General features: G+C 57.1%; 45 protein-coding genes and 1 tRNA gene (1 of these 46 only partly in view). 19 read left to right on the top strand and 27 right to left on the bottom strand.

From position 1 onward, the window contains the following. On the top strand, window positions 1-882 hold the 3' portion of the coding sequence (locus IM304_RS10130) for a nicotinamide mononucleotide deamidase-related protein YfaY (RefSeq protein ID WP_176609857.1). 318 nt of this gene lie to the left of the window's left edge; the window shows 882 of its 1,200 coding nt (coding positions 319-1,200); its start codon lies beyond the left edge, outside the window; its stop codon occupies window positions 880-882. A gap of 31 nt (window positions 883-913) precedes the next feature. On the opposite strand, the gene glpC is transcribed toward IM304_RS10130, so the two are convergent. The 3 genes from glpC to glpA are packed head-to-tail and all read right to left on the bottom strand — an operon-like array spanning window position 914 to window position 4,936. Continuing rightward, window positions 914-2,104 carry an anaerobic glycerol-3-phosphate dehydrogenase subunit GlpC gene (gene glpC / locus IM304_RS10125; RefSeq protein ID WP_193355634.1) on the bottom strand — a complete coding sequence of 397 codons (1,191 nt, stop codon included), beginning with the start codon at window positions 2,102-2,104 and terminating at the stop codon, window positions 914-916. Beyond that, window positions 2,101-3,318 carry a glycerol-3-phosphate dehydrogenase subunit GlpB gene (gene glpB, locus IM304_RS10120; RefSeq protein ID WP_193355633.1) on the bottom strand — a complete coding sequence of 406 codons (1,218 nt, stop codon included), beginning with the start codon at window positions 3,316-3,318 and terminating at the stop codon, window positions 2,101-2,103. The genes glpC and glpB overlap by 4 nt, the downstream gene beginning before the upstream one ends. Further along, on the bottom strand, window positions 3,308-4,936 hold the full coding sequence (glpA, locus tag IM304_RS10115; RefSeq protein WP_148419896.1) for an anaerobic glycerol-3-phosphate dehydrogenase subunit A: 1,629 nt from the start codon (window positions 4,934-4,936) through the stop codon (window positions 3,308-3,310). The genes glpB and glpA overlap by 11 nt, the downstream gene beginning before the upstream one ends. Before the next feature lie 250 nt (window positions 4,937-5,186). Here glpA and glpT point away from each other — a divergent pair, with 250 nt between their 5' ends. Next, entirely contained in the window at window positions 5,187-6,539 is a 1,353-nt protein-coding gene (gene glpT, locus IM304_RS10110) for a glycerol-3-phosphate transporter (protein WP_176609861.1), read from the top strand. Window positions 6,540-6,550: 11 nt separating this feature from the next. Continuing rightward, window positions 6,551-7,603 carry a glycerophosphodiester phosphodiesterase gene (gene glpQ, locus IM304_RS10105; protein WP_193355632.1) on the top strand — a complete coding sequence of 351 codons (1,053 nt, stop codon included), beginning with the start codon at window positions 6,551-6,553 and terminating at the stop codon, window positions 7,601-7,603. A gap of 23 nt (window positions 7,604-7,626) precedes the next feature. Here glpQ and yfaE read toward each other — a convergent pair whose 3' ends face one another. The 4 genes from yfaE to ubiG all read right to left on the bottom strand — a co-directional run bounded on the left by yfaE (window position 7,627) and on the right by ubiG (window position 12,503). After that, entirely contained in the window at window positions 7,627-7,881 is a 255-nt protein-coding gene (gene yfaE, locus IM304_RS10100) for a class I ribonucleotide reductase maintenance protein YfaE (protein WP_010433414.1), read from the bottom strand. Beyond that, on the bottom strand, window positions 7,881-9,011 hold the full coding sequence (gene nrdB, locus IM304_RS10095) for a class Ia ribonucleoside-diphosphate reductase subunit beta (RefSeq protein WP_047346599.1): 1,131 nt from the start codon (window positions 9,009-9,011) through the stop codon (window positions 7,881-7,883). Before nrdB ends, yfaE begins: the two co-directional genes overlap by 1 nt. Before the next feature lie 128 nt (window positions 9,012-9,139). Further along, complete coding sequence (gene nrdA, locus IM304_RS10090) at window positions 9,140-11,425, bottom strand: class 1a ribonucleoside-diphosphate reductase subunit alpha (protein WP_176609863.1); 2,286 nt, start codon at window positions 11,423-11,425, stop codon at window positions 9,140-9,142. A 349-nt stretch (window positions 11,426-11,774) separates the two neighbouring features. Then, the gene (gene ubiG, locus IM304_RS10085) at window positions 11,775-12,503 is read right to left on the bottom strand and encodes a bifunctional 2-polyprenyl-6-hydroxyphenol methylase/3-demethylubiquinol 3-O-methyltransferase UbiG (protein WP_148419892.1); all 729 of its coding nucleotides are present in this window, start codon (window positions 12,501-12,503) and stop codon (window positions 11,775-11,777) included. 146 nt (window positions 12,504-12,649) lie between these two features. Between ubiG and gyrA the strand changes: the two genes are divergently transcribed. Continuing rightward, window positions 12,650-15,286 carry a DNA topoisomerase (ATP-hydrolyzing) subunit A gene (gene gyrA / locus IM304_RS10080; RefSeq protein WP_148419891.1) on the top strand — a complete coding sequence of 879 codons (2,637 nt, stop codon included), beginning with the start codon at window positions 12,650-12,652 and terminating at the stop codon, window positions 15,284-15,286. 134 nt (window positions 15,287-15,420) lie between these two features. Beyond that, on the top strand, window positions 15,421-18,267 hold the full coding sequence (gene rcsC / locus IM304_RS10075) for a two-component system sensor histidine kinase RcsC (protein WP_193355631.1): 2,847 nt from the start codon (window positions 15,421-15,423) through the stop codon (window positions 18,265-18,267). Between the two features lie 87 nt (window positions 18,268-18,354). On the opposite strand, the gene rcsB is transcribed toward rcsC, so the two are convergent. Then, entirely contained in the window at window positions 18,355-19,005 is a 651-nt protein-coding gene (gene rcsB, locus IM304_RS10070) for a response regulator transcription factor RcsB (RefSeq protein WP_003859405.1), read from the bottom strand. Window positions 19,006-19,021: 16 nt separating this feature from the next. Beyond that, window positions 19,022-21,694 (bottom strand): phosphotransferase RcsD, encoded by a 2,673-nt coding sequence (rcsD, locus tag IM304_RS10065; RefSeq protein WP_193355630.1) that lies wholly within the window; start codon window positions 21,692-21,694, stop codon window positions 19,022-19,024. A 744-nt stretch (window positions 21,695-22,438) separates the two neighbouring features. Between rcsD and IM304_RS10060 the strand changes: the two genes are divergently transcribed. From IM304_RS10060 to mgtE, 6 genes are all read left to right on the top strand, one after another. Further along, window positions 22,439-23,527 carry a porin OmpC gene (locus IM304_RS10060; RefSeq protein ID WP_193355629.1) on the top strand — a complete coding sequence of 363 codons (1,089 nt, stop codon included), beginning with the start codon at window positions 22,439-22,441 and terminating at the stop codon, window positions 23,525-23,527. A 114-nt stretch (window positions 23,528-23,641) separates the two neighbouring features. Then, the gene (gene apbE, locus IM304_RS10055) at window positions 23,642-24,697 is read left to right on the top strand and encodes an FAD:protein FMN transferase ApbE (protein ID WP_193355628.1); all 1,056 of its coding nucleotides are present in this window, start codon (window positions 23,642-23,644) and stop codon (window positions 24,695-24,697) included. Window positions 24,698-24,769: 72 nt separating this feature from the next. Next, on the top strand, window positions 24,770-25,828 hold the full coding sequence (gene ada, locus IM304_RS10050; protein WP_193355627.1) for a bifunctional DNA-binding transcriptional regulator/O6-methylguanine-DNA methyltransferase Ada: 1,059 nt from the start codon (window positions 24,770-24,772) through the stop codon (window positions 25,826-25,828). Further along, window positions 25,828-26,478: a DNA oxidative demethylase AlkB gene (alkB, locus tag IM304_RS10045; RefSeq protein WP_193355626.1), complete on the top strand. Its 651-nt coding sequence runs from the start codon at window positions 25,828-25,830 to the stop codon at window positions 26,476-26,478. Before ada ends, alkB begins: the two co-directional genes overlap by 1 nt. A 76-nt stretch (window positions 26,479-26,554) precedes the next feature. Further along, a complete protein-coding gene (locus tag IM304_RS10040; protein ID WP_193355625.1) occupies window positions 26,555-28,198 on the top strand; it encodes a multidrug ABC transporter permease/ATP-binding protein in 1,644 nt (547 codons plus the stop codon). A 148-nt stretch (window positions 28,199-28,346) separates the two neighbouring features. Continuing rightward, a complete protein-coding gene (gene mgtE, locus IM304_RS10035; RefSeq protein WP_148419883.1) occupies window positions 28,347-29,783 on the top strand; it encodes a magnesium transporter in 1,437 nt (478 codons plus the stop codon). Here mgtE and IM304_RS10030 read toward each other — a convergent pair. Beyond that, window positions 29,746-31,041: a SulP family inorganic anion transporter gene (locus IM304_RS10030; RefSeq protein ID WP_193355624.1), complete on the bottom strand. Its 1,296-nt coding sequence runs from the start codon at window positions 31,039-31,041 to the stop codon at window positions 29,746-29,748. The two genes, mgtE and IM304_RS10030, sit on opposite strands and share 38 nt — an antisense overlap. A gap of 187 nt (window positions 31,042-31,228) precedes the next feature. Between IM304_RS10030 and mqo the strand changes: the two genes are divergently transcribed. Then, window positions 31,229-32,878, top strand: a complete 1,650-nt coding sequence (gene mqo, locus IM304_RS10025; protein ID WP_193355623.1) for a malate dehydrogenase (quinone) — start codon at window positions 31,229-31,231, stop codon at window positions 32,876-32,878. Between the two features lie 135 nt (window positions 32,879-33,013). Here the strand turns inward: mqo and eco are convergent, their stop codons facing one another. Beyond that, on the bottom strand, window positions 33,014-33,523 hold the full coding sequence (gene eco / locus IM304_RS10020; protein WP_148419881.1) for a serine protease inhibitor ecotin: 510 nt from the start codon (window positions 33,521-33,523) through the stop codon (window positions 33,014-33,016). A 205-nt stretch (window positions 33,524-33,728) separates the two neighbouring features. Between eco and IM304_RS10015 the strand changes: the two genes are divergently transcribed. Continuing rightward, window positions 33,729-33,989 carry a DUF2534 family protein gene (locus tag IM304_RS10015; protein ID WP_148419880.1) on the top strand — a complete coding sequence of 87 codons (261 nt, stop codon included), beginning with the start codon at window positions 33,729-33,731 and terminating at the stop codon, window positions 33,987-33,989. Between the two features lie 66 nt (window positions 33,990-34,055). Here the strand turns inward: IM304_RS10015 and IM304_RS10010 are convergent. The 3 genes from IM304_RS10010 to IM304_RS10000 form a co-directional block, all read right to left on the bottom strand. Further along, window positions 34,056-34,132: transfer RNA gene (locus tag IM304_RS10010), tRNA-Pro, on the bottom strand. A gap of 73 nt (window positions 34,133-34,205) precedes the next feature. Beyond that, a complete protein-coding gene (yejM, locus tag IM304_RS10005; protein WP_193355622.1) occupies window positions 34,206-35,966 on the bottom strand; it encodes an LPS biosynthesis-modulating metalloenzyme YejM in 1,761 nt (586 codons plus the stop codon). Between the two features lie 19 nt (window positions 35,967-35,985). Beyond that, window positions 35,986-36,213, bottom strand: a complete 228-nt coding sequence (locus IM304_RS10000) for a YejL family protein (protein ID WP_001135586.1) — start codon at window positions 36,211-36,213, stop codon at window positions 35,986-35,988. 134 nt (window positions 36,214-36,347) lie between these two features. On the opposite strand from IM304_RS10000, the gene yejK reads away from it, so the two are divergent. Further along, entirely contained in the window at window positions 36,348-37,355 is a 1,008-nt protein-coding gene (yejK, locus tag IM304_RS09995) for a nucleoid-associated protein YejK (RefSeq protein WP_148419878.1), read from the top strand. 51 nt (window positions 37,356-37,406) lie between these two features. Here yejK and rplY read toward each other — a convergent pair whose 3' ends face one another. Beyond that, window positions 37,407-37,691 carry a 50S ribosomal protein L25 gene (gene rplY, locus IM304_RS09990; RefSeq protein WP_148419877.1) on the bottom strand — a complete coding sequence of 95 codons (285 nt, stop codon included), beginning with the start codon at window positions 37,689-37,691 and terminating at the stop codon, window positions 37,407-37,409. A gap of 125 nt (window positions 37,692-37,816) precedes the next feature. Next, window positions 37,817-39,577 (bottom strand): DEAD/DEAH box helicase, encoded by a 1,761-nt coding sequence (locus IM304_RS09985; protein WP_193355621.1) that lies wholly within the window; start codon window positions 39,575-39,577, stop codon window positions 37,817-37,819. Between the two features lie 151 nt (window positions 39,578-39,728). On the opposite strand from IM304_RS09985, the gene rsuA reads away from it, so the two are divergent. The 3 genes from rsuA to IM304_RS09970 all read left to right on the top strand — a co-directional run bounded on the left by rsuA (window position 39,729) and on the right by IM304_RS09970 (window position 42,272). Further along, window positions 39,729-40,436 carry a 16S rRNA pseudouridine(516) synthase RsuA gene (gene rsuA, locus IM304_RS09980; RefSeq protein WP_193355620.1) on the top strand — a complete coding sequence of 236 codons (708 nt, stop codon included), beginning with the start codon at window positions 39,729-39,731 and terminating at the stop codon, window positions 40,434-40,436. A gap of 15 nt (window positions 40,437-40,451) precedes the next feature. Beyond that, the gene (locus IM304_RS09975; protein ID WP_148419874.1) at window positions 40,452-41,651 is read left to right on the top strand and encodes a Bcr/CflA family multidrug efflux MFS transporter; all 1,200 of its coding nucleotides are present in this window, start codon (window positions 40,452-40,454) and stop codon (window positions 41,649-41,651) included. A 276-nt stretch (window positions 41,652-41,927) separates the two neighbouring features. After that, entirely contained in the window at window positions 41,928-42,272 is a 345-nt protein-coding gene (locus IM304_RS09970; protein ID WP_148419873.1) for a YejG family protein, read from the top strand. 3 nt (window positions 42,273-42,275) lie between these two features. Here the strand turns inward: IM304_RS09970 and yejF are convergent, their stop codons facing one another. The 9 genes from yejF to IM304_RS09925 form a co-directional block, all read right to left on the bottom strand. After that, a complete protein-coding gene (yejF, locus tag IM304_RS09965) occupies window positions 42,276-43,865 on the bottom strand; it encodes a microcin C ABC transporter ATP-binding protein YejF (protein ID WP_193355619.1) in 1,590 nt (529 codons plus the stop codon). A 1-nt stretch (window position 43,866) separates the two neighbouring features. Then, on the bottom strand, window positions 43,867-44,892 hold the full coding sequence (locus tag IM304_RS09960) for a microcin C ABC transporter permease (protein WP_193355618.1): 1,026 nt from the start codon (window positions 44,890-44,892) through the stop codon (window positions 43,867-43,869). Continuing rightward, window positions 44,892-45,986, bottom strand: a complete 1,095-nt coding sequence (locus IM304_RS09955) for a microcin C ABC transporter permease YejB (RefSeq protein WP_148419870.1) — start codon at window positions 45,984-45,986, stop codon at window positions 44,892-44,894. Before IM304_RS09955 ends, IM304_RS09960 begins: the two co-directional genes overlap by 1 nt. A 9-nt stretch (window positions 45,987-45,995) precedes the next feature. After that, window positions 45,996-47,801, bottom strand: a complete 1,806-nt coding sequence (locus IM304_RS09950; RefSeq protein ID WP_176609873.1) for an extracellular solute-binding protein — start codon at window positions 47,799-47,801, stop codon at window positions 45,996-45,998. Window positions 47,802-47,876: 75 nt separating this feature from the next. Next, the gene (locus IM304_RS09945; RefSeq protein WP_193355617.1) at window positions 47,877-49,430 is read right to left on the bottom strand and encodes a cyclic di-GMP phosphodiesterase; all 1,554 of its coding nucleotides are present in this window, start codon (window positions 49,428-49,430) and stop codon (window positions 47,877-47,879) included. 127 nt (window positions 49,431-49,557) lie between these two features. Then, window positions 49,558-50,127: a bifunctional murein DD-endopeptidase/murein LD-carboxypeptidase gene (gene mepS, locus IM304_RS09940; RefSeq protein ID WP_148419867.1), complete on the bottom strand. Its 570-nt coding sequence runs from the start codon at window positions 50,125-50,127 to the stop codon at window positions 49,558-49,560. 416 nt (window positions 50,128-50,543) lie between these two features. Further along, window positions 50,544-51,257: a phosphatase PAP2 family protein gene (locus IM304_RS09935; RefSeq protein ID WP_193355616.1), complete on the bottom strand. Its 714-nt coding sequence runs from the start codon at window positions 51,255-51,257 to the stop codon at window positions 50,544-50,546. A 32-nt stretch (window positions 51,258-51,289) separates the two neighbouring features. After that, window positions 51,290-52,276, bottom strand: coding sequence for a GTP-binding protein (locus tag IM304_RS09930; RefSeq protein WP_193355615.1), 987 nt, complete (start codon window positions 52,274-52,276; stop codon window positions 51,290-51,292). A gap of 123 nt (window positions 52,277-52,399) precedes the next feature. Further along, complete coding sequence (locus IM304_RS09925) at window positions 52,400-53,866, bottom strand: mannitol dehydrogenase family protein (protein WP_193355614.1); 1,467 nt, start codon at window positions 53,864-53,866, stop codon at window positions 52,400-52,402. Window positions 53,867-54,071: 205 nt separating this feature from the next. On the opposite strand from IM304_RS09925, the gene uxuA reads away from it, so the two are divergent. Beyond that, window positions 54,072-55,262, top strand: coding sequence for a mannonate dehydratase (uxuA, locus tag IM304_RS09920; protein WP_148419863.1), 1,191 nt, complete (start codon window positions 54,072-54,074; stop codon window positions 55,260-55,262). Between the two features lie 81 nt (window positions 55,263-55,343). Here the strand turns inward: uxuA and yeiP are convergent, their stop codons facing one another. Then, window positions 55,344-55,916, bottom strand: a complete 573-nt coding sequence (yeiP, locus tag IM304_RS09915) for an elongation factor P-like protein YeiP (protein WP_008500940.1) — start codon at window positions 55,914-55,916, stop codon at window positions 55,344-55,346. Between the two features lie 164 nt (window positions 55,917-56,080). On the opposite strand from yeiP, the gene IM304_RS09910 reads away from it, so the two are divergent. Beyond that, entirely contained in the window at window positions 56,081-56,335 is a 255-nt protein-coding gene (locus tag IM304_RS09910; RefSeq protein ID WP_193355646.1) for a YkgJ family cysteine cluster protein, read from the top strand. Here the strand turns inward: IM304_RS09910 and setB are convergent. Next, complete coding sequence (gene setB, locus IM304_RS09905) at window positions 56,332-57,513, bottom strand: sugar efflux transporter SetB (RefSeq protein ID WP_148419862.1); 1,182 nt, start codon at window positions 57,511-57,513, stop codon at window positions 56,332-56,334. The genes IM304_RS09910 and setB overlap by 4 nt on opposite strands. Between the last annotated feature and the right edge of the window lie 158 nt (window positions 57,514-57,671).

Here is a 57,671-nt window from a genome sequence, read left to right as displayed (position 1 = left end):
CGTGGCCGCGTAATGGCTCCCAGCAACCGCAAACAGGCTGAAATTCCCGCCAGTGCGGAACTGATTGATAACCCGGTCGGCACCGCCTGCGGGTTTGCCGTTCAGCTTAACCGCTGCCTGATGTTCTTTACCCCCGGCGTGCCGTCGGAATTTAAGGTGATGGTCGAGCAGCAGATCCTGCCGCGCCTGCGCGCGCGCTTCACCCTGCCTGAACCGCCGCTGTGCCTGCGCCTGACCACGTTTGGCCGCTCGGAGAGCGATCTGGCCCAGAGCCTCGACGGCCTGAAGCTGCCGCCCGGCGTGTCGATGGGCTATCGCTCCTCCATGCCGATTATCGAACTCAAGCTGACCGGGCCGGCGACGGAAAAAGCCGCCATGCTGGCGCTATGGCCTGAGGTGCAGCGCGTTGCCGGGGAAAGCCTGATCTTCGAAGGCACGGAAGGGCTGCCGGCGCAGATTGCACGGCATTTGCAGTCTCGCCAGCTGAGCGTGACGCTAAGCGAGCAGTTTACCGGTGGGCTTCTGGCGCTTCAGCTTACCCGCGCGGGTGCGCCGTTGCTGGCCAGCGAAGTGGTGCCGTTCCAGCAGGAGACGCTGGCGCAGACGGCACGCTGGGCATCCGAGCGCAGAGTGAAGCATTTCGCGGGGCTGGCGCTGTTCGTCGGCGGGCTGGATGACGAATACCTCAACCTTGCCCTGGCGACGCCGGAAGGCACGCACGCCCTGCGCGTGAAGATGAGCATTACCCGCCATAGCCTGGCCGTGCGCCAGGAGGTATGCGCGATGATGGCGCTGAACATGCTGCGCCGCTGGCTGAACGGGAAAGAGGTCGCCAGCGAGCACGGCTGGATCAACGTGGTGGAAACGCTGTTCGTCGAGTAAGCGGTCGCCGGGGCGGTGGCCCCGGCAACGGTTACGCCAGCGCTTTTGCCAGCAGGCTAATGGGATGTTCACAGCGCTTGCTGGTGGACATCTCAATCTGCCATTTACAGGTTTCGCAGTCTGTCACCACGATATCCGCGCCGCTCTCTTCAATCTGGCGGAACAGCGGAGCCCCAATCGCCTGTGACGTCTGGTAATTTTCCCGCTTAAAGCCGTAGGTGCCTGCGATGCCGCAGCAGCGGGAATCCAGCACCGTCAGATCCAGCCCCGGGATCAGCCGCAGCAGCTCCAGCGTATAGATTGACCAGCCCATCTTCTCCATATGACACGGGGTGTGATACACCACCTTCAGCGGCAGGTTGCCCAGCGGCAGCGTCTGCCCGCCGTCCAGCCTGCGCCAGAGAAAGCGGGTCGCCAGCTCAATGTGCTCGCGCAGGCCGCTGTTATCCACGTCCAGCAGGTGAGGATATTCATCGCGCAGCGTGAAGGTGCAGGTTGACGACGTCGCCAGCACCGGGATCCCTTTGTCGACGATCGCCTCGCGCAAAGCGGTGACGTTGCTTTTCGCCTGCTTGCGCGCTTTGTCGGTAAAACCGTTGGCAATCAGCGGAACGCCGCAGCACTTCTCCTTGCTCAGCAGCTGTACGCCTGTTCCCATGGCGTTCAGCACCTTCAGCAGGTCTTTTCCCAGCTGCGGATGGTTGTAGTTCACGTAGCAGCCGTGGAAGAAGGCGACCTGGTCGGCAAACTGCGCCTGATCTGCCGCCACGGATTTATACCAGCGGCGGAAGGTGCCGTGAGCGTATTTCGGCAGGCTACGGTGATGGTCGATTTTAAGCGTTGCGTCCAGCAGCCTGCGCACCGGTTTTAGCGCGGTGGCGGCATTGACCACCGGCGCGAAAGGCGTGGAGACGCTGCCCATCAGGTCGGTGTGGCTCAGTATCGCGTCGCGCAGCGTCGGCTTTTGCGTGCTGTAGCGCGCCCGGGCGCGCTGGATGATGTCGCCAATCTTCACGTCCGACGGGCAGGCAACTTCGCAGCGTTTGCAGTTGATGCAGTATTTCAGCGCCTCGTCGTACAGCGCCCCGTCCTTCAGGCGCAGACGCTCTCCGTCGGGACCGGCCTGTTTCGGGCCGGGATAGCGCGGATCCACGCCGCTCACCGGGCAAACCGTGGTGCAGACCGTGCATTTGATACAGCTTTCAAAACGGGTGTCGTTCATCGTGCAGCCTCCCTGCGCTGGATAATCTGCTCCGCAACGTGCAGCGCGGTAACCGCGCAAACGCCGCCGCCGCAGCCCTGCGCCACGGGATCGTATCCGCCCAGAACCGAGCCGATGGCGTAGAGATTTTCAACCGGTTTCCCGTGCAGCTGCGGACGCAGCCGGTCGTCGACTATGACGCCGAACTGCTGCCACGGCTGCGGGGCGAAGAAATCGCTCTGATACCAGTCCGCGCGGGAGCCGCTTTGCCGGACGTCCAGCCCGAGGATCGCCTCACGCACGCCATCCCGGCTGCTCAGCAGACCGTTGCTGAAAAAGCTGCCGCTGGCCAGCACCGTGTAGCGCGCACGAAGGGGGATATCGTCGTGGTTGCGGGTCCAGACTTCACCTGCCGCGCCCCCGTTCAGGGTGATTTTCTTCACCTCGTCGCCCGCCATCCACACGCCGCCCTGCGCGACAAACTGGCGCTGCAGCTGGGTATGCAGACGAATGCCGGGCACGGAAGGGGGCAGCGTTGGCAGTAAACCGAGCGTGCAGGGCAGGCGCTCCGAGAGCCAGCGCCAGAGCCGGTTGTCGCTTAAGCCAAAACAGGCGGGCATAAACAGGGCGTCGCAGGTCTCGCCGAGCGGCCGAAGCGCCTCGTACAGGCGCGGCCAGTAACGTTCATTATCCAGCAGGCGGGCAATATTCACCGCGCGAAACTCGCTGGGGTTCTCGCGCAGCACGTCGAGTTCGGGAAGGTCAATCTCTGCCGTCTCCACCTGCACCCCCTGCTGCTTAAGGGACGCGGCGGCCAGGTGCGGCTGGAAATCGAGGAAACCGCCGATTCCAACCACCAGCACGCGTGCCGCCGTAATGGGGGCGACGGGCACCTCTTCCGGACTAAGCCAGGCGGCGCGCAGGGTGCCGAGCGGCGTAACGCGCAGATGATTTTGTTCTGCGTCACCCTGCATGCGGGCGCCGCAGGTGGACAGCAGATGTTCTGCTTCACAGGCAAAGCGGGCCATATTCTCTGCGCCCGTCAGGCGGTAGGGGTGCTCGGGCGGGAGATCCGCAAGCGTCAGCGCGCCCAGTAAATCCAGCGAGCCGGAGGAGAAGTGAAGGGCGCTTTGTCCACGGGTCACGATGGCGCAGCGCAGACCCTGCTGCGTCAGCTTAATGCCGCAGAGCAGGCCCGCCAGCCCGCCGCCGACGATCACGGTATCAAATTTCATGATTTGGCTCCTTCTCCAGGCCGCAAAGCCCCTGATAGACCCAGCGGGTAAACTCGCTTTCGCGCAGGGCATCGCCCCAGGCGACGGGCTGAATGCCTTTCCAGCGCTCGTTTAAAAAATCGCTCAGCTGGGCGAGCGACTGGGTAGAGGTGGTCGCGTGAAAACGTTGCAGCAACCCGGCTGCGCGGCAGGCGCAGAGCTCCCCCTGGCAGGTGCCCATCCCCACGCGCGTGCGGCGGCGTAAGTCGAGCAGGTTGTTCACCGTCAGGTTTTCCACCGCATACTGCACCTCGCCTGCGGTTACGGCTTCGCATTCGCACACCAGGCTGCGGCTCAGCCGCCCTTCACCGAGCCAGGCCGGGGTGCGGTCGCCGTGGCGGTAAATCGCCGAACCGCGAAGCGGCGCGGGAAGGGAAATGATGCTGTGCAGCGTTTTTTCTGTCGACTGCTGCGAGCCAGGCAGGGCCCGTTCTGCCGTGACGCACGGCGTGGTGTTCCCGAGCTTGCGGCAGACCGCGTCGGTGGCCCACTGCGCCATCAGGCGGTAGGTCATCAGCTTACCGCCGGTGATGGTGATAAACCCGTCCATGCCGTCGCGCTCGGCGTGATCGAGCAGCACGATGCCGCGGCTGACGTTGCGCCCGCTCGGGTCGTTATCGCTGGCAACCAGCGGGCGCACCCCTGCATAGGCGCGCAGGATGCGGGTCTGCGCCATCGCCGGGGCCAGCTTTTCCCCTTCGCGCAGCAGAATGTCCACCTCTTCAGCAGTGACGCGGTTAACGTCAATGTCGCTATAGTCGACGTGCGTAGACGTCGTGCCGATGAGCGAAATGGTGTCGCCGGGCACCAGGATGTCGGCGTCGGACGGTTTGCGGCAGCGGTTGATCACATGGTTATTGATGCGGTGATCGAGGATCAGCAGCGAACCCTTTGCCGGGAACATGCGGATGGCTAAATCGGCATATTCTGCGATGCGCTGGCCCCAGATCCCCGCCGCGTTCACCACCACGGCGGCATACAGCTCGCTGTGTTCGTTGTACTGCGTATCCCAAACGCGCACCCCGCGCACGGTATTGCCTTCACGAATAAGCCCGGTGACGCTATGCCCGGTCAGAATACGTGCGCCGTGCTCGCGCGCGTCCAGCATATTGGCGGCGGTCAGGCGGAAGGGGTCAACGGTGCCGTCAGGCACTTTTACCGCGCCGAGTAAGGCCGGGTTGACCGACGGTTCAAGACGGCGCGCCAGCGCAGGATCGATTGCCTCCGCGCGGATGCCTGCCGCCGTGCAGGCGGTAATAAAGGTGTGCTGAAAGGCGAGGTCATCTTCGGGAAGGGTAATAAAGAGCCCGTCGGTGGGCTCAACGCAGTGGCGGGCGATGCGCCTGAGGATCTGATTCTCCGCGATGCATTCGCGCGCGGATTCCGCATCGGTAACCGCGTAGCGCGCGCCGCTGTGCAGCAGGCCGTGGTTTCGCCCGGTCGCGCCGGTGGCGATATCGTGGCGTTCCAGAAGCGTGACGCTCAGCCCCCGCAGGGCGCAGTCGCGTGCGATGCCGGCACCCGTCGCGCCACCGCCAATGATAATCACATCGCTGTAGCGTGGATCGTGAATTGTCATTGCCTTTCCTCTATGTTCGTTTTTTAGCATTTAGCCACAGTGATAGTGTGGTTTGTTTGATTTCGAACATAAACGCGCGAAATTCGAAAGTGAAACGTGATTTCATGCGCTTTTTTGCGCATTCTGTCATATTTCTGTAACAATCTGTGCGTTGATTCACAGTAACAATCACCGTGATTTCTTAACATCGCCGCCTCTGTAGCCGGGCGCGTTATGTCCGGTCATTTTTTGAAAGGCCACGGAGGCTGTTATGCTCAGTATCTTTAAACCTGCGCCACATCGGGCGCGACTGCCAGAGGCAGAGATAGACCCTCTCTACCGCCGTCTGCGTTGGCAAATCTTCATGGGGATTTTCTTTGGCTATGCGGCGTACTACCTGGTACGTAAAAACTTCGCGCTCGCCATGCCGTACCTGGTGGAGCAGGGCTTCTCGCGCGGCGATCTGGGTTTCGCGCTGTCGGGGATCTCTATCGCCTACGGTTTTTCGAAATTTATTATGGGGTCCGTGTCGGATCGCTCGAATCCGCGCGTGTTCCTGCCCGCCGGCCTGATCCTGGCGGCAGCGGTGATGCTGTTTATGGGCTTTGTGCCGTGGGCGACGTCCAGCATTGCCGTCATGTTCGTGCTGCTGTTCCTCTGCGGCTGGTTCCAGGGGATGGGGTGGCCACCGTGCGGACGCACCATGGTGCACTGGTGGTCGCAGAAGGAGCGCGGCGGCATTGTATCGGTCTGGAACTGCGCGCATAACGTCGGGGGAGGGCTTCCACCGCTGCTGTTCCTGCTGGGGATGGCCTGGTTCAACGACTGGCATGCCGCGCTTTATATGCCAGCCTTTGGGGCAATCCTGGTCGCGCTTATCGCCTTTGCGCTGATGCGCGATACGCCGCAGTCCTGCGGCCTGCCGCCGATTGAAGAGTACAAAAACGACTATCCGGATGATTACAGCGAGAAGCACGAAGAAGAGCTGACGGCAAAGCAGATCTTCATGAAGTACGTGCTGCCCAACAGGCTGCTGTGGTACATCGCGGTGGCGAACGTCTTTGTTTACCTGCTGCGTTACGGCATTCTCGACTGGTCGCCAACCTACCTGAAAGAGGTGAAGCACTTCGCGCTGGATAAATCGTCCTGGGCCTACTTCCTGTATGAATACGCGGGGATCCCGGGGACGCTGATTTGCGGCTGGATGTCGGACAAGGTGTTTAAAGGCAACCGCGGCGCAACGGGCGTGTTCTTTATGACCCTGGTGACCATCGCGACGGTCGTTTACTGGCTCAACCCGCCGGGCAACCCGGGCGTGGACATGGCCTGTATGATCGTCATCGGCTTCCTGATTTACGGCCCGGTAATGCTGATTGGCCTGCACGCGCTGGAGCTGGCGCCGAAGAAGGCGGCAGGAACGGCGGCAGGCTTTACCGGCCTGTTTGGCTACCTGGGCGGTTCCGTGGCGGCAAGTGCTATCGTCGGTTATACCGTTGACTTCTTCGGCTGGGACGGTGGCTTTATGGTGATGATTGGCGGCAGCGTGCTGGCGGTTCTGCTGCTCATCATTGTGATGATTGGTGAAAAACGTCACCACGCCGAAGTGCAGGCGCGTCGTCAATAAGGAGCATGGCCATGAAATTATCTTACTTAACAACCGGCCTGCTGCTGGCCGGTTTAATGACCGGCTCCGCGCTGGCGGCGGATAAAATCGTCATCGCCCACCGCGGCGCCAGCGGCTATCTGCCGGAGCATACGCTGCCGGCGAAAGCGATGGCCTATGCGCAGGGCGCGGATTATCTGGAGCAGGATCTGGTCATGACCAAAGACGACCAGCTGGTCGTCCTGCATGACCACTATCTTGACCGCGTTACTGACGTGGCGGAACGCTTCCCGGACCGCGCCCGCAAAGACGGCCGCTACTACGCCATCGACTTCACGCTGGCGGAGATCCGCTCGCTGAAGTTTACCGAAGGCTTCGAGATTGAGAACGGTAAGAAGGTGCAGGTCTATCCGGGACGCTTCCCGATGGGCAAGTCCGACTTCCGTATTCATACCTTCCAGGAAGAGATTGAGTTTGTTCAGGGGCTGAACCACTCAACCGGGAAAAATATCGGCATCTACCCGGAAATCAAGGCGCCGTGGTTCCACCATCAGGAAGGGAAGGACATTGCCGCGAAAACGCTGGAGGTGCTGAAGCAGTACGGCTACACCAGCAAGCAGGACAAAGCCTATCTCCAGTGTTTTGACGCCGCTGAGCTGAAGCGCATTAAAACCGAGCTGGAGCCGAAGATGGGGATGAACCTCAATCTGGTACAGCTGATTGCTTATACCGACTGGAACGAAACCCAGGAGAAGCAGCCGGACGGGAAGTGGGTGAACTACAGCTACGACTGGATGTTTAAGCCGGGCGCAATGAAGCAGATTGCGCAGTACGCCGACGGTATCGGGCCGGATTACCACATGCTGGTGGCGGAAGGCTCAACGCCGGGCCACGTGAAGCTCACGGCGATGGTGAAGGAAGCGCATGCCAGCAAGATGCAGGTGCATCCGTATACGGTGCGTGCCGACCAGCTGCCGCCGTATGCCACGGACGTGAGTCAGCTTTATGAGATATTGTACAACCAGGCGGGCGTGGACGGACTGTTTACGGATTTCCCGGATAAAGCGGTGGAGTTCTTAAAATAGAAAAAGGGCCGCAAGGCCCTTTTTTACATCTCGATCTCAATATCGCCTTTCGCGCGGCAGCAGCAGGGCAAAATTTCCCCTTCACTGATAAAGGCCAGCGGTTCGGTCAGCCAGTCTACCTGACCGGCGACCAGTCGGCAGCGGCAGGAGCCGCAGTAGCCTTCGCGACACTGGTACTCTACCTCCACCTGATGCGCTTCAAGCGCCACCAGCAGAGAAGGGTGTTCTTCCTGGCACAGCACTTCTGTACCCGAAAGGCTCAGCGTTACGCGCGTCATCAGAGCTGGAAGTCGCTCAGATCGTCGGTGTTGACTTCAGAATCAATCTGACCGACCAGATAGGAGCTCACCTCGACTTCCTGCGGCGCCACCTGCACGTTATCGGACACCAGCCAGGTGTTGATCCACGGAATCGGGTTAGAGCGCGTCTGGAACGGCAGGTCGAGACCAACGGCCTGCATGCGGATGTTGGTGATGTACTCAACGTACTGGCACAGGATGTCTTTATTCAGGCCGATCATGGAGCCGTCGCGGAACAGGTAGTCTGCCCACTCTTTCTCCTGCTGCGCGGCCAGAACGAACAGGTCGTAGCACTCCTGCTTGCACTCTTCAGCAATTTCCGCCATCTCCGGGTCGTCCGTACCGCTGCGCAGCAGGTTCAGCATATGCTGGGTGCCGGTCAGGTGCAGGGCTTCGTCACGGGCGATCAGGCGAATGATTTTGGCGTTGCCTTCCATCAGCTTGCGCTCGGCAAAGGCGAAGGAGCAGGCGAAGCTCACGTAGAAGCGAATTGCTTCCAGCGCGTTGACGCTCATCAGGCACAGGTACAGCTGCTTTTTCAGCGCGCGCAGGTTCACGGTGACGGTTTTACCGTTCACGTTGTGCGTCCCTTCGCCCAGCAGGTGCCAGTAGCTGGTCATCTCAATCAGCTCGTCGTAGTAGTGCGAAATGCCTTCCGCACGTTTCTGGATCTGCTCGTTGGTAACGATATCGTCAAACACCACCGCCGGATCGTTAACGATGTTGCGGATGATGTGGGTGTAAGAGCGGGAGTGGATCGTCTCGGAGAACGCCCAGGTTTCTACCCAGGTTTCCAGCTCAGGAATGGAGATCAGCGGCAGCAGCGCCACGTTCGGGCTACGGCCCTGAATGGAGTCCAGCAGCGTCTGGTACTTCAGGTTGCTGAGGAAGATGTGCTTTTCGTGATCCGGCAGCGCCTGGAAATCGATACGATCGCGGGAAACGTCAACTTCTTCCGGACGCCAGAAGAAGGAGAGTTGCTTTTCAATCAGCTTTTCGAAGATGTCATATTTTTGCTGATCGTAGCGTGCCACGTTGACCGGCTGGCCGAAGAACATCGGCTCTTTGAGCTGGTCGTTTTTCGTCTGTGAAAAGGTGGTATATGCCATTGCGGTGAGTCCTGTGGTGTTATTTCCCCCTCACCCTAACCCTCTCCCCTGAGGGGAGAGGGAAACGTTCGGAGCAATTTTTTCATCCTCGCCCCTGTGGGGAGAGGGCCGGGGTGAGGGGCGTATTATTAGATCTTACATGCGCCGCTTTCGCAGCCATCGTCCTGAATTGACGGCACAAGGTCGTCCTGAGCGTCTTCCGCACCGTCACGGGTGTTGTGATAGTACAGGGTTTTCACGCCAAACTTATAGGCGGTGAGCAGGTCTTTCAGCAGCTGCTGCATCGGAACCTTGCCGGACGGGAAGCGCGTCGGGTCATAGTTGGTATTGGCAGAGATCGACTGGTCGATGAACTTCTGCATGATACCCACCAGCTGCAGGTAGCCGTCGTTGTTTGGCATTTCCCACAGCAGCTCGTAGTTGTTGCCCAGCGTTTCGTAATCCGGCACAACCTGACGCAGCACGCCGTCTTTGGACGCTTTGATGCTGACGTGGCCGCGCGGCGGCTCAATCCCGTTGGTGGCGTTAGAGATCTGCGAGGAGGTCTCGGACGGCATCAGGGCAGAGAGCGTGGAGTTACGCAGGCCGTGAGTCTTGATGGACTCGCGCAGGCCTTCCCAGTCGAGATGCAGCGGCTCGCTGACGATCGCATCCAGGTCTTTTTTGTAGGTGTCGATCGGCAGAATGCCTTTCGCATAGGTGGTTTCGTTGAACCACGGGCACGCGCCTTGCTCTTTCGCCAGCTCGTTGGAGGCTTTCATCAGGTAATACTGAATCGCTTCGAACGTCTGGTGGGTCAGGTTGTTGGCGCTGCCGTCGGAGTAACGCTTGCCGTTTTTCGCCAGCCAGTAGGCGAAGTTAATCACGCCAATACCCAGGGTACGACGGCCCATTGCGCCGCGTTTTGCCGCCGGGATTGGGTAATCCTGGTAGTCCAGCAGGGCGTCGAGGGCACGAACCGCCAGCACGGCCAGCTCTTCCAGCTCGTTCAGGCTCTTAATCGCACCCAGGTTGAACGCAGAGAGCGTACACAGCGCGATTTCGCCGTTTTCGTCGTTCACGTCTTCCAGCGGTTTGGTCGGCAGGGCGATCTCAAGGCACAGGTTAGACTGGCGCACCGGCGCAACGACCGGGTCGAACGGGCTGTGGGTGTTGCAGTGGTCAACGTTCTGGATGTAGATACGGCCGGTAGAGGCACGTTCCTGCATCATCAGGGAGAACAGGTCTACCGCCTTCACGCGCTGCTTGCGGATGCTGTCGTCTTTTTCGTATTTGGTGTACAGACGCTCGAACTCGTCCTGATCGGCAAAGAACGCGTCGTACAGGCCCGGGACGTCAGACGGGCTGAACAGGGTGATGTCCTCGCCCTTCAGCAGGCGGGTGTACATCAGCTTGTTGATCTGTACGCCGTAGTCCATGTGGCGCACGCGGTTGCCTTCCACGCCGCGGTTGTTTTTCAGAACCAGCAGGCTTTCCACTTCCAGGTGCCACATCGGGTAGAACAGGGTTGCTGCACCGCCGCGCACGCCGCCCTGAGAGCAGGATTTCACTGCGGTCTGGAAGTGCTTGTAGAACGGGATACAGCCGGTGTGGAACGCTTCACCGCCGCGAATCGGGCTGCCCAGCGCGCGGATGCGACCGGCGTTGATGCCGATACCGGCGCGCTGGGAAACGTATTTCACAATGGCGCTGGAGGTGGCGTTAATGGAATCCAGGCTGTCACCGCACTCGATCAGCACGCAGGAGCTGAACTGACGGGTAGGGGTACGCACGCCAGACATGATTGGCGTTGGCAGCGAGATCTTGAACGTCGACACCGCATCGTAGAAACGCTTCACGTAGTCCAGACGGGTTTCGCGTGGATAATTAGAGAACAGGCAGGCGGCCACCAGAATATAGAGGAACTGGGCGCTCTCGTAGATTTCGCCCGTCACACGGTTCTGAACCAGGTATTTACCTTCGAGCTGCTTCACCGCCGCGTAGGAGAAGTTCATGTCGCGCCAGTGATCGATAAACCCGTTCATCTGCTCGAACTCTTCTTCCGTATAGTCTTCCAGCAGATGCGTATCGTATTTGCCCAGCTCAACCATTTTTACCACGTGGTCGTAAAGCTTCGGCGGCTCGAACTGGCCGTAGGCTTTTTTACGCAGGTGGAAGATGGCCAGACGCGCAGCGAGGTACTGATAATCCGGCGCGTCGCGGGAGATCAGATCTGCCGCCGCCTTGATGATGGTTTCGTGGATATCAGACGTTTTGATGCCGTCGTAGAACTGAATATGAGAACGCAGTTCAACCTGGGAGATAGATACGTTGTTCAGTCCTTCTGCTGCCCAGTCGAGAACTCGATGGATTTTGTCCAGATTGATGCGCTCGGTAGTACCGTCGCGCTTTGTCACCAGCAGACTCTGATTCATGTGGGTTTTTACCTGTCCGTGAAATAAAAAAATATCCCCCGCTTATCCACAGATCCGTCTTGTGACTAACTCTGTGGATAAATACTACATATAGGGGTTTTGCGATAAGAAGAACGCTATATGGTGAGTATTCTAGTATCGAATCTTTTCAGCACAAGGGTTGATTTTGAGGTTAAATTGAGGTTGTGAAAGGGTAAAAAAGCCTAAGTCCTCGTACCGTAAGGCCTGGAAGAGATGTCAATATTCCAGAAAAAAAATTCAAAATTTGATCGAGTGCTGATTTCTTCAACGGGAGGTCAGAATTGCGCAACATGAAGTCGCGCAATCTTTATAAGAATAACGAATGACGTTAGGCGTTTTTGGCGGTTGTGTGCAACATATAGTTAACATCAACGCCCGGCGCGAGCTTGAATTTATCCGTCAGCGGGTTGTAGTGCAGGCCCGTCATGTGCTGCTCCTTGAGCCACGTCTGGTCAACCCAGCTCAGCAGCTCGGCAGGCTTGATGAATTTCTTCACGTCGTGCGTTCCTTTCGGCACCATGCGCAGGACATACTCTGCACCAACCACGGCCATCAGCCAGGCTTTGCCGTTACGGTTGATGGTGGAGAAGAAGACCTGACCGCCCGGCTTGACCAGTTTCGCACAGGCGCTGACCACCGACTGCGGATCGGGAACGTGCTCCAGCATCTCCATGCAGGTCACGACATCATACTGGTGCGCGTGTTTTGCCGCGTGTTCTTCTACGGTCTCCTGCACGTACTCCACCTGCACGCCGGACTCCAGGGCATGAAGACGAGCCACCTGCAGAGGTTCGAAGCCCATGTCAAGACCGGTAACGGTGGCGCCTTCGCGGGCCATGCTTTCCGCCAGGATGCCGCCGCCGCAGCCCACGTCGAGCACTTTCTTACCGAACAGACCGCCGGAACGCTCCGCGATATAGCCCAGACGCAGCGGGTTAATACGATGCAGAGGTTTGAACTCACCTTCGAGATCCCACCAGCGGGACGCCACCGCTTCAAATTTGGCAATCTCTTCGTGGTCAACGTTGTGAGCCACCGGGGATTTTTCGGCATTCATGGGCGCTTTTACTCCTTATTTAGCAAGACAAATGAGTATATCAGGCAATCCCCGTGAATAAAGCGTATAGGTTTACCTGTATCACCGCGGCTGTGTTATAATTTGCGACCTTTGAATCCGGGATACAGTAGAGGGATAGCGGTTAGATGAGCGACCTTGCGAGAGAAATTACACCGGTTAACATCGAGGAAGAGCTGAAAAGCTCCTATCTGGACTATGCGATGTCGGTCATTGTTGGCCGTGCGCTGCCGGACGTCCGCGATGGCCTGAAGCCGGTACACCGTCGCGTACTATACGCCATGAACGTATTGGGCAATGACTGGAATAAAGCCTACAAAAAATCTGCCCGTGTCGTTGGTGACGTAATCGGTAAGTACCATCCCCATGGTGATTCCGCGGTGTACGACACCATTGTCCGTATGGCGCAGCCGTTCTCGCTGCGTTACATGCTGGTAGATGGTCAGGGTAACTTTGGTTCTATCGACGGCGACTCCGCCGCGGCAATGCGTTATACGGAAATCCGTCTGGCGAAGATTGCCCATGAGCTGATGGCCGACCTGGAAAAAGAGACGGTTGATTTCGTTGATAACTACGACGGCACGGAAAAAATTCCTGACGTTATGCCAACGAAGATCCCTAACCTGCTGGTGAACGGTTCGTCCGGTATCGCCGTTGGTATGGCAACCAACATTCCGCCGCACAACATCACGGAAGTGATCAACGGCTGCCTGGCCTATATCGACGATGAAGACATCAGCATTGAAGGGCTGATGGAACACATCCCGGGCCCGGACTTCCCGACGGCGGCAATCATCAACGGTCGTCGTGGTATTGAAGAAGCGTACCGCACCGGTCGCGGCAAGATTTACATCCGTGCCCGCGCCGAAGTGGAAGCGGACGCCAAAACCGGCCGTGAAACCATCATTGTTCACGAGATCCCGTATCAGGTGAACAAAGCGCGTCTGATTGAAAAAATCGCCGAGCTGGTTAAAGAAAAACGTGTTGAAGGTATCAGCGCGCTGCGCGACGAGTCTGATAAAGACGGTATGCGCATCGTGATTGAAATCAAGCGCGACGCGGTGGGTGAAGTTGTGCTGAACAACCTTTACTCCCAGACTCAGCTTCAGGTCTCCTTCGGTATCAACATGGTTGCGCTGCACCATGGTCAGCCGAAAATCATGAACCTGAAAGAGATCCTGAGCGCGTTCGTGCGCCACCGCCGTGAAGTGGTGACGCGCCGTACCATCTTCGAACTGCGCAAAGCGCGTGACCGTGCGCATATCCTTGAAGCACTGGCCGTTGCGCTGGCGAACATCGACCCAATCATCGAGCTGATCCGCCGTGCGCCAACGCCGGCAGAAGCGAAAGCGTCGCTGGTTGCGCGTCCATGGGACCTGGGTAACGTGGCGGCAATGCTGGAACGTGCGGGTGATGACGCCGCGCGTCCCGAGTGGCTGGAACCGGAATTTGGCGTGCGTGACGGGCAGTACTACCTGACCGAGCAGCAGGCCCAGGCGATTCTGGATCTGCGTTTGCAGAAGCTGACCGGCCTTGAGCATGAAAAACTGCTCGACGAGTACAAAGAGCTGCTGGAGCAAATCGCCGAGCTGCTGCATATCCTGGGTAGCGCAGAGCGCCTGATGGAAGTGATCCGCGAAGAGCTGGAGCTGGTGCGCGATCAGTTCGGCGACGAGCGCCGTACCGAAATCACGGCCAACAGCTCCGATATCAACATTGAAGATCTGATCAACCGCGAAGACGTGGTGGTTACCCTGTCTCACCAGGGCTATGTGAAGTATCAGCCGTTGACCGACTACGAAGCACAGCGTCGTGGCGGTAAAGGCAAATCAGCGGCGCGTATTAAAGAAGAAGACTTCATTGACCGACTGCTGGTGGCGAACACCCACGACACGATCCTCTGCTTCTCAAGCCGTGGTCGTCTGTACTGGATGAAAGTCTATCAGCTGCCGGAAGCGAGCCGTGGCGCGCGTGGTCGTCCAATCGTTAACCTGCTGCCGCTGGAAGCGAACGAACGTATCACCGCCATCCTGCCGGTACGCGAGTACGAAGAGGGCGTGAACGTCTTTATGGCGACCGCCAGCGGTACCGTGAAGAAAACCGCGCTCACCGAGTTCAGCCGTCCGCGCTCTGCCGGTATTATTGCGGTGAACCTGAACGAAGGCGACGAGCTGATCGGTGTCGATCTGACTTCTGGTTCCGATGAAGTGATGCTGTTCTCTGCGGCCGGTAAAGTGGTGCGCTTCAAGGAGAACGCCGTGCGCGCAATGGGTCGTACCGCGACCGGCGTGCGTGGTATCAAGCTGGCGGGTGAAGATGCCGTTGTGTCCCTGATCGTTCCACGTGGCGAAGGCGCAATCCTCACCGTCACCCAGAACGGCTACGGTAAACGCACGGCGGAAAGCGAATATCCGACCAAATCACGCGGCACGCAGGGCGTTATCTCCATCAAAGTGACCGAGCGCAACGGTTCCGTTGTGGGTGCGGTGCAGGTGGACGACGCGGACCAGATCATGATGATCACCGATGCCGGTACGCTGGTGCGTACCCGCGTCTCCGAGATCAGCGTGGTGGGTCGTAACACCCAGGGCGTGATCCTCATCCGTACTGCGGAAGATGAAAACGTTGTGGGTCTGCAACGCGTTGCCGAGCCGGTGGATGACGAAGAGCTCGACTCAATCGACGGAAGCGTCGCGGAAGGTGATGATGAAATCGCACCGGAAGCGGACACCGATGATGAACCAGCAGATGATGCTGACGAGTAACGTCTCCTGACGCGTAAAGGGCCGGTTTCCGGCCCTTTTGTTTTGCGCAAGCAGACAAGTGAACGTTGCGACAAGCCGCGTTTACCGCTACCTTAACCACATTCTTTTTTCCCCGATGGCGGAGCCTCGCCCCTTTGAAATACCTCGTCTCCTTTCGTACCACGCTTAAAGTCTCTCGCTATCTGTTTCGGGCGCTTGCGCTGCTGCTATGGTTGCTGGTGGCGCTACTCTCGGTGTTTTACATCGTCAACGCGTTAAACCAGAAAGAAGCGGAGATCCGCCAGGAGTTTAACTTAAGTTCAGACCAGGCCCAGCGCTATATCCAGCGCACGTCTGACGTGATGAAAGAGCTTAAGTATATTGCTGAGAATCGGCTGACGGCGGAGAACGGCATCCTGGCCATCCGTGGTCGGGATGAAAAAACGGAAGTCCCTGATTTCGAACCGCTCTTCCCGGACTCCGATTGCTCAGCCATGGGCAAAGCCTGGCGCGGATCGCTGGAATCCCTGTCGTGGTTCATGCGCTACTGGCGCGACAACTTTTCAGCCGCCTATGATCTGAACCGCGTCTACCTGATTGGTAACGAAAACCTGTGCATGGCGGATTTCGGCCTGCGGGATATGCCGATGGAGCGGGAAGACGCGCTGAAAAGCCTGCATGAACGCATTGTGAAATACCGCAACGCACCGCAGGAAGAGCGCGGGAACAACATCTTCTGGATAAGCCAGGGCCCGCGCATGGGCGTCGGCTATTTCTACGCCCTGACCCCGGTTTACCTCGGGAACCGCCTGCAGGCGCTGCTGGGCATTGAGCAAACCATCCGCATGGAAAACTTCTTCACGCCGGGCAGCCTGCCGATGGGCGTGACCATTCTGGATGAAAACGGCCACCCGCTTATCTCGCTTGCCGGGCCTGAAAACCGTCTGAAAGTCGAACCCGGCTGGATGCAGGAGCGCTCATGGTTTGGCTATACCTCCGGTTTCCGCGAGCTGGTGCTGAAGAAAAGCCTGCCGCCATCGTCGCTGAGCATTGTTTACTCGCTGCCGGTGGACAAGGTGCTGGAGCGCATTCGTATCCTGATCCTCAACGCCATCTTGCTGAACATCGCGGTAGGTGTGGCGCTGTTTATGCTGGCGCGCATGTACGAGCGGCGGATTTTCATTCCGGCGGAAGCGGACGCCCAGCGTCTGGAGGAGCACGAGCAGTTTAACCGTAAAATTGTCGCCTCGGCGCCGGTAGGGATCTGTATCCTGCGCACCCAGGACGGCACGAATATCCTCAGCAACGAGCTTGCCCATAACTACCTGAACATGCTGACGCATGAAGACCGCCAGCGGTTAACGCAGATCATCTGCGGGCAGCAGGTTAACTTTGTGGATGTCCTGACCAGCACCCACACCAACCTGCAAATCAGCTTCGTTCATTCGCGTTACCGCAATGAAAACGTAGCGATCTGCGTGCTGGTGGACGTCTCCGCGCGCGTGAAGATGGAAGAGTCACTGCAGGATATGGCGCAGGCGGCGGAGCAGGCGAGCCAGTCGAAATCCATGTTCCTTGCCACCGTCAGCCATGAGCTGCGCACGCCGCTGTACGGCATCATCGGTAACCTCGATCTGCTCCAGACCAAAGAGCTGCCGAAAGGGGTCGACAGGCTGGTTACGGCGATGAATAACTCATCCAGCCTGCTGCTGAAAATCATCAGCGACATTCTCGACTTCTCAAAAATTGAATCCGAGCAGCTGAAGATTGAACCGCGCGAGTTTTCCCCGCGCGAGGTGATGAACCATATCAGCGCCAACTATCTGCCGCTGGTCGTGCGTAAACAGCTGGGGCTGTACTGCTTTATCGAGCCGGATGTGCCCCTGACGCTACACGGCGACCCGATGCGTCTGCAGCAGGTCATCTCTAACCTGCTGAGTAACGCCATCAAATTCACCGATATCGGCTGTATTGTGCTGCACGTCAGTCGGGCAGGGGATTACCTGACCATACGCGTGCGCGACACGGGCGTCGGCATTCCGGCGAAAGAGGTTGTGCGCCTGTTCGATCCGTTCTTCCAGGTAGGAACGGGCGTCCAGCGTAACTTCCAGGGGACCGGGCTGGGTCTGGCGATATGCGAGAAGCTTATCAGCATGATGGACGGGGACATCTCCGTGGATACCGAGCCAGGCATGGGCAGCCAGTTCACCATCCGTATTCCGCTCTATTCCGCGCACTATCCGGCAAAAACCACGGTCGACGGGCTGAGCGATAAGCGTTGCTGGCTGGCGGTGCACAACGCCTCCTTACAGGATTTCCTGACCTCGATGCTGACCAGCAGCGGCGTGCGGGTATCGCGCTACGAAGGCCAGACGCCGGATGCGGACGACATGCTGATCACCGACGGCGAGCCGGAGCAGGCGTGGGCGGGGCGCGGCGTAGTAACGTTCTGCCGTCGGCATATCGGTATCCCGGTTGAGCGATCACCTGGAGTATGGGTGCACAGCGTGGCGACGCCGCACGAGCTGCTGGGCCTGCTGGCGCGTATTTACAGCGTACAGCTTGAGGTCAGCGACGGCGCCACCGCCCTGGCTTCCCCGGATGAACTGGCGTCGGTGAACGACGACATGATGATTCTGGTCGTCGACGATCACCCGATAAACCGTCGGCTGCTCGCCGACCAGCTGGGCTCCCTGGGCTATCAGTGTAAAACGGCCAACGACGGGGTGGATGCCCTGAATGTCCTGAGTAAGAACCATATTGATATCGTGCTCAGCGATGTGAACATGCCAAACATGGACGGCTACCGCCTGACGCAGCGTATCCGCCAGCTGGGCCTGACGTTGCCGGTGGTTGGGGTTACGGCCAACGCGCTGGCGGAAGAGAAGCAGCGCTGTCTGGAGTCGGGAATGGACAGCTGTCTGTCGAAGCCGGTTACGCTGGACGTGCTCAAACAAACGCTGTCTGTCTATGCGGAGCGCGTGAGGAAAACGCGGACGTAAAAAAAGGCCCACAAGGGCCTTTTTTACTGGTGCTCTCTGCCGGGGAAGAGGGCAGGGTGCGGGCAACAGGCCGCACACCCGTTGGGATCAATCCTTGTCCGTCGCGCTCAGCGTCACGGAGGAGAGGTAGTTCAGCAGGGCGATATCGTTATCCACACCCAGCTTCATCATCGCTGATTTCTTCTGGCTGCTGATGGTTTTGATGCTGCGGTTCAGCTTCTTGGCAATTTCCGTTACCAGGAAACCTTCAGCGAACAGGCGCAGAACTTCACTCTCTTTTGGTGAGAGACGCTTGTCGCCATAGCCGCCCGCGCTGATTTTTTCGAGCAGACGTGAGACGCTCTCAGGCGTGAATTTCTTCCCTTTCTGCAGCGCCGCAAGGGCTTTTGGCAGATCGGTAGGCGCGCCTTGTTTCAGCACAATCCCTTCGATATCGAGATCAAGAACGGCGCTCAGGATCGCCGGGTTATTGTTCATGGTCAGAACAATGATCGAAATGTCCGGGAAGTGACGTTTAATGTATTTGATAAGCGTGATCCCATCACCGTATTTATCTCCCGGCATAGAGAGATCGGTAATGAGCACGTGCGCATCAAGTTTAGGCAGGTTGTTGATGAGAGCTGTGGAGTCTTCAAATTCACCGACTACATTCACCCACTCGATCTGTTCAAGTGATTTGCGAATACCGAACAGTACAATCGGATGGTCATCGGCAATAATTACGTTCATATTGTTCATGTATAAGGCTACCTTGCTACAGCAAGCTCTTGACGTAAGCGTCAATGTCGCTGATGTATTTTTCAATGCCAGAGGCATCTTTCTCACGAATTAGATGTTCCAGCGTTTCACATAACTGCTTGCCGGGAACCAGATTTAGCATGGCAAACACCCCTTTAAGCCGGTGTGCTGTCTGTGCCAGCGCTGCAAAATCCTGCGCAGCGGACTCAGTATACAACCGCTTAACATCATCTGGTACTGTATCAACGAAGAGCGAATAATATCCGCTGGCATGGAGTTCGGCATTTTCATCGCCGCCTAACGGTGACTCCAGGATCTCTTCCTGCGCCATATGCTCTTCAATCAGTTGTAATACAGCTTCCTGCATCGCATTGCTCATATTAAAGTTGACGCGCAGCTGGCCAGGGCCGATTTTTCGCACGCCTGGCTCATCATCGCTTAAAAGCAAGCCGGAGGCAGTAAGATTAGACGGATTATCAGTTAAAAATAGATCAAATTCTTGACTCGCGAACCTTTCGTCCGGGGTGATGCAGGACGCGCCCCAGTTTTCCAGCTGACGAACCACGATATTACGTATCTCATTAGAGGTCACATCCACCATGACCACCACGTCATCCAGCAGACGCTCTTCATCTTCTTCCTGCGGATTTGCCGCCATTTTAACGTGTAAAGAGTAGCGGGTGCCGAGGGATTCGCGCGCCTTAATATTCAGGTGGCCGCCCAGCTTGCGCGCCAGCTGATCGCAGAGCCAGAAGGTGAGGGCGTTAGCCTTACCATAGTGGTCGCGCTGGGTATCGTTCAGGAACGGGAAGTGCAGATTATCAATTTCGCTTACGGTCACGCCCTCGCCCGTATCCAGAATACGGAAGGTCAGACGATCGTCGCTGGATTCATCGGTGCTGACTTCAAGCGTGATCTTGCCGATCTGCGTGGTGGTTACGGCATACTGGATCAGCATCACCAGGATCCGGCGCAGGGCATCGCGATCGCCGTGACGCTCGTCGTTCGCCGGTAAACGGTTGTTGATCAACAGCTGGAGACCCTTGCGCTTAATGACCGGCAGCACTTCAGGAACGACTTCATCAATCAGATCCTGGATAGAGAAGAGCGTCGGGGTGCCTTTCCAGATGTCATTCTCCAGCATATTCGCAAGCTGGATCTCATCTACCAGACGGACCAGCGAGTCGGCCTGGTTGCTGAGCTGGCGGCTTTCCGGCGTGCTTAGCTCAGCGATCTGCGTGGCGAGCGACTTCAGCGGCTGCTTAAAGGCATCGCCAATATTTTGCATAAACGCGGCGCGGCCGTGCTGGTTTTTCTCGTACAGCCTTTGTGCCTGCTTGAGTTTTTTATTCACCAGCACTTCACGGTCCTGGTCGCGGATAATGAAGATTTGCGTGCGCGAAGCGACCTGGCTGCGGAACTGACGGATTTCATACAGCTCGTTATTAATGGTGGCCTGAATTACGCCCTGATGCTGGTCCGCCATCGCGGTAATGTTTTGCAGATTAAGATGCGGCAGAAGGTGATCGGCAATCTTATTGCTCATCACCGTGCGGTTCGCCTCCTGATCGTGCACTAACACCCCGAGCGGCAGCACGGAAATAATCTCTTCGTTAAGGGCGCGCAGCACGCGCAGCTCGTTGCTGGTTCCGGCTGACACTGAGGTGGAGTCGCTCGGGCGCCCTGACTGGAAGCGGAAGGTGCTGTAGCCAAACAGCGCCAGCGCCAGCAGACCGATATTCAGAAGCAGCGGCAGCAGGATATTTTGCAGGGTATCCAGCATCAGGGTGCCAAAAGGCACCTGCCAGACAAGACGCATACCGGTTGAGTTCAGCGAGGACGCAATCTCAATCTTTGAGCCATTAAAGGAGATGGCCACGCTGTCCGCGCCTTCTTTGTCCGACGGTGTACGCATGTTCTGGGAGCTGTTGTCAGGCTCCAGGCGGAAGCTGTCCAGCGGCATATCAGGCGGGATCAGGTCATTTATAGGCAGGTCGAAAGCAACCACGGTCGCCAGATGGCCCGGCTGGTTAAAGGTGGTGCGCAGCGTAAAGTAATGCCCATTCTGCCAGGCAAGGCGGCGCAGCGAGGAGAAACTTTCGCGCTCGTCCAGCGCGTTGGCCTGCTGCAACATTTCTGCCCGACGGGAATCCACAATGCTGCCGACGGTCGTCTCTTTAAAGCCTGACGAGAGATCCTTAAGCGGCAGGGTCGAGATCAGGATCATGCTGTTGTCCTGACCGTTCAGGTAATACATAGACCACGGCACCGTTTCGGCACCCCACAGGGTGTCGAGATAGGACGAGATCCGCTGCGTCATTTCAAGCGTTGCGCTGTCGTGCGAGCCGAAAATCAGGGCTTCGGTCTTGCGCTGCGGTTTTTCCAGATAATAGACATCCTGCTTCAGGCGCGTTTCCTGTAACCCTTCTCCTGACGAGGTGGCCGGTGCCGCAGCGATATTGTCGTAGATTTGCCAGGTCGCATAGCGCCACGTATCAATGCGCTTATGCACCGCGTGGGTGATATCGACGATCTGATAGCTCTTATCTTTAAGCCAGGTGTTAACGGCGCTCTGAACCATAACCCCCATTGTGACTAACAGCACAACGATCAGCAGAAGAAAGAAACGGGTGATGCTGCCCGGTAGAAGGGAAAATTTGCTCGGGGCGGTAGTTTCAGTCTGACTCATCGATGTGTTTAACCCGTAATGGCCGCGCGGTAATGGGATAGGGCAGTATAAAGGGTAATAACCGAATTTCCAGCGTCGTTATCGCTGTAACCTTGACTTTTTATCCGCTGAACCTCGCTACAGCGAGCCGGCTTAAAGGTGTACAAACCACGGCGAAATGTACAAATGCGCGGCAACAGTCGCAGAAAAATAGCACGAATTAACAAGAAATTAATCTTTAAGGTAAAAAATCAATCAGGAAAAGGGAGAGAACAGCATTTAGTTAATAGTCGTTATCATAACGTGCGGGTAGCACATAAAATGCCTGGCGACGTAAAGAAAGGTAAAAAAAAACCGAATGCGAAGCATCCGGTTCAATTAGGGATAAACAGACATTCAGAACTGAATGACGGTAATAAATAAAGTTAATGATGATAGCGAGAGTTATTTTAGAGATGTTGAGCGAATTTTTTTTGTCATTCAGTGCTGTGTGTGCTTTGTATTTAACTGATTGAATTTAATAAGATATATTTCAATCTTGATTATAAGTGCTATATTTTTAAACTCTTCATGCTATTCAAAAAGTTCCTTCACATTTACAAATTGAAACATCTTGCAGGTAAAATGAAACATCTTCAAAGTTTTCGTATCATATTCCTGTTGGATTATTCTGTTTTTTTGAGGAGAATGAACTTGCCGACTGGTTAAGAGGGTTGACCAGTATGCAGTGGCAAATAATAAGGCATATAACAGAGGGTTAATAAAATGAAAGTTAAAGTACTGTCCCTCCTGGTACCAGCACTGCTGGTGGCAGGCGCAGCAAATGCGGCTGAAATTTATAACAAAGACGGCAACAAATTAGATCTGTACGGTAAAGTGGACGGCCTGCACTATTTCTCTGATGACGACGGTGCAGACGGCGACCAGACCTACATGCGTCTGGGCTTCAAAGGCGAAACTCAGGTTAACGACCAGCTGACCGGTTACGGCCAGTGGGAATACCAGATTCAGGGCAACTCTGGTGAGAACGAAAATAACTCATGGACGCGTGTGGCGTTTGCGGGTCTGAAATTTGGCGATGCGGGTTCATTCGACTACGGTCGTAACTACGGCGTTGCTTATGATGTTACCTCCTGGACTGACGTTCTGCCAGAATTCGGCGGTGACACCTACGGTTCTGACAACTTCATGCAGCAGCGCGGTAACGGCTTCGCGACCTACCGTAACCAGGACTTCTTCGGTCTGGTTGATGGTCTGAACTTCGCGTTGCAGTATCAGGGTAAAAACGGCAGCGTAAGCGGTGAAGACCAGACTAACAACGGTCGTGGCGAACTTCGTCAGAACGGTGACGGTTTCGGTGGTTCTATCACTTACGATCTGGGCGAAGGCTTCGGTCTCGGTACTGCCATCACCAGCTCTAAGCGCACTAACTCTCAGAATGACTACGGCTTCGGTACCGGCGATCGCGCTGAAACCTACACCGGTGGTCTGAAATACGATGCGAACAACATCTACCTGGCTGCACAGTATACGCAGACCTACAACGCAACGCGTATTGGCGATCAGGGCTGGGCTAACAAAGCACAGAACTTCGAAGTGGTTGCTCAGTACCAGTTCGACTTCGGCCTGCGTCCGTCCGTGGCTTACCTGCAGTCCAAAGGTAAAGACATCGAAAATTATGGCGATCAGGATATCCTGAAATACGTTGACGTTGGTGCGACTTACTACTTCAACAAAAACATGTCCACCTACGTTGATTACAAAATCAACCTGCTGGATGAGAATAACTTCACCCGTCAAACCGGTATCAGCACTGACGATATCGTAGCACTGGGTCTGGTTTACCAGTTCTAATTGCTTATACAGCGACAAAGGGGCCATCAGGCCCCTTTTTTCATGCTTTTTTAGGGTCTTACAAATACGCTGTTTTAGTGTACTCTTGCCGCCCTGGCATGAGGATAATAACGAATGGAAATGACTTTTTTACGCGCCAGCTTTCTGGCTACTGTTTTACTCCTGACCGCGTGTGACTCTTCTACGCAGCCCGCAAAAACCGAGGCGCCAGCCGCGACGGTGCTGGAAGGGAAAACCATGGGAACCTTCTGGCGCGTCAGCGTAATGGATATCGATAAATCCCGCGCTGAAGAGCTGCGCGGTAAAATTCAGGCGCAGCTGGATGCCGACGATCAGCTGCTCTCAACGTATAAAAACGACTCGGCGCTTATGCGCTTCAATCGCTCCAGCAGCACCTCGCTCTGGCCAGTGAGCGAAGCAATGGCCGATATCGTGACGGAATCCATGCGCGTGGGCCACAAAACCAACGGCGCAATGGATGTGACCGTGGGGCCGCTGGTAAACCTCTGGGGATTTGGCCCCGACAGGCAGCCGGTCGCTACGCCCGATCGGGCCGCCATCGATGATGCCCGCGCGCGTACAGGGCTACAGCACCTGGCGGTGATTACCCAGTACGGTCAGCAATACCTGCAAAAAGACATTCCCGACCTGTTTGTGGATCTCTCCACGGTGGGCGAGGGCTATGCGGCGGATCATCTTGCAGCCCTGATGGCGCAGGAAGGCATTCCCCGTTATCTGGTGTCCGTCGGCGGCGCGCTTGTCAGCCGGGGCATGAACGCCAGCGGCAAACCGTGGCGAGTGGCTATTCAGAAGCCAACCGACCAGCAAAACGCGGTCCAGGCGATTGTGGACATCAACGGACACGGCATCAGCACTTCCGGAAGCTACCGCAACTATTACGAACTGGACGGTAAACGTATTTCGCACGTTATCGATCCGCAAACCGGAAGCCCTATTACCCATAATCTGGTGTCCGTCACGGTGATAGCGCCAACGGCGCTGGAAGCGGACGCCTGGGATACCGGACTGATGGTGCTCGGGACGGAGAAAGCCAAAGAGGTGGTGCGTCAGGAAGGGCTTGCCGTCTATATGATCACCAAAGAGGCGGACGGGTTTAAAACCTGGAGTTCACCCCAGTTCAAAAGCTTCCTGGTGAGCGAAAAAAATTAAAAAGCAAGGTTGCGGGTTTTTGTTCGGTGGCGTTCAGGCAGGCTGAGCGTATGCTTGTAAGAGGAGCCGATCATGAAAAACACAGCCTATCTCACCGATGAGGATCGCTGGCAGGCCGTTCTGGCCCGCGATCCACAGGCGGATAATCAGTTTGTCTTTGCCGTGCAGACGACCGGCATTTTTTGTCGTCCGTCCTGCCGCGCCCGCCATGCCCTGCGTAAAAACGTCTGCTTCTATCCTGACGCTCACCGCGCCGGGCAGGCGGGTTTCCGTCCCTGTAAGCGCTGTATGCCGGATAAAGACGACCCTCAGGCGCAGAAAAAAGCAAAAATTGCGCTGGCGTGTCGTCTGCTGGAGCAGGACGCCGGGCTGAACCTTGAGGCGCTGGCCCGGCAGGTTGCCATGAGCCCGTTCCATTTCCATCGTCTGTTTAAATCCGTCACCGGCATGACGCCGAAAGCCTGGCAGCAGGCCGCCCGTGAACAGCGCCTGCGCAGCGCGCTGGCGCAGGGCGATAAAATCACCGACGCCGTTCTGGCCGCAGGGTTTCCGGACAGCAGCAGCTACTATCGCAAGGCCGACGGTGCGCTGGGGATGACGGCGAAGCAGTACCGCAAGGGTGATGCCGCGGTGCGCTATGCCCTCAGCGACTGTTCGCTTGGCCGCTGTCTGGTGGGGGAAAGCGAGCGCGGGATCTGTGCGATACTGCTGGGGGACGACGATGCCGCGCTGACCGCAGAGCTGCGGTCGCTGTTCCCGCTTGCCGAACGGGAACCGATGGAGGGCGCGTTTGCCGATCGGGTTCGTCAGGTGATTGCCGCTGTCGACAGCCGCGAGGCGCCGCTGGCGCTGCCGCTGGATATCCGCGGAACCGCTTTCCAGCAGCAGGTCTGGCAGGCGCTGCGGGCTATCCCCTGCGGTGAAACGGCGAGCTACCAGCAGGTGGCGAAGGCCATCGGTAAACCCAACGCCGTGCGCGCCGTGGCGGGCGCCTGCGCCGCCAATAAACTGGCGATTATCATTCCCTGCCACCGCGTGGTGCGTAACGACGGTGCGCTTTCGGGTTATCGCTGGGGCGCTGGCCGTAAGGTGCTATTGTTGAAACGTGAGGCGAATATTCCGGAGGGATAATGTTCGATCTTTTTGCTGATGCTGAACCCTGGCAGGAGCCGCTCGCGCCGGGGGCGACGATCCTGAGACGCTTTGCGCTCTCCCACGCGGCGGCGCTGTTCGACGGTATTGATGCCGTCACCGCCCGTTCCCCGTTTCGCCATATGGTCACGCCCGGCGGGTATACCATGTCCGTGGCGATGACCAACTGCGGCGAGCTGGGATGGGCGACGAATGAACGGGGCTATTTGTATGCCCCGAACGATCCGCTGTCCGGCCAGCCGTGGCCGCCGGTGCCGGAGGCGTTTCAGGCGCTATGTCATGAAGCCGCCGTGGCGGCCGGCTACCCCGATTTTCAGCCCGACGCCTGTCTTATCAACCGCTATGCCGTCGGGGCAAAGCTCTCGCTGCACCAGGATAAGGACGAGCCGGATCTGCGCGCGCCTATCGTCTCGGTTTCTCTTGGGCTGCCCGCCGTGTTTCAGTTTGGCGGACTGCGGCGCAACGATCCGCTAAAACGGCTGCTGCTGGAGCACGGTGATGTGGTGGTCTGGGGCGGCGAATCGCGGCTGTTTTACCACGGTATTCAGCCGCTGAAGCCCGGCGTTCACCCGGAGGCAGGGGCGTTTCGCTACAACCTGACGTTTCGGCAGGCAGCCAGCAGAGAATAAAAATAAGAATTATTCTTGATGTGTGCGAAAGGCAGTTTACACTGCTGGCTGATTTTTCTTGTCCGGATTGCTCTGCATGCAACTACTTCTTCTTGTCTGGCGGCAGTATCGCTGGCCTTTTATTGCGGTAATGGCGTTAAGCCTTGCCAGCGCGGCGCTGGGGATTGGCCTGATTGCCTTCATTAACGTGCGTTTGATCGAAATGGTCGATACGTCGCTCTCCGTCCTGCCGGAATTTCTGGGATTACTGCTGCTGCTAATGGCGGTTACGCTCGGCTCACAGCTGGCGCTGACCGCGCTTGGCCACCATTTCGTGTTTCGCCTGCGCAGCGAGTTCATCAAACGTATCCTCGACACCCAGGTTGAACGTATCGAGCAGCTGGGAAGCGCCTCCCTGCTGGCGGGGCTGACCAGCGACGTGCGCGCCATTACCATCGCGTTTGTACGCCTGCCGGAGCTGGTGCAGGGGATCATCCTGACCTTTGGCTCGGCGGCCTACCTCGCCTGGCTCTCCAGCAAAATGCTGGCGGTGACGGCCCTGTGGATCGTTATCACCATCTGGGGCGGATTCCTGCTGGTATCCCGCGTCTATAAGCACATGGCGGTGCTACGCGAAACGGAAGATAAGCTTTATCACGACTACCAGACGGTGCTGGAAGGGCGCAAGGAGCTGACGCTGAACCGTGAGCGCGCCGAGCATATCTTCAACAACCTCTATATTCCCGACGCGCACGAATATCGCCACCATATTATTCGCGCCGATACCTTCCACCTGAGCGCCGTGAACTGGTCCAACATTATGATGCTGGGCGCCATTGGCCTGGTGTTCTGGATGGCGAACAGCCTGGGTTGGGCGGACACCAACGTGGCGGCAACCTACTCGCTAACGCTGCTGTTTTTACGCACGCCGCTGCTGTCGGCCGTCGGCGCGCTGCCGACGCTGCTGAGCGCCCAGGTGGCCTTCAACAAGCTGAAGAAATTCGACCTTGCGCCGTTTAAGGCGGAGTTCCCGCGCCCGCAGGCGTTTCCGGACTGGAAAACGCTTGAGCTGCGTAACGTTACCTTCCGCTATCAGGACAACGCCTTCTCCGTGGGGCCGATTAACCTGACGATCCATCGCGGCGAACTGCTGTTCCTGATCGGCGGCAACGGCAGCGGAAAATCCACCCTCGCGATGCTGCTGACGGGGCTATACCAGCCGCTGTCGGGCGACATTCTGCTGGACGGGAAGGCCCTGAGCGCGGAGAAACCGGAAGATTACCGCAAGCTCTTCTCGGCGGTATTTACCGATGTCTGGCTGTTCGACCGGCTGCTTGGCCCGGAAGGGCAGCAGGCGGATCCGGCGCTGGTGGATAAATGGCTTGCGCACCTTCAGATGTCGCACAAGCTGGAGCTACAGGATGGCAGGATCCTGAACCTCAAGCTGTCGAAAGGGCAGAAGAAACGCGTGGCGCTGCTGCTGGCGCTGGCTGAAGAGCGCGATATCATCCTGCTGGACGAGTGGGCAGCGGACCAGGACCCGCACTTCCGCCGCGAGTTCTATCAGGTACTGCTGCCGCTGATGCAGGCGATGGGCAAAACCATTTTTGCCATCAGCCATGACGACCACTACTTCATTCACGCCGACCGTCTGCTGGAGATGCGCGACGGCAAGCTGAGCGAACTGACCGGCGATGAGCGCGATGCGGCATCGCGGGATGCGGTGGCGCGTACGGCGTAATGCACTCACACAACCCCTCTCCTACAGGGAGAGGGGTTAAATCGCGGCCGTTATGCCGCTTTTTTCTTCATCCCGCCCCATTGTTTATTCTTATTTACATATCTCCGCGCTATGCTTAAAGCCAACTTATTTCATGGATTTATGATTAATGTCGTTATTAAAGAAAAACAGCGCAAGGCAGCGTGACCAGGAGCGTGCGCGCCTCATCTGGCTCCTGACGACCGATAAAGCGGTAACGTCAACGCTATTGGGTAAGCTGACCCTGGCTGAGCAATATGATGTCGGCACGCTGGCCGACGATATTGCTGAGGTAGGTGCGCTGGTTGCACATTTACCCCCTCCGGATCTGGCGGATACCCTGGAGGCGCTGCCCTCCGAGGAGCGCCACGCCCTGTGGCGGCTGGTGCAGGATCACGAGCGCGGTCAGGTGCTGCTGGAGGCCTCGGAAAACGTCTGGGATGACCTTATCGATGAGATGAGCGACCGGGACATTCTCGACGCCCTGCAAACGCTGGATATCGATGAGCAGATTTACCTCGTCCAGCATCTTCCGCGCAACCTGACCGGTCGCCTGCTGGCTTCCCTGCCCGCCGAGGAGCGGGCGCGCGTGCGTCAGGTGATGCACTACGAGAAAAACAGCGTCGGCGCCATCATGGAGTTTGGCGTCATCACGGTGCGTCCGGACGTTACCCTTGGTACGGTGCAGCGCTACCTTCGTCGCCTGGGCAGTATGCCGGACAACACCGACAAACTGTTCGTCACCTCCCGGGATAAAACCCTGCTCGGAGAGCTGGAGCTTAAAACGATCCTGCTGAACAGCACCCAGCGGCGGGTCAGCGAGGTCATGGAAACCGAGCCGATGGTGTTCTCGCCGGAAGACGATGCCGAAAAAGCGGCGCGTACCTTCGAACGTGATGACCTGGTGAGTGCGGCGGTAGTGGATTCCGTGGGCAAGCTGATGGGGCGTCTGACCATCGATGAGATCGTTGACGTGGTCTATGAAGAGACCGATAACGACCTGCGCGCCCTTGGCGGGATCAGCGCGGAAGATGACGTTCACGCCTCCGTTGGTAAGGCCGTTAAAACGCGCTGGGCGTGGCTCGCCATCAACTTATGCACCGCCTTCGTGGCTTCACGCGTCATCGACGGCTTCGAACATACCATTTCCCAGCTGGTGGCCCTGGCCTCGCTGATGCCGATTGTGGCGGGGATCGGCGGAAACACCGGTAACCAGACCATCACCATGATCGTTCGCGCCCTGGCGCTGGAAAACATTCAGCCGGGGAACTTCTCGTGGCTGATTTTCAGGGAGATGGGCGTCGCGCTGATAAACGGCCTGGTCTGGGGCGGCATCATGGGCGGCGTCACCTGGTGGCTGTACGACGATATGGCGCTGGGCGGGGTCATGATGCTGGCAATGGTGCTGAACCTGCTGGTGGCGGCAATAATGGGGGTGATTATCCCGCTGACGATGACCCGGCTGGGGCGCGACCCCGCGGTGGGGTCGAGCGTTATGATTACCGCGATTACCGATACCGGCGGTTTCTTTATTTTTCTTGGGCTGGCGACGATTTTTCTTCTGTAGCCAGCGCTTTTTGCTTAAGACGGGCGGGAAGGATGAACATCATTACGATGCCGCCCAGCACGCCAATCGCCAGGTTACCGGTTGATACCGTTGCCGCAACCGTCGCCAGCATAACGACGGTTTCCGCAACGGGCGCCTTTTTCAGCGTTCCGGGCTGAACGCTGTGCCAGCTAAAGGTCTTGATGGCCACAATCGCCATAATACCCGCCAGGACCGCCATCGGGATCCTTGCCATCACGTCGCTGAGCGCCGTGACCAGCACCAGCAGCACAATGCCCGCCGCGAGCGTGGAAATGCGGCTTCTTCCTTTACCCATCTCCACGTTAACGATGGTCTGCCCAATCATCGCACAGCCCGCAATGCCGCCGTAGAAGCCGGCCATGATATTTCCCACGCCCAGCCCGATGCTTTCGCGACGCTTGCTGGATGGCGTTACGGTCAGTTCGTCCACCAGCTTCGCCGTCAGCAATGATTCCAGCAGGCCTACGAAAGCAATACTGAGCGCGCACGGCCAGATGATGCTCAGCGTCTCAAGGTTGAGCGGCACCAGCAGCTGCGTAAATCCAGGCAAACCGCCGCTCATTGAGCCTTCATCTCCCACCGTCGGCAGGATTTGCCCGCTGGTGACGGTGAACAGCGTCAGCACCACAATGGCAATCAGCGGGGAGGGCACGCTTTTGATATAGCGCGGCACCCACAGCACAATCAGCAGCGTCAGCACGAACAGGCCCACAATCAGCGGGCTTCGGCTCCAGAAGTGGGGAACCTGGGCAAAGAAAATCAAAATGCCGAGGGCGTTAACAAAACCCGTCATCACCGACTGCGGGATAAAGCGCATCAGCCGCGCCATGCCCAGCGCGCCGAACAGGATCTGAATCACGCCCGCCATCACCACCGCCGGCAGAATGTACTGCACGCCGTGCTGATGAACCATCGGGCCAATTACCAGCGCGACGGAACCGGCCGCCGCCGTCACCATGGCCGGACGTCCGCCGAGCAGGGAAAGGGCGAAGCAGAGCACCACGGAGGCGATAAGACTGACTTTAGGATCCACGCCTGCGACCACGGAAAATGAAATCACTTCCGGGATCAGCGCCAGCGCGGTAATCACGCCGGCCAGTGTTTCACGCATCAGAAGCTTAGGCGAACGTAAAACGGTGGCGACATGGCCTTCATGGGGTACGGACGAGTGGGGTAATGACATAACAATTCGCAAGTAGGGGCAGGCTTCCGTGCGCGCGATCACAAAGTGCAGCATAGTAGCCAGGATAAACGCCTTTTGCCAGCCCGCCCCCTAAATCCACACAAACAAACGATCATTAAATTTCACAATTACAATAATTTCTTAACCTTTAAACAATATTTAAAAGTTGCTACCGTGCCACCGCAGCGTGTTTCACCTGTAATTTCTACGCATCACGCACTATTTAACTAAGGCATAAATGATGAAAAAAATGACTGCCGTGCTCTTTTCCCTGGCCGTGGGGCTGAACGCCGTCTCGCTGGCGGCGAAAGCAGACGCACCAAAAGAGCAGGAAACGGATGTCCTTTTAATTGGTGGCGGCATCATGAGCGCCACGCTGGGAACGTATCTTCAGGAATTAGAGCCGAACTGGTCAATGACCATGGTCGAACGCCTCGATGGCGTGGCGCAGGAAAGCTCTAACGGCTGGAATAACGCCGGGACGGGGCACTCGGCACTCATGGAACTGAACTATACGCCGCAGAAAAAGGACGGTTCCATTAGTATCGAGAAAGCGGTTGAGATCAACGAAGCGTTCCAGATCTCACGCCAGTTCTGGTCTCATCAGGTTAACAGCGGCGTGTTGAACAACCCGCACTCCTTTATCAACACCGTGCCGCACATGAGCTTTGTGTGGGGCGAGCAGAACGTCAATTTCCTGCGCGCGCGCTACGCTGCGCTGCAGCAGAGCACGCTGTTCCGCGGAATGAAATACTCTGAAGATCACGCTCAGATCAAAGAGTGGGCACCGCTGGTAATGGAAGGCCGCGATCCGAATCAGAAAGTGGCGGCGACCCGCACTGAAATTGGTACCGACGTTAACTACGGTGAAATCACCCGTCAGCTGGTTGCGTCTCTGAAGAAAAAAGAGAACTTCAATCTGCAGCTCGGCACCGAAGTGCGGGGCTTTAAGCGCAACGCGGACAACAGCTGGAGCGTGACCGTTGCCGATCTGAAAAACAACGAAGCCGAGCATGTGATCAAGGCGAAGTTCGTGTTTATCGGTGCGGGCGGTGCGGCGCTGAAGCTGTTGCAGGAGTCCGGCATTCCGGAAGCGGATGACTACGCGGGCTTCCCGGTCGGCGGCCAGTTCCTCGTATCGGAAAACCCGGAAGTGGTTAACCGCCATCTGGCAAAAGTGTACGGTCAGGCCTCCGTCGGTGCACCACCGATGTCCGTTCCGCATATCGATACCCGCATGCTTGACGGGAAGCGCGTAGTGCTGTTCGGGCCGTTCGCCACGTTCTCCACCAAGTTCCTGAAAAACGGTTCCCTGTGGGATCTGCTGAGCGCGACCACCACCTCGAACGTCAAGCCAATGATGGACGTGGGGCTGGATAACTTCGATCTGGTGAAATACCTGATAAGCCAGGTGATGCTCTCTGATGAAGAACGCTTCGAGGCGCTGAAAGAGTACTATCCGCAGGCGAAGAAAGAAGACTGGCGTCTGTGGCAGGCGGGCCAGCGCGTGCAGATTATCAAACGCGATCCGAAAGAGGGCGGCGTGCTGCGCCTGGGCACCGAAGTGGTGAGCGATAAGGATGGCACCATTGCCGCGCTGCTGGGTGCGTCACCGGGCGCGTCTACCGCTGCGCCAATCATGCTGCACCTGATGGAAAAAGTGTTTAAGGATAAAGTGTCCAGCCCGGAATGGCAGGCGAAGCTGAAAACCATTATTCCGTCCTACGGTACTAAGCTGAACGGTAACGTTCAGGCCACGGAACAAGAGCTGGAGTACACCAGCCGCGTTCTGCAGCTGCAGTACGTCAAACCGCAGGCTGCGGATGCTGCACCAAAGGCAGAGCTGAAGCCTCAGGCGGAAAGCAAGCCGGTTGCGGATATCGCGCTGTAAGGTAAACGAAAAACGGTAACATCCGTTACCGTTTTTCGCGTTTTCTCCCTCTCCCGGTGGGAGAGGGGTGGGGTGAGGGCACCAGAACGCACCCTTTACAGGTCGGGTAAGGCGAAGCCGTCACCCGGCCTGATTTTAACGTACTACCGCTTGCCCGACCGTCTCGTCCGCCTTCCATACGCGATATTTCACATCCACGTTTTCCGGCGTATACACGACGATTGGCAGCTTGCTGTTATAGCGCAGCAGACTGTTGTCACCCAGATACGCGGTGATAAATTTCTTCTCTTTTTTGCCGTCCGGGCACGCCATCATGGTGGAGACCGGCGACGTGACTTTGTCGAAGACATAGTAGTCATAGCCCCAGCCTTCCAGGGTTTTGCTTTCCAGCTGGCCGCCGAGACGATGGTGGTTGCAGTCCACTTCCAGCGTCTGGCCGATTAACAGCTCCACTTTGAAATTCGCTTCATCCTGCTGCGCCGGCAGCTGAATAACCTGGCGCTTCATCCCTTTCTCCGCCTGTGGATAAGGCGCGACTTTTTCCAGAGGCTGGGCTTCAGGCGCGTCGCTGGCAAAAGCGCTGGCGCTCACGCAGGCTGCGGCGATAAGGGCAAGGGCAAATTTAGGTGCGTTTTTCACTGTCATTCCTTTTTTGTCAAAACGATCGTGACCAGACTAGCATAACTCGCATGAATGGTTGGCGTAATTTACTCATATTTTCATTTTGTTTGGCGTAATAAACTGGTTTTCTGGCGTTTTTGTGGTGTTTAATGCTGTGGTGGAGTCGGTGGGAAGATCGTGTTATTTTACGCGTTAGATATTGTTATTCATCTGTAAAGGGAAGAGAGAGATGGTACGCGCAAAACTGAAGACACCTGAAGGCCGCAAGTTCCTGCTGGCGTTGCTGGTGGTATTTATGATTGCTGCCGCATGCGTGGGGCGGGCAACCATTGTCGGCGTGATCGAGCAGTACAACATTCCGCTCTCCGCCTGGACAACCAGCATGTTTGTCCTGCAGTCGGCGATGATCTTTGTATACAGCCTGGTGTTTACCGTCCTGCTTGCCATCCCGCTGGGGATTTTCTTCCTGGGCGGACGCGAGAAGCACTAACCATTCCGCATGTGGGTACAGGCATAAAAAAACCAGCCCTTAAAGGCTGGTTTTTTTATGTATTGTTGGTCGGCACGAGAGGATTTGAACCTCCGACCCCCGACACCCCATGACGGTGCGCTACCAGGCTGCGCTACGTGCCGACGCATTAAAGGAATAGTACTCGATTCCTTTTTGATTGCAAGGGGGAAGCCGCGCTAACTGATTCATAAATAATCAGTTAGCGATGAAGCGCTTCTCGTCCGTCAGCACCTGCAGCAGCAGGCTGAGCTGCGGCTTCTGGTCTTTCAGCTTCTCACCTTCGGGACTGTACGTCTGGTAATTTCCGTTACTGTTCAGCACCAGGGACAACGATGGCGTGGTCACTACCAGCGTGTTTCCACCCGCAGCCGTGACCCAGTTATGGCGCCGCGTGGCGCTAAAGAGATCCTGCCCCTGCGAGTATTCATTTGCCGGTGTGCTGACGTGCAGAAGACGCTGCATTAACGTCGTCATAACGTCTTTATGGTCGGTCAGCATGGTAATGCGCTGCGCAGGCGTTCCCGGCCAGTGGATCACCAGCGGCACGTGCAGGTTCGGACGCGACCACTCCATGCTCTTCGCCTCATCACCCAGCGGCACGCCGTGACCCGCCGTGATAATGACCACCGTATTGTCCAGTTTGCCCGCATCGCGCAGGGCGGTCAGCACGCGGCTAATCTGCGCATCGACGTCACCCGCGGCACGGCTATAGCGGCGCGCGAAGCCTTTCTGATTGCTGTCATCAAGCGTTGTGCCGTTAAACGCAACCCAGGAGAACCAGCGGTTATCTTCCTGCGCATAGCGCTTGAGCCAGTTAATCCACTGATCGGCGGTCTGATTGTCAGACTGGCTCTGCGCGGCTGGCAGGGAGAAGTCAGACAGCAGCGCCTGGCGGTAGAGCGAGCTGTTGAACCCATCGGAGGCAAACAGCCCCAGCTGGTAGCCCTGCTGGTTAAGGCCGGTGATCAGCGCCGCCGGAATACGGGCCGACAGCACGCCGTCCATGTAGCTCGGTGAGATGCCGTAGAACAGGCCGAAAATACCCGCGTCGGTCGAGTTACCGGAACTCATGTGCTGAGTGAACGTGATGTTGTTCCCGGCAAACTCCGCCAGCGCGGGCATCTGCTTCTCATAGCGGGAATAGTTCAGGCCATCGACGGTAATCAGCAGCACGTTCTGACCACGGCCCATGTCGCGGTATCTCAGATCGCTCAGGGGATACTGCACGCTGACCGCTTCCGGATTACCCTGTTCGACCAGACGACGCTGATACTCCTGCGCATCCAGCAGGCCGTGTTTTTCAAGAAAACGACGCGCCGTCATCGGATAGGAGAGCGGCAGGTTAGCGCGCTGCATGGTAATCGGGCGGTAGAAGTTCGCATCTGCCCAGATATACATCAGGTGCGAACCGATAAAAGAGGCGAAAAAGAGCGCCGCGACGGGCTTCGCGTAATGGCGGCGCCGGGTCAGACTGCGGAGCTTTTGCCAGCTCCACGTGGCGAACAACATTTCGATCAGCAGGATAATGGGCACGCTGATAAACATCAGCTGCCAGTCGCGCGCGGTTTCGTTCTGGTCCGGGTTAATCACCAGTTCCCAGACGATCGGGTTCAGGTGCAGGTGGAACCGGGTGAAGACTTCACTGTCGATAAGCAACAGCGTCATGCCCGCCGTCGCAAGAATAGCGGACAGGAAGCGCATCAGCCGCTGCGACATGACGATAAACGTCAGCGGAAACAGGATCAGCAGATAGGTGGCGAAAACCAGGAAGCTAAAGTGTCCAACCAGGCTCATCCAGGAGTAGATACGCCCGGTTAACGTGGTTGGCCAGTCTGCCACAAACAGATAACGGCAGCCGAGCACCATCGCCAACAAAATGTTGAACAGGGCAAACCAGTGCCCCCAGCTGACCATCTGGGAGACTTTTTCACGGTAGCGCTGACGATTCGTCACCATAAACTGTTGTTCGTTTCCCTTAGTGTGCCTGGTCGTCGCTAACGGAGGACTGCAAGGCCTGGGCGAAAGATTTGGCGATCGCCTGACGCTGAGCCGGAGCAACGCTGGTATTGATAAGGTTGGTAACCATATTTCCCAAAACCATCAGGGAGAGATCGGTTGGCGTTTTATGTTTTTCCAGTACGTTGACCAGCTCACTGAGCAGTTGTTCAACGTGTTCGTCACTGTAGCGGGAATGTTGTGGCATAAATCAAAATCAGTTTGTTGAGAGAAGGGCGACATATTACCGTAGCAACAGCTTTTTTTCCCCTTTTTTATCTTCTGTTGCACACATGCGTTGGTGGTGGTTGAATACCGCCCGGTCTAAAAGGAGAGTTTATCATGAGTCTGGAAATCAACCAGATTGCCCTGCACCAGCTTATCAAGCGTGATGAGCAAACCCTTGAAGTGGTGCTACGCGATTCGTTACTGGAACCAACGCCTACCGTTGTCGAGATGATGGCGGAGTTGCATCGCGTCTACAGCGCGAAAAATAAAGCCTATGGCTTGTTCAGCGAGGAGAGCGAACTGGCGGATAGCCTGCGCCTGCAGCGTCAGGGTGAAGAGGATTTCCTGGCATTCAGCCGCGCAGCGACTGGCCGTCTGCGTGACGAACTGGCGAAATATCCGTTCGCCGATGGCGGTATCGTCCTGTTCTGCCACTATCGCTATCTGGCGGTAGAGTATCTGCTGGTTAGCGTGCTGAATAATCTGAGCAGCATGCGCGTGAACGAGCAGCTGGACATCAGCTCAACGCACTATCTGGACATCAACCATGCGGATATCGTGGCGCGTATCGATTTGACCGAATGGGAAACCAACCCGGAGTCAACCCGCTACCTGACCTTCCTGAAGGGCCGCGTGGGGCGCAAAGTGGCGGATTTCTTTATGGACTTCCTCGGTGCCAGCGAAGGCCTGAACGCCAAAGTGCAGAACAAAGGTCTGCTACAGGCGGTGGATGACTTTACGGCCGAGGCGCAGCTTGATAAAGCCGAGCGGCAGAACGTGCGCCAGCAGGTTTACAGCTACTGCAACGAGCAGCTGCAGGCGGGTGAAGAGATTGAGCTGGAGTCGCTGTCCAAAGAGCTGGCGGGCGTTAGCGAAGTCAGCTTCCAGGAGTTCACCGCGGAAAAAGGCTACGAGCTGGAGGAGAGCTTCCCGGCGGATCGCAGCACGCTGCGTCAGCTGACCAAATTTGCCGGCAGCGGCGGTGGGTTAACCATCAACTTTGATGCGATGCTGCTCGGGGAACGTATCTTCTGGGATCCGGCTACCGACACGCTGACCATTAAAGGCACGCCGCCGAACCTGCGCGATCAGCTTCAGCGTCGCACCTCTGGCGGCAAGTAACAGCCATAAAAAAACCCCGCAGAAGCGGGGTTTTTCTCGACAGGTTTGCGATTACGCGCGAACGAAGTCGATGTGAGTCAGTTTTGGCTTGAACGCGTGACGCTGAACAGCCTGAACCTTCACTTTTTCTTCTTTACCGCCAACAACGATGGTCAGAACTTCGCTGTAGAATTCAGCTTTGTTCTGCATGTTCCATACTTTGTCGTGATCCAGTTCGATAGCAACTGGAGCAGCTTCGCCACCGTAAACGATAGCCGGGAACTTGTTAGCGTTACGCAGGCGGCGGCTCGCACCCTTACCCTGCACGTTACGTACTTCTGCTTCGATAGTGAACATTGATTTCTCTCTGTATTTAAAACCCTACTACAGGCGACCCAGCAGCAGGTGAGTGTTCTGCCTCACGGATGTGAAGCGGGCGGCATTTTATACTCAAATGGCGCGCGCATCAACGAAAAGTCCCGTTAACCGCGCAATTCATTTGCCCGGCGGAACCGTCCTTCATAGTCAAAGACCTTCTCACGCACCTGCCAGAACTGGCCTTTTTTGCGGGCGACAACAAAATCAGGATGGCGCAGCAGCGCCTGTTGATGCACGATGTCGGCAACGGTTATCCAGCGCAGCGGCACGCCGGGCGTGCGGGTATGAGGGCGGATAAAGAGCTGCTCGAAAGCGGTCCGCTGGGCGGGCGTCTGAACCCTGAAGCGCTCGCTCACGTCCGCCCCGTCCTCGTCGTAATAGGTAATCTTTAGCCACTCGCCTTTTTCATCCGCGCCGGGCTGCAGCGCCATGCCGGAACAGCGCAGCACCAGCGCATCCTTCAGCTTCAGCGCCGCTTTCAGCATGTCGTCCGGGTCTACCAGAACCGTGTCGCACTCGCGGCAGCGGCGGGCGGCGATATCGTTCTCGGCGTTGCACTGCGGACAATTTTTAAAGCGAAAGCGGAAGTCACACTGTTCGCGATGGCCTTCATCGTCTTCAAACCAGCCCTGGCAGCGGCGGCCAAAGTGTTCAATCAGCGTGCCGTCGGCGGTGGTTTTCCCCCAGAAGGTGTTGGCAAACCCGCAGGCCGGGCAAAATACCTGTACCGGCACGTTGTCGCTTTTGCCTTTTGGCGTGCCCACTTCCGGGGAGTAGAGATCGTGCGGATTACCGGCGTAATCGAGGATCAGACAGTCGGTTTTGCCCGGGGCCAGGCGCAGCCCGCGCCCGACAATCTGCTGATACAGGCTGACGGATTCGGTCGGGCGCAGAATCGCAATCAGGTCGACGTGCGGGGCGTCAAACCCGGTGGTTAATACGGAGACATTCACCAGATAGCGGAACCGCTGGGCTTTGAAGGCCTCAATCAGGCTGTCGCGCTCCGTGCCGGGGGTTTCACCGGTAATCAACGCCGCGTCGCTTACGGGCAGCAGCCCCGTGATTTCGCGCGCGTGTTCGACGGTGGCAGCAAAAATCATCACCCCTTTTCGCGTTTGGGCGAACTCTTCAATCTGGCTGACGATATGCGGCGTGATCCGCTTCTGCTTTTTCAGCTCGTGATTAAGGTCCGCTTCGCTGAACAGCCCGTTACTCTGCGCCTGCAGGCGGCTGAAGTCGTACTGCACCACCGGCATATCCAGACGCTCCGGCGGCGTCAGGTAGCCGTGCTTGATCATGTAGCGCAGCGGAAGCTCATAGATGCAGTCGCGGAACAGGGCCTTCTCATCCCCGTGAACCATGCCGTGATAATGAAACTGATAAATCCAGCCCTTGCCCAGACGAAACGGCGTGGCGGTCAGGCCAAGCAGACGTAAGTGAGGATTCACCTCTTTCAGGTGCGTGAGGATTTGCTGATACTGGCTGTCGTCGTCATCGCTGATGCGGTGACACTCGTCGACAATCAGCAGGGAAAACTCGCTGCGGAACAGATCCAGGTTGCGGGCCACCGACTGCACGCTGCCAAACACCACCTTGCCGTGGCTCTCCTTGCGCTTCAGCCCGGCGGCAAAGATATCGGCCTCCAGGCCGAGCGCGCAATATTTGGCGTGATTCTGCGCCACCAGCTCTTTGACGTGCGCCAGCACCAGCACGCGCCCGCGCGCCAGACGCGCCAGTTCGGCGATGACCAGGCTTTTCCCGGCTCCGGTCGGGAGCACGATGGCGGCAGGTTCCCGGTGCCTGCGAAACCAGGCGAGGGTGGCGTCAACGGCTTCCTGCTGATAGGGGCGTAGTGTAAAAGTCATGACATCTCTATTCAGTTAACTCGCATATAGTATGCCACGAAACTTTTTCCCTTGAGTGGCGCAACCAGACCATTATACTGAACCGTTTCTGACTGCTTCTTTTTCGGACGCGTAGTCCGACTTCCAGCACCATTAAGGCTAAAAAGATTTCATGCGACTTGATAAGTTTATCGCTCAGCAACTCGGCGTAAGCCGCGCTATTGCCGGGCGTGAAATTCGCGCCAGCCGCGTAACCGTGGACGGCGACATTGTGAGAGACAGCGCTTTTAAACTCCAGCCTGACCACCAGGTGGAGTATGACGGCAACCCGCTGACCCAGCAGAACGGCCCGCGCTATTTTATGCTCAACAAACCGGAAGGTTACGTGTGCTCAACGGACGATCCGGATCATCCGACGGTGCTCTACTTCCTTGATGAACCTGTGGCGCACAAGCTGCATGCGGCAGGGCGACTGGATATTGATACCACCGGCCTGGTGCTGATGACCGATGACGGTCAGTGGTCGCACCGTATTACCTCCCCGCGCCATCACTGTGAAAAAACGTATCGGGTGACGCTTGAGTCGCCGGTCTCGGATGACACGGCAGAGCAATTCGCGAAAGGCGTTCAGCTGCATAATGAAAAAGATCTGACCAAACCGGCGGTGCTTGAAATCATCACCCCAACCGACGTGCGCCTGACCATCAGTGAAGGCCGCTATCACCAGGTGAAGCGTATGTTTGCCGCCGTGGGCAACCACGTTGTGGGCCTGCACCGTGAACGTATCGGCGCGATTGAACTCGATCCGGAACTGGCGCCAGGTGAATATCGCCCGCTGACGGAAGAAGAGATCGCCAGCGTCGGGCTGCCATCACGCTAAATTCAGGAGAACCCTGTGACCACCAGGCCACACTCGTCGTTTAAAATCGTGTTTATCCTTGGCCTGCTGGCCATGCTGATGCCGCTGTCTATTGATATGTACCTGCCCGCGCTGCCGGTGATTTCCGCGCAGTTTGGCGTTCCGGCAGGCAGCGCGCAGATGACGCTCAGCACCTACATTCTCGGTTTCGCGCTCGGCCAGCTTTTTTATGGCCCCATGGCAGATAGCCTGGGGCGTAAACCCGTTATCCTCGGCGGGACGCTGATCTTTGCCGCGGCGGCGGTGGCCTGCGCGCTGGCGCAGAGTATCGATCAGCTGATCGTGATGCGTTTCTTCCATGGCCTGGCGGCGGCTGCGGCAAGCGTGGTGATAAACGCGCTGATGCGCGACGTCTATCCGAAGGAAGAGTTCTCGCGCATGATGTCGTTCGTCATGCTGGTCACGACAGTTGCGCCGCTGGTTGCCCCCATGGTGGGCGGGGCGGTGCTGGTGTGGTTTAGCTGGCATGCGATTTTCTGGATCCTGGCGATTGCCGCGCTGCTGGCATCGGTGATGATCTTCGTCTTTATTGATGAAACGCTGCCCGTCGAGCGCCGTCAGAAGTTCCACGTCCGTACCACGCTTGGAAACTTTGCCTCGCTGTTTCGCCATAAGCGCGTCCTGAGCTATATGCTGGCAAGCGGCTTCAGCTTTGCCGGGATGTTCTCGTTCCTTAGCGCGGGGCCATTTGTCTATATTGAACTCAACCACGTTTCACCCCAGCACTTTGGCTACTACTTCGCGCTGAATATCGTCTTCCTGTTTGTGATGACCATCATCAACAGCCGCTTTGTCCGGCGGGTAGGGGCGCTGAATATGTTCCGCGCCGGGCTGTGGATCCAGTTCGTGATGGCCATCTGGCTGGTGGTGAGCGCACTGCTGGGCGTTGGCTTCTGGGCGCTGGTGGTGGGCGTGGCGGCGTTTGTGGGATGCGTGTCGATGGTCTCTTCTAACGCGATGGCGGTGATCCTCGACGAATTTCCCCATATGGCGGGCACCGCTTCGTCGCTGGCGGGGACGTTCCGCTTCGGTATCGGCGCCATTGTCGGCGCGCTGCTCTCAATGGCGACCTTTAATACCGCCTGGCCGATGCTGTGGGCGATAGCGTTCTGCGCCACCAGCTCCATTCTCTTCTATCTTTATGCCAGCCGGCCGCGTAAGACGGCGCATAAATAAACAGTTAAGGCCCGGTACGGGCCTTTTTGTTGACCCATATCAACCAACCCTCCGTTCGTTTACCCTGTGTTTGTTTCTTTTATGTAAAATCTATTTATGTAAAAAGTCACACCATTGTATTTAAAAAGGTTGAGTTAGATCGCAGAAACGGGTACATATAGCGCCGACGTGAGCCTGTAACGCTTATAAAATCTGCTAAATAGTGCAGGCTGGCGATGATGTGTTACTATAAATGTAAATAAATTGTGAAGTAAATTTGCTTCCGGGGAAATGAACGTGAATACATTACAACTCTCCATTGTCCATCGCTTGCCCCAGAGCTATCGCTGGTCAGCGGGTTTTGCAGGTTCGAAAGTTGAACCGATTCCGCAAAGCGTTGCAGGGGGAGATAATTGCCTGGTGGCGCTCAAGCTGCTCAGCCCGAGCGATGAAAACGCGTGGCCGGTAATGGAGCGTCTCAGCCAGGCGCTGACGGACATCGAAGTGGACAGCTCCGTGCTGGAATGCGAAGGGGAGCCGTGCCTGTTCGTCAACAGCCAGGACGAATTTGCCGCGACCTGTCGCCTGAAAAACTTCGGCGTAGCGATCGCCGAGCCGTTCTCCGGCCACTATCCCTTCTGAGTGCTAGTCAGCGGACAATAGCTGGCGCGTGTAATCCTGCGTCGGCGCAGTGAATACGCGCTGGCACTCACCCTGCTCAACGACCTCTCCCTGTCGTAACACAATCACCTGATGGCAAAGCGCGCGCACTACCTGTAAATCGTGGCTGATAAAGATATAGGCCAGCCGATGTTTTTCCTGTAACCCCTTCAGAAGCGCCAGGATCTGCGCCTGCACGGTGCGGTCCAGCGACGACGTGGGTTCGTCCAGCACGATCAGCGCCGGTTTCAGGATCAGCGCGCGGGCAATCGCAATGCGCTGGCGCTGCCCGCCGGAAAACTCGGCCGGGTAGCGGTGCCGGGTTTCGGGATCTAAACCCACTTCCGCCATCACCCGTTTCACCTCGTTTTCACGCTGCCGCGCCGTCAGCGCAGGCTGGTGAACGCGCAGGCCCTCTTCAACAATCTGCAGCACGCTGAGCCGTGGGTTAAGCGACGAGTTGGGATCCTGAAATACGACCTGCATCCGCGGGCGGACGGGCAGCAGCGCGCGGCGATTCAGGTTTTGCAGCGGCACGCCGTCAAAAACAATGCTGCCCCGGGAAGCGATTAAGCGCAGCAGCGCCAGGCCGGTGGTGCTTTTTCCGGAGCCGGATTCACCCACCAGACCCAGCGACTCGCCCGGACGCAGCGAGAAGCTCATGTTTTTCACCACGGGGTTGTAGGCGACCACGCGGCGGAAAATGCCTTTGCGGATCGGGAACGACACCGCCAGATCCTCAACCTTCAGCAACGGCGCGCTGCCGGCGTCCAGAGGAACCGGGTCGCCGGAGGGTTCGCTATCCAGCAGGCGCTGCGTATACGGGTGCTGAGGCGCGCTCAGCAGGGCAGATGCCGTATTCTGCTCCACGCAGCGGCCGTTTTGCATTACGGCTACCGCGTCAGCGAGCTTTCTCACGATGCTCAGGTTGTGCGTGATAAACAGCAGGCTCATGTTCAGCTCGTCGCGCAGTTCGCGCAGCAGCTGGAGAATTTGCGCCTGCACCGTGACGTCCAGCGCGGTGGTCGGTTCATCGGCAATCAGCAACTCGGGACGCGTCAGCAGGGCCATTGCAATCATCACGCGCTGGCGCTCGCCGCCGGAAAGCTGGTGCGGGAAATCGTTCAGCCGTTTCGCCGCATTGCGAATGCCGGTACGTTCAAGGCAGTCGAGGATCTCGCCCCGGGCCGCTTCTTTGCGCATTCCCCGGTGGAGCGACAGCACTTCCCAGAGCTGTTTTTCCAGCGTATGCAGCGGGTTGAGCGACACCATCGGCTCCTGGAAAATCATGGCTATCCTGTTGCCACGGATGCCGCGCAGGGTGCGCTCGTCGGCGTTCAGCAGCGATTGTCCATGGAACAGGATATCCCCCTGCGGGTAGCTTACCGGCGGGGAAGGCAGCAGGCGCAGCACCGACAGCGCCGAGACGCTCTTACCTGAGCCGGATTCCCCCACCAGCGCCAGCGTCTCGCCGCGCTGGATCTGTAGCGATAAATCCGTCACCACGGTGCGCGACTCGCCCTGTTTTGAAAACGCAATCGACAGATTTTCAATACTCAGAAGGGGCCGGGTCATGTCATACCGCCTTGTTGGGGTCGAAGGCATCGCGGACGGCTTCGCCAATAAAAATCAGCAGGGAAAGCAGCACCGCCACGGAAAGAAAGGCGGTGATGCCCAGCCAGGGAGCCTGGAGGTTGTTTTTGCCCTGCAGCAGCAGCTCGCCAAGGGATGGCGAACCCAGGGGTAAACCGAATCCGAGGAAATCAAGCGATGTCAGGGTGGTGATGGAGCTGCACAGTATAAACGGCAGGAAGGTGAGGGTCGCCACCACCGCATTGGGGAGCATATGGCGGAAGATGATTGCGCGGTCGCTCACGCCTAACGCCTGCGCGGCGCGGATATAGTCGTAGTTGCGCGTGCGCAGAAACTCCGCGCGCACGACGCCGACCAGCGCCATCCAGCCGAACAGGACGGTGATCCCGAGCAGCCACCAGAAGCCAGGCTGCACCACGCTCGACAGCAGGATAATCAGAAACAGCGTCGGCATGCCGGACCAGACCTCAATCACGCGCTGTCCCCACAAATCGATTTTCCCGCCGTAATAGCCCTGTACGGCGCCCGCCACGACGCCCATCACGCTTGAAAAGAGCGTCAGCATCAGCCCAAACAGAAGCGAGATGCGGGTACCGTAGAGAATGCGCGCCAGCACATCGCCGCCGTTCGCGTCCGTTCCCAGCCAGTTTTGCGATGACGGCGGAGAAGGGAAGGGGGTGGACGTGGCAAAGTTAATGCTGTTCGCGCCAAACCGAATGGGAGCCCAGAGCGCCCAGCCGTGCTGCGCTATCTGCTCGCGCAGCCACGGATCCTGATACTCGGCCGGCGTCGCAAACGGGCCGCCAAAATCGCTTTCGGTGTAGCTGGCAAGCACCGGCACGTACCAGCGGTCTTTGAAATGCACCAGCAGGGGCTTATCGTTGGCAATCAGCTCCGAACACATACTTAAAACGAACAGTACGGCGAAGATCCACAGCGACCAGTAGCCGCGACGGTTGTGGCGAAAGCGGGCCCAGCGGGCCTGGTTGACGGGGCTTAAACGCGACATCAGCGGCCCTCAAAGTCGATACGGGGATCGACCAGCGTATAGCTGATATCGCTGATGATATTCAGCAGCAGGCCGATCAGGGTGAAAATGTAGAGCGTGCCGAACATGACCGGATAATCACGGGAGACGGTGGCCTCATAGCCCAGCAGCCCTAATCCGTTCAGGGAGAACATGACCTCTATCAGCAGCGAGCCGGTAAAAAACATGCTGATGAACGTGGCGGGAAAACCGGCAATGACCAGCAGCATGGCGTTACGAAAAACGTGCTTCCACATGATCTGCTTTTCGCCAACGCCCTTGGCGCGCGCGGTGACGACGTACTGTTTGCGGATCTCATCGAGAAAGGCGTTTTTGGTCAGCATCGTAAGCGCCGCAAAGCCGCCGATCACCGTCGCAAGCACCGGCAGCGTGATGTGCCAAAAGTAATCGGTGATTTTCTGATACCACGGCAGGGTGTCGAAATCAGCTGACACCAGCCCGCGCAGCGGGAAGAGGTCGAAGTAGCTGCCGCCGGCGAAAAAGACAATCAGCAGCACGGCGAACAGAAACGCCGGGATGGCGTAGCCGATGATGATAAACGTGCTGCTCCAGATATCAAAACGGCTGCCGTTGTGGACCGCTTTACGGATCCCGAGCGGAATGGAGACCAGGTAAATAATCAGCGTCCCCCACAGCCCGAGCGTGATGGAAACCGGCAGGCTTTGTTTGATCAGGGTTAACACCGAGGCGCTGCGAAACAGGCTGTCGCCGAAATCAAAGCGAACGTAATCCCAGAGCATGCTGAAATAACGCTCGTGAAGCGGCTTGTCGAAACCATAACGATGGGTGATCTCGGCGATCACCTCCGGGTCCAGCCCCCGGCCGCCCCGGTAGTGGCTTTCACTGATATTCCCCACGCCGGTGCGGGCATGGCTGGCGCCCATTCCTTCGCCGCCGCCGCCCGGCATGCCGCCGGCGTGGCCAAATTCTATTGCCGCAATCGCCTGGTCGACCGGGCCGCCCGGAGCAATCTGGACGATGAAAAAGTTAATGGTGATGATGGCCCACAGCGTCGGGATAACCAGCAGCAGACGGCGGATAAGATAAGCGCCCATCGTAATTCCTTAACGCCGCTCTGCGGGCAGTTTTGCGGCTTTATTCACGTCATACCACCAGGTGTCAAAGCCCAGGGTGTAAACGGGACGCACGGCAGGCAGGGAGAATTTGTCCCAGCGCGCCACGCGATCTTCACCCATATACCACATTGGCAGCATGTAATAGTTCCAGGTTAACACCCTGTCGAGCGCGCGCCCGAGCGGAAGCAGTTTTTCTTTGTCGCCCTGGGCGGCCACGATTTTCGCAATCAGGGCATCGACCACCGGGCTTTTGACGCCCGGGGCGTTATAGGAGGAGTCGATATAGCCTGATGCCCAGGAGATTTGCAGATCTGAGCTCGGCCACGGCTGCGCGGCCCACAGGCTTTGCATCATGTCGTAATCGCGGCTGCGCTTGCGGTTGGTGAGCTGGGCCATATCGACCTGGCGAATATTCATCGTTACCCCAAGCCGGGCAAGGTTCTTCTTAAAGGGCAGCACCCACTGATCGTTTGCCCCGGAGGCAATCAGCAGTTCGAAGCTCAGCGGTTTACCGGTTTGGGCATTGACCCGCTTCTGATTTTTCAGCACCCAACCCGCCTCATCCAGCAGGCTGCTGGCTTTCAGCAGGTTTTCGCGGTCGAACCCGTTGCCGTCAGAGGTAGGGGGCTCAAATACGCGGGTAAATACTTCCGGCGGCAGTTCCGCTTTTAGCGGGGCCAGCAAAACCAGCTCATCCGCGTGGGGGTAATCCCGGGCGGCGTACTCGGTATTCTGGAAATAGCTGTTAGCCCGGCTGTAGGCCCCGTAAAACAGCGCCTTGTTCATCCATTCAAAATCAAACGCCAGGGTAATCGCTTCGCGCACCCGACGATCGTGAAAGACCGGGCGCTGAATATTAAACGCCAGCCAGCGCGTGTCCTGCGCGGATTCGTTTTTATGTTCGTCCTTAACGATATAGCCTCTGTCGAAGTTTTTACCGATATAGCGGGTGGCCCAGTTTTTGGCACTGTTCTCCACGCGCAGATCAAACGCGCCTGCCTTAAACGCCTCAAAGGCCACGTTGTCGTCAAGATAGTAGTCGTAGCGTAGGGTATCGAAGTTCCAGCGGCCGCGGTTTACCGGCAGCCCGGCAGCCCAGTAGTCCTTCACGCGGGAATAGATCACATACTGGCCCATCCGCCAGTCGGTGATGCGATACGGCCCGCCGGCTAACGGCGGGGTCGAGAGAGGATCGCTCAGCTTGTGGTGCTTCCAGAATGACTCGGGCATCACGGGCAGTGAGAACAGGCTCAGCATATTCTCTTTGTTCGGTTCGCTCAGCTCGATTCGTACGGTCAGCGGGGCGATGGCCTTTACCGTGGTGCCTTTGTACACCAGACGAAACTGGGGAACGCCCTCGGTCATAAATTTATGAAAGGTGAACGCCACGTCGCGGGCGCTAACCGGGGTGCCGTCGTGAAAGCGCGCCCGCGGGTTAAGGGCGATTTCTGCCCAGCTAAAATCGTCGGCGTAACGCACGTTCTCGGCAACCAGCGGATAATAGCTGCCGGGCTCGTCGTCGGAGGTGACGAACAGCGTGTCGTAAAGCGATTCGGTCCGGGCTGCCGCCACGCCGCGCAGGGCAAAGCGGTTAAAGTTATCAAACGTGCCCGTGGCGGAAAGCGTCACGCTCCCGCCTTTGGGCGCGGCGGGGTTCACGTAATCGTAGTGGGTAAAGTTAACCGCGTATTTCGGCTCACCTATGACGGCAAAGGCCGTGCTTTCTTTGATGGTCTGCGCCTGGCCGGGCAGGCTCACCAGCGCCAACAGCATCAGTACAACGCGCATAATCATAGTGCGGCGGATCCCTTTGTTCACAGGCAGGCTCGGTTGAACAGAATAATAAGTGACTGCGCCGCGATTGTGAAATTATTCCCCGAGCGTAACGCTGGGCTGCCACGTCTTAAACTGCTCCAGCGGCATCGGGCGGCCGATCCAGTAGCCCTGGAGATAGTTCACGCCGTGCTCGCGCAGCCACGCCGCCTGCTCCGGCGTTTCGACGCCCTCTGCGACGGTTAACATATTCAGGCGTCCCGCCAGCGTCAGCACCGCATCAAGCACTGGCGAGGTCACGGTTTCCGTCCCAATAGCGTTCACGAAACCGCGGTCAATTTTCAGGTAATCCATCGTGAAGCGTTCTAAATAGATGAGCGCGCTGTGACCGGTGCCAAAATCGTCGATGGCGATTTCAAATCCTTCATCGTGCAGCCATTCGAACAGCTGGTTAGCCTCGCGGTGGTTGATCATGTCGCGCTCGGTTATTTCCAGCACAATCTGGAAGTGATCGGGGGGAAGGGCGGCGGCAAACGTGCGCATATCCTCTTTAAAGCTTTCCGAATGCAGATGACCGGGCGCGATGTTTATTCCAAACTTGGCGCCGGGGGGAAGCAGGGTTTGCAGAACGGGGGCATCGCGCACGATAAGGTCAAAAAGATGCAGCGTCAGCGGAACAATCAGCTTCTGCGCTTCGGCAAAATTGATAAACGCGTCCGGTGGGATTTCGCCCATCACCGGGTGCTTCCAGCGCATCAGGACTTCCAGTCCGGTCATCCTGAGCGACTGCGCATCCACGACCGGCTGATAGACCACGTAGAACTGGTCGCGCTTGATGGCCGTGAGGATCTCTTTTCCGGGATTAAGTCGAATAGTGAGAATATAGAAGTTCAGCAGACCTGCCGCGATGCCGCAGACCAGGCCGAAAAACACGGCGTAGAGCAGTTCATCGGTCGTCCACTCTTGCGCGTAGACGTTTACGGTCAGAGGAATATTTTTCAGCGTGGCGGTGCGGGCAGGGACGTCGGGCAAATCCCGCGCCTGAACCAGCATTCCGGACTGGGTGGATAACGCGGAATCGCCAATAACGATCGATATTCCGGCAAATTCATCCTGACGTGACGTATAGAGAAGGTAAGGCGTCAGGTTGATGTTCACGGAGGTAAATACGCCGCCGTCTTTCACCAGCGGATTACGATACCAGATGGCGATCGCGGGCTTATCCGGGAGCATGGGCGTGCCCGGCAGAAGCGCGATATCAACAGGTTTGCTGATATGTAGCTGAGGGATAAGCGTTTCCATCGGGGTATTCATCGGACCTGTTGCCGACGAGCAGAAGGCCTGTTTATCCCTGACCAGCAAAAAGGCGCGCACGTTAAGGCTGAAGGCCGCGCGCGAGGTCAGCGCCGCGCTGACTTCGTCACAGCTGTTCAGCGTGAGCGGCTGGAGCGTATCAATGGAGGTTTTGAGCTCGTCGAAAAAGCTCTCCATGTAGACGCTTAAATCCGTAATGAGGGTATCGTACCTGACTTCTCGCTTGTGATAACTCCAGTAAAACTGTAACGCACCCAGAAGCAGGGCGGTAAATAACCCCGTCAGAAAACTGAGAAACAGTATCCTGCGGTTGCTGGAGAAGTAGCGGGTAAACATAGATGTCGTGATTCCTGAAATGCCGCTGAATAACTATCAGTGTAACGGGCAAAAAAAAACACTGCCGGAGCAGTGTTTTTTTTATCGTATCGCCAGCCAAGGGATAACCAACGATACGACAGCAAGATTAACTGCGGCTCAGAACGCGGCGCGCTTCGTTGTAGCGCTTCTTCCAGTAAGGCTCGTTCATGCTGGAAATCGTCACACCACTGCTGGTGGAGGCATGGACAAACTGATCGTTACCGATATAGATACCAACGTGTCGACCGGTTGAACCCGCTTTGAACAGAACTAAATCCCCGGTGCGCAGCTTAGAACGCGAAATGGACTTGCCCATCTCCTGCTGTTCATAAGTAGAACGCGGAAGATCTAACCCAAACTGCTCGCGGAACGTACGCTGTACGAATGCGGAACAGTCAATACCTTTCTTGGTGCTGCCGCCCAGGCGATAGCGCACGCCCTTCCAGTCAGCATACTGGTCCATAATGCGGGACTTCACGTCCAGATTACGTACCATATTTTCAAATTCATCCTGAGAGGCTTGCAGTGAAGAGGAATCTTCCATTCCCACAACACGCGTCTCAGGATGCATATTCCTGGCGGTATTGGTTGTACTACATGCCGAAAGCAGAACCGCTACTGCAATCGCCGGGATCCCCCGCATGATATATCTCAAGATTGGTTGAGATTTGACCATTTTGTTTATTTTCCCTTGAAGTCCTTAACGAAAAAAATCGTTATAAAAATGCCAACCGTGACGAGACTAATTATCTGTTCACAATGAGACAATTCTTTATGGTGAAAACTGTGGCGCAACGCACAAAATTATTCACCACGAAAATAATTATCTCCGTGGGGCAAAACGAGTTCGAGGTTAACCGATTGCAAGGGGCATTGCGAGCAAAAAAGTCTGATTTTTTATAAGAAATTGTGATACACAACGTTACAGCGCGCAATTGCTCAAAATACCGTCGACGATGCCTGTAAACCCTGCAATTACTTCATTTTTATCACGAACGGTATGACGGGATGATGACAGCGTGGCGCGCGTCGGGGACGAAAGAAATCAGGGATCGAAAACAATCCCTGATGAATGATGTTAATTTTGGTTATTTATTTGTTTTCGGTTTGTTTGAATTTACCGGGAAGATAGCGATCAAACATCATTATTAAGCGATCGCTGAGCGGGGTCATCAGAACCCATGGTAAACCAATCAGCACCGCCGTAAGCGAACCCACCGCGATATCGGTCAGCCAGTGAGCGCCAATCATCACCCTCGGGAATGCAAATATCACCACGATCGCCAGAGCTACCGCGAAGGCTTTTTTACCGAAATAGCGCAGCATAAAGCCGGCGAAAATCAGCAGCATCATACCGTGGTCGCCCGGGAAGCTATCCTTAGAGGCGTCTTTTGTCGGAATGTGCAGCAGCTCGCTGACGCGGTTAATATTCGGGAAGGTGAGCGACGGGCTGGCGCGTTTAACCGGCATCAGGTGCTGCGCCAGCTGGTTGATGATGACCGCGGACAGCAGCATCACCAGGCCGATAATCAGAATGCGTCGACGACCCGCGCTGTCCTCTTTTAGCCAGAAGGAGAGCATCAGGCAGCCCATTGCCAGCAGCGAACAGCCGTCAAAGGCGCGGTTGTTGGTGATCGCGACCAGCCACAGGAAGGCCTCACTCTTCGCCAGCGCCTGGTTAAAGAAGTGGAAAAGACCAGAATCCAGCGGGAACCAGAAGCCGTGATCCACCGGGATATACCAGGAGAAAAAGATCGCCAGGCCGGCAGCATTAAGCAATAAAATAGCAGGAAGTCGAGTCGTCATAGTCTTCAGCACGCAATAAACCAGGGGCAACGTTAGCCGCCCGAACTTAAACGAAGCTTCAACAGGGTGGACTGAAGAGCGTTCCAGTCGGCGTTAACCGCACTTATTAACTCTATTCGGCTGTCGGGTGGCGCAACATTCTGCGTTTCAATGAAGAAATCCTCGCCCTGACGGTTAATGCGAACCAGCCCATCCGGGGTGCGCATGATCCCCTTAACCCGTTCAACCGGGGCCAGCCTCGCCCACTCCAGTATGCCAATGGTATCGAAAACCGTGTCGGCGTCGAAGATCCACCCGCACGCCTGATGCCCCTGGCCGCTGTTCAGGTTACGACGCCAGCGCTGATGTTCTGGCAGGCTCAGCGCAGCCAGACCGTGCTTCACGCCGTGGCTATGGGAATGCGCCGCGCTGGCAGGCAGCGGCGTCTGGTTGAGGCGGGGGAGATCCAGCAGGGCGCCATCGATATTACCCTGAGTCGCCTGAACAAACTGACGTCCGCCGCCAGCCTGCTGCCACCAGGCCTCAAACGCGGCCTGACTCTCGGCCGTCGCGCGATCGGATTTATTCGCCACGATAATATCTGCCGAGGCGAGCTGGTCGCGGAAATTGTCGTTATTAACCGCTTTTTCATCCAGCAGCTGGCGCGGATCGAGCAGGCAAAGCGTCGCGCGGAGCTCAAGCCAGGGCTCGTATACCGGCGCGGTCAGTAAATCGAGAATTTGCTTCGGATGACCCAGCCCGGTAGGTTCAATCAGCAGGCGGTCCGGTTTGCCCTGACGCAGCAGCGTATTAAGCCCGACCTGCATCGGCAGACCATTCACGCAGCACATACACCCGCCCGGGATCTCTTTTACCATCGCGCCGCTGTCGGCGAGCAGCGCGCCGTCGATGCCGACTTCGCCAAATTCGTTTACCAGCACGGCCCATTTTTCCGACGGATCTTTATTGGACAGCAAATGCAGGATGGACGTAGTTTTACCGCTGCCGAGAAAACCGGTGATCAGGTTGGTTTTGGTCACGTGCGCTCCGATAGATAATTGTGATGTGCTAACAGCTATCTATCATCCTGACGAAAAAAACGGGCAATGAGAAGAGGGAGGGCGAACGGAGCGCAATGCCGTTCGCCATAAACGCAATTATCGCTAAATTTTTAACGTTTCGATAACGGCCTGGCGCGCGCCGAGGCGGGCGATGCGCCGGTACGCCCCGGCTATCGCGTCGACAAAGACAGGGTTTTGCGGCAGGTCGTCGCCAAAAATTTCTTTCAGCGTCAGCAGGGCGCTAACGCGCTCCGCGTCGCTGCTGGCTTCAGCAATCGCCCTAAACTTTTCGCTCAGCGGATCGCGCACGTCAATGGCGTTGCCCTGGTCGTCCGTCCCGCTGACGTAGCGCATCCAGCCTGCGACGCCCAGCGCCAGCAGTGGCCAGGGGGTCTGGCGCGCAAGATGCACGCGGATCCCGTCCAGCATGCGTTGCGGCAGCTTCTGGCTACCGTCCATTGCAATTTGCCAGGTGCGGTGCTGTAGCGCCGGGTTCGCAAACCGCTCGATGAGGCTGTCGGCATACGCCGTAAGATCGACGTCGGTGATGCGCAGCGTTGGCGCTTGCTCGTTCAGCATCAGCCTGCGGGCGGCCTCGCGGAAGCTGTCGTCCTGCATACATTCATTAATATGCGCGTGTCCGGCAAGGTAGCCGAGATAAGCGAGGAAGGAGTGGCTGCCGTTCAGCATCCGCAGCTTCATCTGCTCCCAGGGCAGAACGTCCTGCACCATCTGCACGCCTGCAGCTTCCCACTCCGGTCGTCCGGCGACAAAGTTATCTTCCACCACCCACTGAATGAACGGCTCACAGCTGATGGCACACGGATCGTCAACGCCCAGCTCCCGGGTAATTTCCGCGAGCGAGGCGTCGGTGGCGGCGGGAACAATTCTGTCGACCATGGTGCCAGGGAAGCTCACGTGCGCCTCTATCCATCCGGCCAGCTCTGCGGACCGCTTCGCGGCCATGCCGAGTACGGCGTTTTTCACAACGTGGCCGTTGTCGGGGATATTATCGCAGGAGAGCACGGTAAACGCCGGCAGCCCCCGCTCCCGGCGGCGATGAAGCGCTTCGACCAGGATCCCCGGCGCGGAATGCGGCTCGGAAGGGTGTTCCAGATCGTGAAGTATGCGGTCGTTTTGCATGTCCAGCCTGCCGGTTGCCGGATCGATGCAATATCCCTTTTCGGTAATGGTGAGCGAGACAATCGCCACCTGCGGTTCGCAGAACTTTTCGATAATGGCTGCCAGCGAGTCGAGTTTCGCATTCAGGCATTCATTTACCGCCCCGACGATGATGGGCTGGTTGCCATCGGCGCCTTTCTCCAGCACGGTGAACAGATGATCCTGCGCCCTAAGCTGGCTCATGAGGACATCGCCGCTAAAAAGGCTAATTTCACAAATACCCCAGTCGCCTCCTCTGGCGTTAAGTACCCGGTTTGTTAACAGCGCCTGATGCGCCCGATGGAACGCGCCGAAGCCGAAATGGACGATGCGGGAGCGCAGTAGCGCGCGATCGTATCGGGGCTGCTGGACGTGGGCAGGAAGCGCGGTGGAGGCAATAGTCTTCATGAAGTACACACCTGATTAACCATTAATTAACAATGCCAGTGTAAAGTTATATGACAACAAAATGAATTGGTAAGCCGTAAATATCCCCGTTATGTGAGTTTGATCAATCAATACCGCCTGCTGTATTGACCACTGACGGTAAACATGTATGGTAGTCGTCATCGAAGATAATCATATTGGTATAACAACTTGAGAGGGTGGGGCAATGGAACAAACCTGGCGTTGGTACGGGCCGAACGATCCGGTTTCTCTTGATGATGTGCGTCAGGCTGGCGCAACGGGTGTGGTTACTGCGCTGCATCATATTCCGAACGGCCAGGTTTGGCCGGTTGAGGAAATTCAAAAGCGTCAGGCACAGCTGGCCGAGAAAGGGCTAACCTGGTCTGTTGTGGAAAGCATTCCGGTTCACGAAGATATCAAAACGCATTCCGGCGAGTGTGAAACCTGGATTGCGAACTATCAGCAAAGCATTCGTAACCTGGCGGCCTGCGGTATTGATACCGTCTGCTATAACTTTATGCCGATTCTGGACTGGACGCGTACCGATCTGGAATATGAAATGGCGGACGGTTCAAAGGCCCTGCGCTTCGATCAGATTGCCTTTGCGGCTTTTGAGCTGCACATTCTGAAGCGTCCGGGTGCGGAAGCAGATTACACCGCCGATGAGCAGCAGCAGGCGCTGGCGTGGTTCAATGCCGCCAGCGAAGCGGAGAAAGAAAAGCTGGTCCGCAACATCATCGCTGGCCTGCCGGGTGCGGAAGAAGGGTATACCCTCGACAGGTTCCGCGCGCGCCTGGCGGAATATGGCGATATCGATAAAAACCAGCTGCGCGAAAACATGGCGCACTTCCTGCGCGCTATCGTGCCGGTGGCTGAAGAGGCTGGCGTGCGGCTGGCGGTTCACCCGGACGATCCTCCGCGCCCCATCCTTGGCCTGCCGCGTATCGTATCGACCATTGAAGACATGCAGTGGCTGAAAGAGACGGTGGATAGCATCTATAACGGCTTCACCATGTGTACGGGCTCTTACGGCGTGCGTGCGGATAACGATCTGGTGCGGATGATTGAAACCTTCGGCGATCGCATTCACTTCACGCACCTGCGCGCAACCTGCCGTGAAGAGAACCCAAAAACCTTCCACGAAGCCGCGCACCTGGGCGGTGACGTGAACATGGTTGCGGTGGTGGACGCCATTCTGACGGAAGAGGCGCGCCGGAAGAAGGCGGGGGATTTACGTCCTATCCCGTTCCGTCCGGACCACGGCCACCAGATGCTGGACGATCTGCGTAAGAAAACGAACCCAGGGTATTCGGCGATTGGCCGTCTGAAGGGCATGGCGGAAGTGCGCGGTATTGAGCTGGCGCTGAAAATGACGAAATATCCAGAGTTGCTGTAAAGGGTGTCGTCGGACTATCCGACCAGCAAAAATACAAAAACCGGCCTCAGGGCCGGTTTTTCGTGAGATACGCTGAGCGTATCAGTCAGCGCGACCCATATAGCGTTTTTCTTCGATATGGATGCGGATTTTCTCACCAGCAGACAGGTATTCTGGCACCTGTACGACCAGGCCGGTGGTCAGGGTAGCCGGCTTGTTACGCGCGCTCGCAGACGCGCCTTTGATGCCCGGTGCCGTTTCAACGATTTCCAGATCGACCGTCTGCGGCAGCTCCAGCGCCAGCAGCACGCCGTCCCAGGTCAGCACCTGCATGTCCGGCATCCCGCCTTCAGGAATGAACAGCAGCTCTTCTTCAATCTGATCTTTGGTGAAGATATACGGGGTGTAGTCTTCTTTATCCATGAACACGTATTCGTTGCCGTCGATATAGGAGAAATCAACGTAGCGACGGGTCAGGGTCACGGTATCCACGATATCGTCACCTTTGAAGCGTTCTTCCACCTTCAGGCCGGTACGGACGTCGGCGAAGCGCATTTTGTACAGCGTTGCTGCGCCACGGGCGCTCGGTGCCTGAATATCGATATCTTTCACAATCAGCAGTTTGCCGTTGTAATTCAGTACCATACCTTTCTTAATTTCGTTCGCTCTTGGCATTGCAGTAATCCTGTTTACGGGAGGTAAAAAATATCGCGCCAAATTACTCGCGCGCGGCCTTTCAGGCAAGCGGAATTCGTGGGTTTTGCTATCAATACATAAAAGGTGTTACTGTGCGCGCAATGCCCGACCGCACGGGCGTTTGCCACCAGCAGAGAGCATTTATGGATTGTCGTTCCGACTGTGGCGCGTGCTGTACCGCACCGTCCATCTCAAGCCCCATTCCAGGAATGCCGGACGGCAAGCCTGCCAATACCCGCTGCGTTCAGCTCTCTGATTCCAACCAGTGTATGATCTTTGGCTCGCCCCTGCGCCCGAAGGTGTGCTCCGGCCTACAGCCAACCGCCGAAATGTGCGGCAGTACGCGGCAGCAGGCCATCACCTATCTTCTTGAGCTGGAAGCGCTCACCGCGCCTTAAACGTCCTTAATACGCGTCAGGCAGCCTAACGTCAGGACGCACATCACCAGCGCAATCCAGAACACCGTATGATAGTTCCAGATTTCAGCCACGATGCCCGCCAGCGAGCCTGCAATAATCCAGCCCACGCGGGTGGTATTAGTATAAAGGGTGGTGGCAGCGCCTGCCTGACCCGGCATCAGATCCTGGAAGTAGAGCATGCCGATACCGGCCAGAATGCCGATATAAATGGCGTTCAGCAGCTGTAAAGCAAGCAGCAGAGCGGGCGTATGGACCGTCAGCATGCCGACATAAAACAGCAGCCCGGCAGCGGCGGCGATGCGCATCAAAAAGCGCTTTCCGAAACGCTTCGCATAATAGCCCGCAATCAGCATGGTGGGGATCTCAAGCCCTGCGGCGGTACCCATCATGATCCCGGCCAGCTTCTCGGGCAGATGCAGCTCATCAATAATAAACAGCGGCATATTAATGATATACAGGCTGTTCGTTCCCCACATCAGCGTACAGATAATGAATAACAGCAGCGCGTCGCGCCGGTTACGCCGCGGTGCTTCCAGCGTACCGGTCGCCACTTTTGGCTCTTTACGCATGGATGGCAGAAAGAACCAGACCATCGCGCCGCACACCACGAAGGCTACCGCCGCGCTGAGGTACATCACCGTAAAGCCAAAACCCATTGCCAGCGCGTAGGCGAGCGGGGGACCAATCACCCACGCCAGCGACACCTGAGCGCGCAGTATCGAGCTGAACATCACCGCTTCCCGCCCGGTACGGTCGGCGTGCTCGCGGGCAAGGGCGAACATCTGCGGGTTGGCGGTGGAGCCGAAGCTGCTCAGGAACACGCCCACAAACAGCAGGATGAAATAGTTACGGTTCCAGGCAAACAGCAGGCAGGCAAACACCCCTAGCAGGCAGCAGAACACGATCAGGCTTTTGCGGTCGCCTTTGCGGTCTGAACGCCCGGCAAGAAACTGGCTGACGAGAATGCCGATGATGGCGCTCCCGGTAAAAAAGAAGCCGACCATCGCCGGACGCGCGTGGACTTCATTGGTCAGAAACAGGCTCAGGGTAGGCGTTTGTAACGCACCGGCAATCCCGGTGAGGAAAGCGACTATCAAAAACGCCGTTGACGTCAAATCAAAGGGCTTTGGTGAGGCGGCAGCGGGGGTGTTATGCATGGTCAGTATTTGCGAGTGTCAGGGAGACGCGGAGTTTACGCCGCCCGTCATTAAATAAACAGAGGGTGAGGTCAAGATTGCCACAAAAAATCAAAATGCCATTTCAGTTTATTGAGCCTGCGCTGAAGCGTGCTGAACCTGTTTGCTGAACATCAGCA

The sequence above is a fragment of the Enterobacter cloacae complex sp. P40C2 genome (assembly GCF_014930695.1).
In the GTDB taxonomy this organism is placed as follows: domain Bacteria; phylum Pseudomonadota; class Gammaproteobacteria; order Enterobacterales; family Enterobacteriaceae; genus Enterobacter; species Enterobacter pasteurii.
Note: the sequence above shows the minus strand (reverse complement) of the source record. Positions and strands in the feature narration are given on the sequence as shown.

What these genes read in the sequence shown, in the direction of transcription:
- rcsD (WP_193355630.1), bottom strand. Translation starts at nt 21,694, where the DNA reads ATGAGTCAGACTGAAACTACCGCCCCGAGCAAATTTTCCCTTCTACCG.
- uxuA (WP_148419863.1), top strand. Translation starts at nt 54,072, where the DNA reads ATGGAACAAACCTGGCGTTGGTACGGGCCGAACGATCCGGTTTCTCTT.
- ada (WP_193355627.1), top strand. Translation starts at nt 24,770, where the DNA reads ATGAAAAACACAGCCTATCTCACCGATGAGGATCGCTGGCAGGCCGTT.
- IM304_RS09925 (WP_193355614.1), bottom strand. Translation starts at nt 53,866, where the DNA reads ATGAAGACTATTGCCTCCACCGCGCTTCCTGCCCACGTCCAGCAGCCC.
- glpC (WP_193355634.1), bottom strand. Translation starts at nt 2,104, where the DNA reads ATGAACGACACCCGTTTTGAAAGCTGTATCAAATGCACGGTCTGCACC.
- IM304_RS10015 (WP_148419880.1), top strand. Translation starts at nt 33,729, where the DNA reads ATGGTACGCGCAAAACTGAAGACACCTGAAGGCCGCAAGTTCCTGCTG.
- rplY (WP_148419877.1), bottom strand. Translation starts at nt 37,691, where the DNA reads ATGTTCACTATCGAAGCAGAAGTACGTAACGTGCAGGGTAAGGGTGCG.
- IM304_RS09985 (WP_193355621.1), bottom strand. Translation starts at nt 39,577, where the DNA reads ATGACTTTTACACTACGCCCCTATCAGCAGGAAGCCGTTGACGCCACC.
- nrdB (WP_047346599.1), bottom strand. Translation starts at nt 9,011, where the DNA reads ATGGCATATACCACCTTTTCACAGACGAAAAACGACCAGCTCAAAGAG.
- gyrA (WP_148419891.1), top strand. Translation starts at nt 12,650, where the DNA reads ATGAGCGACCTTGCGAGAGAAATTACACCGGTTAACATCGAGGAAGAG.
- IM304_RS10040 (WP_193355625.1), top strand. Translation starts at nt 26,555, where the DNA reads ATGCAACTACTTCTTCTTGTCTGGCGGCAGTATCGCTGGCCTTTTATT.
- IM304_RS10060 (WP_193355629.1), top strand. Translation starts at nt 22,439, where the DNA reads ATGAAAGTTAAAGTACTGTCCCTCCTGGTACCAGCACTGCTGGTGGCA.
- glpQ (WP_193355632.1), top strand. Translation starts at nt 6,551, where the DNA reads ATGAAATTATCTTACTTAACAACCGGCCTGCTGCTGGCCGGTTTAATG.
- glpB (WP_193355633.1), bottom strand. Translation starts at nt 3,318, where the DNA reads ATGAAATTTGATACCGTGATCGTCGGCGGCGGGCTGGCGGGCCTGCTC.
- IM304_RS09945 (WP_193355617.1), bottom strand. Translation starts at nt 49,430, where the DNA reads ATGTTTACCCGCTACTTCTCCAGCAACCGCAGGATACTGTTTCTCAGT.
- glpA (WP_148419896.1), bottom strand. Translation starts at nt 4,936, where the DNA reads ATGACAATTCACGATCCACGCTACAGCGATGTGATTATCATTGGCGGT.
- rsuA (WP_193355620.1), top strand. Translation starts at nt 39,729, where the DNA reads ATGCGACTTGATAAGTTTATCGCTCAGCAACTCGGCGTAAGCCGCGCT.
- IM304_RS09955 (WP_148419870.1), bottom strand. Translation starts at nt 45,986, where the DNA reads ATGGGCGCTTATCTTATCCGCCGTCTGCTGCTGGTTATCCCGACGCTG.
- mqo (WP_193355623.1), top strand. Translation starts at nt 31,229, where the DNA reads ATGAAAAAAATGACTGCCGTGCTCTTTTCCCTGGCCGTGGGGCTGAAC.
- apbE (WP_193355628.1), top strand. Translation starts at nt 23,642, where the DNA reads ATGGAAATGACTTTTTTACGCGCCAGCTTTCTGGCTACTGTTTTACTC.
- yeiP (WP_008500940.1), bottom strand. Translation starts at nt 55,916, where the DNA reads ATGCCAAGAGCGAACGAAATTAAGAAAGGTATGGTACTGAATTACAAC.
- yejK (WP_148419878.1), top strand. Translation starts at nt 36,348, where the DNA reads ATGAGTCTGGAAATCAACCAGATTGCCCTGCACCAGCTTATCAAGCGT.
- IM304_RS10030 (WP_193355624.1), bottom strand. Translation starts at nt 31,041, where the DNA reads ATGCTGCACTTTGTGATCGCGCGCACGGAAGCCTGCCCCTACTTGCGA.
- IM304_RS10000 (WP_001135586.1), bottom strand. Translation starts at nt 36,213, where the DNA reads ATGCCACAACATTCCCGCTACAGTGACGAACACGTTGAACAACTGCTC.
- yfaE (WP_010433414.1), bottom strand. Translation starts at nt 7,881, where the DNA reads ATGACGCGCGTAACGCTGAGCCTTTCGGGTACAGAAGTGCTGTGCCAG.
- IM304_RS09935 (WP_193355616.1), bottom strand. Translation starts at nt 51,257, where the DNA reads ATGACGACTCGACTTCCTGCTATTTTATTGCTTAATGCTGCCGGCCTG.
- alkB (WP_193355626.1), top strand. Translation starts at nt 25,828, where the DNA reads ATGTTCGATCTTTTTGCTGATGCTGAACCCTGGCAGGAGCCGCTCGCG.
- IM304_RS09910 (WP_193355646.1), top strand. Translation starts at nt 56,081, where the DNA reads ATGGATTGTCGTTCCGACTGTGGCGCGTGCTGTACCGCACCGTCCATC.
- mgtE (WP_148419883.1), top strand. Translation starts at nt 28,347, where the DNA reads ATGTCGTTATTAAAGAAAAACAGCGCAAGGCAGCGTGACCAGGAGCGT.
- ubiG (WP_148419892.1), bottom strand. Translation starts at nt 12,503, where the DNA reads ATGAATGCCGAAAAATCCCCGGTGGCTCACAACGTTGACCACGAAGAG.
- nrdA (WP_176609863.1), bottom strand. Translation starts at nt 11,425, where the DNA reads ATGAATCAGAGTCTGCTGGTGACAAAGCGCGACGGTACTACCGAGCGC.
- eco (WP_148419881.1), bottom strand. Translation starts at nt 33,523, where the DNA reads ATGACAGTGAAAAACGCACCTAAATTTGCCCTTGCCCTTATCGCCGCA.
- yejM (WP_193355622.1), bottom strand. Translation starts at nt 35,966, where the DNA reads ATGGTGACGAATCGTCAGCGCTACCGTGAAAAAGTCTCCCAGATGGTC.
- IM304_RS09960 (WP_193355618.1), bottom strand. Translation starts at nt 44,892, where the DNA reads ATGTCGCGTTTAAGCCCCGTCAACCAGGCCCGCTGGGCCCGCTTTCGC.
- rcsB (WP_003859405.1), bottom strand. Translation starts at nt 19,005, where the DNA reads ATGAACAATATGAACGTAATTATTGCCGATGACCATCCGATTGTACTG.
- glpT (WP_176609861.1), top strand. Translation starts at nt 5,187, where the DNA reads ATGCTCAGTATCTTTAAACCTGCGCCACATCGGGCGCGACTGCCAGAG.
- setB (WP_148419862.1), bottom strand. Translation starts at nt 57,513, where the DNA reads ATGCATAACACCCCCGCTGCCGCCTCACCAAAGCCCTTTGATTTGACG.
- IM304_RS09950 (WP_176609873.1), bottom strand. Translation starts at nt 47,801, where the DNA reads ATGATTATGCGCGTTGTACTGATGCTGTTGGCGCTGGTGAGCCTGCCC.
- mepS (WP_148419867.1), bottom strand. Translation starts at nt 50,127, where the DNA reads ATGGTCAAATCTCAACCAATCTTGAGATATATCATGCGGGGGATCCCG.
- yejF (WP_193355619.1), bottom strand. Translation starts at nt 43,865, where the DNA reads ATGACCCGGCCCCTTCTGAGTATTGAAAATCTGTCGATTGCGTTTTCA.